Raw genomic sequence first — 55,411 nt, 5'->3', positions numbered from 1 at the left:
CCGCCAGACCCTGCACGCGCTGCTGGAGAAGGTCCGCGATCTGGGGGAGCCGCTGCCGGACGATTCGCTGGAACCGTCCGAGCTCATCCTCCCTGCGTCGGAGGCGACGCTGGAGGAGGTCCGGGAACTACTGGGCGACAACGGCCTGATCCCGGCGCCGGACGCGTCCCTTCCCGACTGACACGCCTGCGGCGGGCTGTTCCCCTACCCGCCCCTTCCCGAGCCGGGGCAAGCCCCGGACCCCGTACCGCGCTCCGCGCGGTGGCCTCAATCGCCGGGGGGGGGGGGGGGGGGGGCCCCCCCCCCCCGGGGGCGGGGGGCGGCCCCCCCCCCCCCCCCCGGGGCCCCCCCCCCCCCCCCCCCGCGGCCCCGGGCGCCGCCGCCGCGCCCCGCGGCTTCACACTGGTGGCCAGCGGGGACGTCCTGCCGCACGACTCGGTCATCGACCGGGCCCGGCTCGACGCCGGCGGCCACGGCTACGACTTCCGCCCCATGCTCGCCGGGGTCGGCCCGGTCGTCTCCCGCGCCGACATCGCCCTGTGCCACATGGAGACCGTCTACGGGGAGAACGGGCACTACACCGGCTATCCGAGCTTCAAGTCCCCGCCGGAGATCGCCGCCGCACTCGCCCACACCGGCTACGACTCGTGCTCCACCGCCTCCAACCACACGCTCGACGACGGCGCCGCCGGAGTACGGCGCACCCTGGACGCCCTCGACCGCGCGGGCGTCAAGCACGCCGGCTCCGCGCGCACCCCGCAGGAGGCGGACCGGCCGGCCTGGCTCACGGCCGGCAGCGCCAGGGTGGCCCACCTCGCCTACACCTACGGCACCAACGACATCCCGCCGCCACAAGGACAGCCCTGGGCCGTCGACCTCCTCGACGAGCGGCGGGTCGTCGCCGACGCCCGCGCCGCCAGGGCCGCCGGCGCCGACGTCGTGGTCGTCAGCCTCCACTGGGGCACCGAATGGCAGACCGAGCCCGACCGGCGACAGCTGGACCTCGGCCGGTCCCTCACCGCCTCCACGACCGGCGGGCGCCCCGACATCGACCTGATCCTCGGCACCCACGCCCATGTGCCCCAGGCGTACGAGAAGGTCAACGGCACCTGGGTCGTCTACGGCATGGGCGACCAGATCGCGGGGGACATGATCAACCACTGGGGCGAGCAGGACCCCCGGGGGAACCAGGGCACCCTCGCCCGCTTCACCTTCTCGCCGCCCGCCGCCCCCGGCGCTCGGTGGGAGGTCACGAAGGCCGAGTACATCCCCCAGTGGATGGACACTGCCGCCGGCCGGGTCGTCAACCTGCCGGACGCGATCCGCCGCGAAGGCCCCCGCGCCGACTACGCCGCCGCCCAGCAGGCCGTCACCGAGGCGGTCCTCGGCCGCGGCGCGGACCGGGACGGCCTCACCATGGGCCGCTGACCACGGGTTTCCGCGAGGTTACGGAACCACCGTCACCGGCCACCGCCCGGCCTTCACCAGCCGCACCGCCACCGATCCGACGAACCGGTGCCCGGCCGACTCGGAGGCGCCCACCACCACCGCGTCCGCCCGCAGCTCCTCCGCCGCCGCCACCAGCCCGGCGTACGGATCCCCGCGGCGGGTGTGGAACTCCCAGCGGACGTCCCAGATCCCGTGCACCCGCTCGGCCGCCGCCCGGACCTCCTCCACCAGCTCCTCGGCGATCTCCCCGGTCGGGTCCGGGACCGGCATCCCCAGGGCGGCCCCCGCCGGCATCACCGGCTGCACGTAGACGATCGCGAGCAGCGCGTTCTGCCGCCGGGCGAGACCGCTCGCGTACGCGGCGGCGCGCAGCGAGGAGTCGGAGCCGTCGAGGCCGGCGACGATCACCTTCGGGCCGTCGGTGCCCCGTTCGAACCGGTGCGCTGTCACACCCACGAGGTTACCCACGCCGCTCACCCACGAGGCCGACGACGCCGGCCGGGCCGGGGCGGGGCGGCGCCGCGCCTCCGCGCGCTGCTCTCATCGGGTGCTTTCACCGGGACAACCGGTGTTGATCAACCCGTCACGGCGGCGGTCGTGCGAGCAGTGGCCCATGACGAAGGATCAGTCGCCACCCGGCCGCCGCTCGGTGTTCCGCATTGCCGCCTGCCTCGGCGCCGCCGCCGTCGGCGGCCTGCTCGTCAGCGAGCGGGCCGAGACCCCCGGACGCACACCCGCCGCCGGGACGGCCGGGGGCCCGCAGGCCGCCCCTCCGCCGGCGGCCACCTCCTACCGGCTGCGGCCCCTGGCGGCGTACGCGGTGCCCGCCCTGCGGCGCGCCAGGCCGCCGGTGCGCGAGCGGCCCTTCCTCGAGGTCACGGACATGGGCCGCACGATGGTACTCACCTTCGACGACGGCCCCGACCCCCGCTACACCCCGGACATTCTCGCCGTGCTGCGCGAGCACGGGGTGCGGGCGATGTTCTTCGTGTGCGGCGAGATGGCGACCGTCAACCGCGACCTACTGCGCGAGATGGCCGACGACGGCCATGTGGTCGGCAACCACACCTGGTCCCACCCGCTGGTCCCGAAGCTGCCGCCGTCCAGGATCCGCGACCAGCTCGGCCGCACCAGCGAGGTGATCGAGAGGTCCCTGGGCGAGGCGCCGCTGTGGTACCGCGCGCCCTACGGCGCCTGGAACAAGCACTCGTTCGAGATCGGCGCCGAGCTCGGCATGGAGCCGCTCGGCTGGACCCTCGACACCCTCGACTGGACCCGGCCGGGCACCACGACCATCGTCCGGCGGGTGCTCAGCGGCGCCGCCCCCGGCGTGGTGGTGCTCTCGCACGACGCGGGCGGCAACCGCTCGCAGAGCGTCGCGGCGCTGCGCCGCTATCTGCCGAAGCTGCTCGACGACGGCTACCGGATCACGGTGCCGCGCCGCTGACGTGCCGTCAGGTAGCCTTGACCATCCGGGCGAAGACGACCACGTTGCCGTCGTAACCGTCCGCCCTGGAGTATCCGCCGCCGCAGGTGATCACCCGCAGCTCCGGTTGGCCCGTGTCGGCGTACACCCGGACGCCGGGGAAGTCGTGCTTGGAGAAGACCTCGACGCCATAGACCTCGAAGACGGCGACGCGGCCGTCGAAGCGGGGCACCTCGATCCGGTGGCCCGGCTTGACGGAGCCGAGGCCGTAGAAGACGGCGGGGCCCGCCTGGTTGTCGACGTGGCCCACGACGACGGCGGTGCCCCGCTGGCCCGGGGAGATGCCGTTCTGGTACCAGCCGGCGAGGTTGGGGTCCTGCGGCTCAGGCGCCGCCACCCAGCCGTCCTGGTCCAGGCCGACGTTCACGATCGGGGCGTCCACCTTGATGGAGGGGATGCGCACCCGCTTGGCCGCCGCGTACGGCAGCGGTTCCAGCGGTACGGGCAGGAACACCTCGCCCGCCCTGGCGTGTGACGCGGCGGCCGCGGGCTGAGGTGGTCCGAGACCCACGTCCACACCGTTCTTGACCAGAGCGATGCCGGTGAGCATCGCCAGAGCCAGTACGCCCCAGGGTGAGCGCCTCCTCGGCTCCCAGCCGTACCTGTCCTGGCCCATGGTTCTCCCTTCGCGCGCTTGGGGGCACGCTAAGCGGGGTGCGGGGCTCCGGCGAGGGGGGAAGCGCGAACGGGTGGCCGGTGCCAGTCGGGATGCCCCATCCGGGTAAGGAGCCCGATAAAGCTTCTGACGGCCCGTGACCTGCGCGTCCGTCAGGTCGGGGAGCGTTGCGTCGGCGTGTCGGCTCACCGGGGTGGACCAAGACCGAAATGCGACGAAAGCACCATCGGGTGATTGTTCGTCATGGAAGACGTACTCGTCGATCATCCCGGAGCGCCGCTTTGGGGCGTCTTCCTTCTGGAGGTTCAACGATGCGTGCCTCACACGCTCTCGCAGCGACGGTGACCGCTTTCGCGGCCGTCGGACTGTGCGCTCCCATGGCCGTCGCCGGTGGCGGCGACGGCCCGAGGAACGTTCAGGTCAGCCCGTCCTCGGTCCACCAGGGCGGCATCCTGACCATCACCGTCGACGGCTGCCACCGTGGCGGTGTGGTCAGCTCCAACGCGTTCCCGGACGCCACGCTCTCCAGCCGTGACCGCGACCGCGACCATGACCGCGACCGTGACCACGACAGGGAGCGGGCCGGCGGCGACAGGGGCGGCGAGTCGGTCGCCACGGCCCGGGTCCGCGACAACGCGACCCCGGGGAACTACAGCCTGACGGTCAGGTGCAACGACAGCCCGCAGACCGCCACGGCTTCGTTCAGGGTGCTGCCCGGCCGCGCCGCGACGGGCGGTCTCGGCGGTTCGATCGGCCCGACCGACGTCGAGATGGCGATCGGCGCGGGCCTGGTCGCCACGGCGGCCGTGGGTGGCAGCCTGTTCATCGTCCGCCGCCGTCGCACGGTCGGCGGTCCGGCCTGACCGGTTGAACCTCCCGGTCGGGCCGGCACCGCCCGTCGCCCCGGGTCCTGAACAGGACCCGGGGCGACGGGCGGTCGGCGCCTGTGGCGGGGGCACCGGCGATGTGCGGGGAGCGGCGCGGCCGCGGCCATCAGTGTCGGCGGTCGGCCGACCGCCGACGCACGACGAGCACCGTCGCGGTGGCCGCGGCGGCGACCAGCGCACCGCCGGCGGCGATCTCCGCGGCGTTCATGCCTTCGAAGCTACCGCCGATGCCGCCGCGGACGCCCGCGGGCGGGGTGGTCGTCCGCGTGGGGCTGGCGGTGGTGCCGGAGATCGTGAGGTTCAAGGTGCCGATCCGTCCGACGCAGTTGAACTGCACCGTGTAGACGGCGCCCGGCTTGGCGTCCCAGTCGACGACGGCCGTCGCGGCGCCGTTGCGGGGGACGCTGACGGTGTCGAACACGGCGGAGGTGACGGTGGTGCTGCTGGGACAGCCGCCCGCGGTCAGCGTGACCCGGCCGCCCGCCGCGACGGTCGAGGGTGTGACATTGAAGTCGTACGGCGTGTTGTTGACGGCCATGGCCGTGGGGGCCGCCGTCACAGCGAGTGCGGCCGCTCCGAGCAGAGCGGCGGATGCGGCACGTATCGCGCGCATGGTGGTCCTCCGGTCCCGAGGAGCAGTCGCGGAACGATTTCCGCAGGGGTCGGAAAATGCACCTCGATCACCGAAACGCTAAAAGGGGTGTCTGGTCCCCGCGATCGGTGTAGGGCAAACGGGTCATTTCGCTGATCCGCGCAGGGGGGCGACGGGCGTGTCGGGGTTTCAGCAGCCGGGCGGGGTGAGATGGGGTGCCGCGTCCAGGATGCGCTCGCGCATGGGCCGCCGGCGCAGGGCCTCCAGTGCCTCGCCGATCAGCTCGCTCAGCGGGAAGGTGAGCTCGGCCTCGAAGGCGGCCGCAGCCGCGGCCGTCGCCCGCCACTCGGCGTCGAGCGCGGGCAGCAGGGACTCGGCCCGCGCGGTGAGGGACGCGATGCGCCGGCGCCCGTCGCTGCCGGGCCCGACCGTCACCAGGCCGTCCTTGACCAGCTGGGCCACCGTCTGGCTCGCCGCCGAGTGCGTCACGCCGGTGGCCGCCGCCAGGTCCCGGATCGAGCGGGGGCCGTCGGCGGCCAGTGCGCGCAGGACCGGGGCGTAGCGGGGGCGGACGCCTTCGAGGCCCAGGTCCTCGTAGACGGCCGCCACGCCGGCGTCGAGCTGGGCCAGCAGGAGGCGCAGGCGGGTGCCGAGCAACTCGGGGCCGGGGGAGGGGGTGTGGCTGCCGAGGGGCGGGGCGTCCTGATCTCGGGCGTCTTGGTCTGGCGTGGGCACGGGGATAATGTAACAGCGCTGTTGTACTTGTGGGTGAGCCGGGAGGGCGTCGGGCCATGGAAGAGCTGTATCCGCCGATCGAGCCGTACGAGCAGGGAATGCTGGACGTGGGCGACGGGAACCTCGTCCACTGGGAGGTGTGCGGCAACCCGCGGGGCAAACCGGCGCTCGTCGTGCACGGCGGGCCCGGGTCCGGCTGCAACCCCCGGATGCGGCGGTACTTCGACCCCGACGCCTACCGGATCGTGCTGTTCGACCAGCGCGGCTGCGGACGCAGCACACCGCACGCGGCCGACCCGGCCGCCGACATGCGGCACAACACCACCGGACATCTGGTCGCCGACATGGAGCGGTTGCGCGAGCACCTGGAGATCGAGCGCTGGCTCCTGTACGGAGGCTCGTGGGGCTCGACGCTGCTGCTGGCCTACGCCGAGCGCCATCCGTCACGGGTGACGGAGATCGTCGTCAACGGCGTCACCACCACCCGGCGGCGGGAGACCGACTGGCTCTACCGGGGCGTCGGCCGCTTCTTCCCCGAACAGTGGGACCGCTTCCGCGCCGGTGTCCCCGAGGCCGAGCGCGACGGCGACCTCGTGGCCGCGTACGCCCGGTTGATGGAGAGCGGCGACCGCGCGGTGCGGGAGAAGGCCGCCGACGACTGGTGCCGCTGGGAGGACGCCGTACTGTCCCTGGAGCCGAACGGCGCGCCCGACGTCTACAGCGGCCGGCCCTCGAAGGCGCGGATCGCGCTGGTGCGGATCGCGGCCCACTATTTCGCGCACGGCGCGTGGCTCGAGGAAGGGGCGCTGCTGCGCGACGCGGGGCGCCTGAATGGAATTGCCGGAACGCTCTTCCACGGCCGGCTCGATCTGAGTTCACCGGTGGAGACCGCCTGGGAACTCGGCCGTGCCTGGACCGATGCGGAACTGGTGGTCGTGGACGACTCGGGTCACAAGGGAAGCGCCACGACGCGACGCCTCGTCATCGGCGCTCTGGAACGATTCCGGTACACCGAGTGACTGGCGCGCTTGTCGAGGCAGTTGAGATCCAGCCATTTCTTCGGCGGTTCCACTTGGGCGGAATTCACCTGTTGGAAGGGGGATTTCAACCCTTCGGGGTCGTGGCGCCGAAGATTTTTTGAAAGCGGTTGAACACGCGCTGCCCTCCCGCCCGTACCTAGAGCCATGAACGGCGCACTCGTGGCGCCGGACCGGATGGATGAACTACGGGAGTGGACATGAACACCTGGCGGAACGCCTCGCTCGCGGTGACTGCGACGGCCGTACTCGCGCTGACGACGGCGTGCGGTCAGGACCAGGGCACCGAGACACCCAACGGTCAGGCGGTCGGCGCGGCCAACCCGGCCGCACAGCCCGGCAACGGCTACGGCTCCGACGCCGGTTACGGCGAGGCCGCCGGCGGCGAGGCGGCCGCCGCCAAGCCGGCCGGCCAGCTCGCGGTCTGGGAGAGCGCGGAGCTCGGCAAGGTCGTCGCCGACAGCGCGGGCCTCACCCTCTACCGGTTCGACAAGGACACCGCCAAGCCGCCGAAGTCGAATTGCGAAGGCGACTGCGCGAAGACCTGGCCCGTCGTGGCGGCCGGCGGCGCCTCCGCCGCACCCGGCGTCGACCCCTCCCTGATCGGCGAGGTCACCAGGGCGGACGGCACCAAGCAACTCACCATCGACGGCTGGCCGATGTACCGCTACGCCAAGGACACCAAGGCCGGCGACGTCAAGGGGCAGGGGATCGGCGGCACTTGGTACGCGGCCGCACCCGACGGCAAGAAGGCCGCGCCGGGCGCCGGCGGCGAGGCCGGCGGCGACGAGGCCGCCGAGCCGGCCGACCTCGCGGGGCTTTCCGTACGCAAGGACCCGAAGCTCGGCGAGATCGTGGTCGACAAGAACGGCATGACCGTCTACCGGTTCATGAAGGACTCCGCCTGGCCCATGAAGACCGCCTGCACCGGTGAGTGTCTGGAGAAGTGGCCCGTCGTGGCGCCCGTCGAGAAGAACGACATCAAGGGCATCAAGGTTTCCGAGCGGGGCAACGTCACCTTCGACCGCCCCGACGGGATCGTCCAGCAGACGATCGACTGCTGGCCCATCTACACCTTCAAGGGCGACGCCAAGCCCGGTGACACCAACGGCCAGGGCGTCGGCGGCACCTGGTACGCCGTCTCACCCGAGGGCAAGCCGGTCGGAGCGCCCCAGTAGTCCCCACGCTGCGCCTCCGGCCAGCGCCGGCCCGCCGTCACGCCCCGCGCGCGACGGCGGGCCGACGCATGTGCGCGGCGGATGTGACGAAGTCTGTTGCCAAGGGCGAGTGACGAGCAGGTGTGACCAAGAACGGACCGCTAATTTCCGTTTGGGGTCGCCCTCTTGGCGGGCGATCAGTAGCCTCGGCTCGAACGCCGGCCATGAACACGGCCGAACTCCCCCGTGGCGACTTGTTGGAGACATCGATGGAGCGTCCCGCCTGGGCCCCGCAGGGCATCGACATATCGGTGCCGAGCGTGTCCCGCATCTATGACTTCTATCTGGGCGGCTCCCACAATTTCGAGGTCGACAGGGCGGCCGCGCGCAAGGCCATGGAGTTCATGCCGGGACTCCCCAAGATCATGCAGGCGAACCGGGCGTTCATGCGCCGGGCCGTCAATTACGCGGTGGACACGGGCATCACCCAGTTCCTCGACATCGGCTCCGGCATACCGACCTTCGGCAATGTCCACGAGGTCGCCCGCCGGGCCACGCCCGACGCACGGGTCCTCTACGTCGACAACGACCCGGTGGCCGTCGCGCACAGCCGCGCGGTGCTCGACGGGGACGAGCGGTCGGGCGTCGTCGCCGCCGATCTCCGTAAGCCCCGGCAGATCCTGGACAGCCCGGAGGCCGCACTCCTCGACCTCGAACGGCCGGTGGCCCTGCTGCTGGTCGCCGTACTCCACTTCATCGAGGAGGACGACGACCCGTACGCGGCGGTGGCCGAGCTGCGTGACGCGCTGGCCCCGGGCAGTCTGCTGATGCTCACCCACGCCTCGTTCGAGGGCATCCCGGTGCCCCCCGAGCAGGCGGGCGGCACCGTCGAGGTGTACCGGAACATCCGCAACCCACTGGTGATGCGCTCCCGCGAGCAGGTCACCCGGTTCTTCGACGGCTACGAGATGGTCGAGCCGGGCCTGGTGTCCATGCCGGACTGGCGGCCGGACGGCCCGGTCGACCAGGAGGATCCGTATGCCTTCTCCGGCTTCGCCGGGGTGGGGCGCAAAGCGTGAGGAACACGTCAGAGGCGGACGCCGCGGAGGGGCATCCGGGTGTGCTGGAGGACCGGCTGCGGCGGTTCGCGACGATCTGGAGCCGGGCGATCTTCCCGGCCACGGCCACGTCGCTGACCCGCCCCGAGTTCGAACAGCATCTGCTGCCGCTCGCCCGCGAGTTGAACAGCGCGCTCCACGCCCGCCCGTTCACCGCGCAGACCGCCCAGCAGGTGGGCGCCGCGCTCGTCGGCGCGCACTGCACCGACCCGGACGCCCTCAGCCGCACCCTCGGCGTGATCGACGCCTACCTGGTGCTCTACTGCGGTGATCCCGACCGGAGCGCGGAGGAGAGCCGGGCCCGCTGCGCCCGGCTGCAGCACGCGCTCGCCGCGGGCTTCGCCCAGGCGCTGCGTGAACGCACCCTCGCCGAGCAGGAGTCCATCGCCCGCTCCGCGCTGCTGGCCCGCAGCGAGGCGCTGGACGCGATGCACGCCACCGAGGTGCGCTTCCGCGCGGTCTTCGAGGGCGCCGCGATCGGCATCGGCATCGCCGACCTCGACGGCAACGTCCTGGAGGTCAACGACACCCTGACCCAGATGTTCGGCGGCCTGGAGAACCACGTCCGCGGCCGCAAGGTCACCGACTGGGCGCACCCGGAGGACCGGCCGCAGGTGTGGGAGCTGTACCGGGAGCTGGTCAACGGCGAGCGGGAGGACTACCGGGTCGAGAAGCCCTTCTACCGCAACGACGGTACCGTCCTGTGGACCAATCTGACCGTCTCCCTGCTGCGTGACCCCGACGGCCGCCCGCAGTTCCAGCTGGCGCTGTTCGAGGACACCACCGAGCGCCGGCTGCTCAACCTGCGGCTGCGGTACGAGGCCACCCACGACGCGCTGACCGGCCTGCCCAACCGCACCCTGTTCTTCGAGCGGCTGGAGAAGGCCGTCGGCGCGGGCAACGGCTCCCGCTTCGGGCTGTGCTACCTCGACCTCGACGGATTCAAGACCATCAACGACAGCCTCGGCCACGCCACCGGCGACCGGCTGCTCGTCGAGGTCGCCGACCGGCTGCAGAGCTGCGCCACCGCGCCGGGCGAGATGGTCGCCCGGCTCGGCGGCGACGAGTTCGTCGCACTGACCACCGGGCCCGACACACAGTCCGAGGTCGACGAGCTCGCCGGCCGCATCCTGAACGCCCTGTCGACCCCGATCCGCGTCGACGGGCGGGAGTTCACCGTGCGCGGCAGCATCGGCATCGTCGAAGGGCCGGCCGGGGAGCGGACCAGCGCCGAGGTGCTGCGCAGCGCCGACATCACCATGTACCGGGCCAAGTCCGCCGGCGGCAACCGCTTCGAGCTCGCCGACCCCGAGGCCGACGCCCGCGCCATCACCCGGCACGGGCTGACCAACGCGCTGCCGGCCGCCCTGGAGCGCGGTGAGTTCTTCATCGAGTACCAGCCGCTGGTCCACCTCGGCGACGGCAGTGTGCACGGCGCGGAGGCCCTGGTGCGCTGGTGCCACCCGCAGCACGGGGTGCTCGGCCCCGACCGGTTCATCCCGCTCGCGGAACGCACCGGGCTGATCGTGCCGTTGGGCCGCTGGGTGCTCCAGGAGGCCGTACGCCAGGCCCGGTTCTGGAGCAGGCGGCACACCGACGGCGGACCGCTGCGGATCAACGTCAATCTCTCACCGGCCCAGCTCCAGCACCCCGGGCTGGTGGCCGACACCGTCGACGTGCTGGAGCGCTCGGGCCTCGAACCCGGCGCGCTGTGCCTGGAGGTCACCGAGTCGGCGCTGATCGGCGCCGACGAGGACCGGCTCAAGCCGCTGCGGCAGCTGGCGGAGATGGGCGTCGACATAGCGCTCGACGATTTCGGCACCGGTTACTCCAACCTGGCCAACCTGCGCCGGCTGCCGGTGAGCGTCCTCAAGCTGGATCGTTCCTTCACGCAGGGCATGCAGCGCCACCCCGTCGACCCCGTCGACCTCAAGATCGTCGAGGGCATAGTGTCGCTCGCCCACAGCCTGGAACTGGCCGTCACGGTCGAGGGCGTGGAGACCGCCGCGCAGGCGGAGCAGCTGCGGGAGATCGGCTGCGACACCGCCCAGGGCTGGTACTACGCGCGTCCCGGCGCCCCCGACCGGATTCACTCCCTGGTGCTGGCGGACACGGTCTGACGACTCCGTACGGCCCGCGAGTCCAGCAGCACCCGCTGCAGCTCGCGGGCCGCCCGCGGCGGCGCGACGTCGCTGCGGTGCGCGAGCCCGATGGTCCTGCGCAGACCCCGCCCCGCGAGCGGGGTGACCCGCAGGTCGCCGCCCGCGCCCTCGGCCACCATGGCGGGGACCACGGCCGCCCCGAGGCCCGCCCTGACGAACCCGAGCACGGCGTCCATCTCGCCGCCCTCCACGGTGAACGACGGCTCGAACCCCTCGGCCCGGCAGGCGGCCACCGTCAGGTCCCGCAGGTCGTAGCCGTGCCGGAACATCACCAGCGGCTCACCGGCGAGGTCGGCGATCCGCAGCGGTGCCGGCGGGGCGGGCGCGGCCGGTGAGGAGATCACCACCAGGTCCTCCCGCAGCAGCTCGACCGTGGTGAGGGCGGGCGACGAGGACGGCAGCGGCAGCACGACGAGCGCCAGGTCGAGCGCGCCGCGGGCCAGTTCCCGTACGAGATCGTGCGAGCCGGACTCCTCGACGAGGATCTCGATGCCCGGGTGCAGATCGTGGAAGGTGCGCAGCACCTGCGGCAGCAGACCGGTGCACAGGCTCGGCGTCGCACCGAGCCGCACCCGGCCGCGGCGCAGCTGGGCCACCTCCTGCACCTCGCGGCGCGCTGTCTCGGTGTCGGCGAGGATCCGGCGGGCGAGCGGGAGCAGCGCCTGACCGGCGTCGGTGAGGGCGATGTTGCCGCGGGCGCGGCGGAACAGGTCCGCGCCCAGCTCCTGTTCCAGCGCCCGGATCTGCTGGGAGAGCGACGGCTGGGAGACATGCACCCGCTCCGCGGCCCGGGTGAAGTGAAGGGTCTCTGCGACCGCCGTGAAGTAGCGGAGCTGCTGGAGCTGCATGGAGCCATCATAGGGCCTTGCTATGGACAGCAGCCGGATCATGTCTTGGACCTCTGATGGTTTCCGGCCCTAGCGTCACCACCATGGCTCTGGCAACGCGGACGGAACGACAACCGTCCATGACGCGCACCTTCTGGCGCTCGACCGTCGGCAAGAAGACGGTCATGGCCGTCAGCGGTCTGATCATGCTCGGCTACCTCGTCGCCCATGTGATGGGCAACCTCAAGATCTTCTTCGGACCGGACGAGTTCAACGCCTACGGCCACTGGCTGCGCACCATGGGCGCCCCGGTCCTGCACCACTCCTGGGCCCTGTGGATCGTCCGCGTCGTACTGCTCGCCGCCGTCGTCGCCCACGCGGTCAGCGCGTACCAGCTCAGCCGGCGCGACTTCAGGGCCCGGCCCACCGCGTACGTCCACAAGCGCCGCGGCGCGAGCTACGCCACCCGCACCATGCGCTGGGGCGGCGTCATCCTCGCGCTGTTCATCGTCTGGCACGTCCTCGACCTGACCACCGGCACCGTCCACCCCGGCGGCTTCGAGGAAGGCCGCCCGTACCAGAACGTCGTGGACACCTTCTCCACCTGGTACGGCAACGTGATCTATATCGTCGCCATGCTGGCCGTCGGACTGCACGTCCGGCACGGCTTCTGGAGCGCCGCGCAGACCCTCGGCGCCGGCAACGCCCGTCGCGACCGCGCCCTGAAGGCCGTCGCAGGCGGCCTGGCGCTCGCACTGACCGCCGGATTCGTCTCCGTACCCGTCGCCGTCATGACCGGATTGGTGAGCTGACATGACGTACCCCGACTACGCCGACTACGAGGTCGGCGCCCCGATCGCCGACACCAGGGCCCCCGGCGGACCGGTCGCGGAGCGCTGGGCCAGGCGCCGCTTCGAGGCCAGGCTCGTCAACCCGGCCAACCGCCGCGGCCACACCGTCATCGTCGTCGGCACCGGTCTCGCGGGCGGCGCCGCCGGTGCCACACTCGCCGAACAGGGCTACCACGTCGAGCAGTTCTGCTATCAGGACTCTCCGCGCAGGGCCCACTCGATCGCCGCGCAGGGCGGGATCAACGCCGCCAAGAACTACCGCAACGACGGCGACTCGGTCCACCGGCTGTTCTACGACACCGTCAAGGGCGGCGACTTCCGCGCCCGCGAGTCAGGCGTCCACCGCCTCGCCGAGATCTCCGTCGAGATCATCGACCAGTGCGTCGCCCAGGGCGTCCCCTTCGCCCGCGAGTACGGCGGACTGCTCGACACCCGCTCCTTCGGCGGCGTCCAGGTCTCCCGCACCTTCTACGCCCGCGGGCAGACCGGCCAGCAACTGCTGCTCGGCGCCTACCAGGCACTCTCCCGCCAGATCGCGGCCGGCAACGTCACGCTGCACGCACGCACCGAGATGCTCGACCTGATCGTCGTCGGCGGACGTGCCCGCGGCATCGTCGCCCGCGACCTGGTCACCGGCGAGATCTCCACGCACTTCGCCGACGCGGTGGTCCTCGCAACCGGCGGCTACGGCAACGTCTTCTACCTGTCGACGAACGCCATGAACTCCAACGCCACCGCCGTCTGGCGGGCCCACCGCCGCGGCGCGTACTTCGCCAACCCCTGCTTCACCCAGATCCACCCCACCTGCATCCCGCGCACCGGCGACCACCAGTCCAAACTGACGCTGATGAGCGAGTCGCTGCGCAACGACGGCCGCATCTGGGTGCCCAAGGCGCGCGGCGACGCCCGCCCGCCGAACGAGATCCCCGAGGACGAACGCGACTACTACCTGGAGCGGATCTACCCGGCCTTCGGCAACCTCGTCCCCCGCGACATCGCCTCACGGGCGGCCAAGAACGTCTGTGACGAGGGCCGCGGCGTCGGCCCCGGCGGCCAGGGCGTCTATCTGGACTTCGCCGACGCCGTCGCGCGGATGGGCAGGGACAGGGTCGAGGAGAAGTACGGCAACCTCTTCGAGATGTACGAGCGGATCACCGCGGAGAACCCGTACGAGGTCCCGATGCGGATCTACCCGGCCGTCCACTACACGATGGGCGGACTCTGGGTCGACTACGACCTCCAGACCACGATCCCCGGCCTCTTCGCCATCGGCGAGGCCAACTTCTCCGACCACGGCGCCAACCGCCTCGGCGCCTCCGCCCTCATGCAGGGCCTCGCCGACGGCTACTTCGTCCTGCCGTCCACCATCAACGACTACCTCGCCCGCGGCGGCCTCGACGCCGTCGACCCCGCCGACCCGGCGGTCACCGAGGCCGTCGCGGAGACCGAGGACCGGATCAGCCTGCTGCTGGCCGTCGACGGGGACCGTACGCCCGACTCGTTCCACCGCGAGATCGGCGAACTCATGTGGGAGTTCTGCGGAATGGCCCGCACCGACGGGGGCCTGCGCAAGGCCCTGGACCGGATCCCGCAGATTCGGGAGGAGTTCTGGCGCCGGATCAGGGTGCCGGGCACCGGTGAGCAGTTCAACCAGTCGTTGGAGAAGGCCAACCGCGTCGTCGACTATCTGGAGCTCGCCGAGCTGATGTGCCTCGACGCCCTGCACCGCGCCGAGTCCTGCGGCGGCCACTTCCGCGAGGAGTCGCAGACCCCCGACGGCGAAGCCGCCCGCAAGGACGACGAGTTCGCCTACGCGGCCGCCTGGGAGTTCACCGGCGGCCCACCGGTACTGCACAAGGAAGACCTCGTCTTCGAGTACGTCCACCCCACCCAGCGGAGCTACGCATGAAGCTCAACCTGCGCGTCTGGCGCCAGCACGGCCCGGACGCCGAAGGCGCCATGGCCACCTACGAGGTGGACGGCATCTCCCCGGACATGTCGTTCCTGGAGATGCTGGACACCCTCAACGAGGACCTCATCCTGCGCGGCGAGGAGCCCGTCGCCTTCGACCACGACTGCCGCGAGGGCATCTGCGGCGCCTGCTCGCTGGTCATCAACGGCGACGCCCACGGCCCGGAACGCACCACCACCTGCCAGCTCCACATGCGCTCCTTCCGCGACGGCGACACCATCGACGTCGAGCCGTGGCGGGCCTCGGCCTTCCCCGTCGTCAAGGACCTGGTGGTCGACCGCTCCGCCTTCGACCGGATCATCCAGGCCGGCGGCTACATCAGCGCCCCCACCGGCTCGGCCCCCGAGGCCCACGCCACCCCCGTGCCCAAGCCGGACGCCGACTCCGCCTTCGAGCACGCCGAGTGCATCGGCTGCGGAGCCTGCGTGGCGGCCTGCCCCAACGGCTCGGCCATGCTCTTCACCTCGGCCAAGGTGAACCACCTCAATGTGCTGCCGCAGGGCGCGCCCGAGCGGGAGACCCGGGTGCTCGACATGGTCGCGGCCATGGACGACGAGGGGTTCGGCGGCTGCACCCTCACCGGGGAGTGCGCCACCGCCTGCCCGAAGGGCATTCCCCTGCCGTCCATCGCCGCGATGAACCGGGAGTGGCTGCGGGCGACCCGGAAGGTCAGGCGGTAGGCCGCAGATCGGCGCCGTACACCGTCGCGTAGTCGGGCACCACGATCCGCGAGTCGGGGGAGAGCCGGCGGACCTCGGCCGTGAACCCGTCGAGGTCCATCACAGGATCACGCTTCGGCGGTGCGCTCAGCGGCTCCTCGAAGTTGTCCCAGTGCACGGGGACGACCGTCCCCGGGTGCCCGAGCGTGTCCAGCAGCCGCGGCAGATAGCGGTGCGTGGACCGGGTCGAGGGAGTCGCGGCCATCAGCACGTCGGGCCGCAGGCCGGCCGCGGACCGCTCGTCGAAGTCGCTGGCGCCCATGAGGAAGAACGACGGGCCGGCGGCGACGGTCACCTGGAAGGCGAGCGTGTCGCCCTCCGGGAGATCCGAGATGGTCCGCGGGGTCCGGCTCGGCACGGCGTGGAGGGTGCCCGGCGCGAAGTACGACCACTTCGCGTTGCGGCTGTGGCGGCTCGCCACCACCTCGACCGTGAAACCGTCGAAGTCGAGCACCTCGCCGCCCTTCACCACACTGATCTGCCCGGCGTCCACGCCGAGCGACCGCAGCACGTGGTAGGTCGTCTCCGTGCCGACGACCCGGGCGCCGGTCGACGCCGCGATGTACGGCACGTCGCCCAGGTGGTCCCAGTGCGTGTGGCTGACGAGCACCAGCTCCGGACTGCCCGCGTGGCGGGCCACCAGCTCCTTGTCGCAACTCAGCGGGGTGTTCGGATCGAAGCTCCCCTTCGGCCCGAACAGACCGGTCGGGAAGCGCGTGATGTACGGGTCGAACAGCACGGTCCGGCCGCCGACGCCGATACGCCAGCCGGACGTGCCGAGCCAGCGCAGCGTGGCCGCGTCGGGGCGCGGCGTCTCCGTGGTGCTCCGCGCCGCCCCCGCCGGCGCCGCGGCCGGGGCGGCGTGCACGGCCCCCGCCACGGCGGGCAGCAGCGGTACCGCCGCGCCCAGGGCCGCGCCGCGCAGCAGGGTCCGCCGTACGAAGGCCCGTCGTCCGTCCTCGGGCCGGGAGTTCATCGATTCGCTCATCGGGTGTTCGCTCATGGGGCAGAGAAGATCAGCCCCGGACGGCGGGTGTCCAAGACCCGGACACCGCACGACTCATACCCCAGGACGCATGACGCCTGGTCGGACGGGGCGCCCGGACCGGGACGCGCGCAGCAGATCCACCGCGGTCCGCGCCGCCGCGCCGATGGCCACGTCCGTCTGCGTATGGTTCGCGACGAGGTCCGGAGTACGGGCGAACACGGCGACCGCGTACCGCCCGCCGTCCGGGAACTCGGCCACGCCCACCTCGTTGTGCAGCCCGGGCAGCGTCCCCGTCTTGGCCGTGACACGCACCCCGTCGCCGAACCCGGCGGGCAGCCGGTGCCGGAACACCTGGCGGGCCATCAGGTCCCTTACCTGGGCGCACGCCCGGGGCGGCCCGGCCTCGTCGCGCCACACCATCCGCAGCAGCCGCGTCATGTCGCGCGGTGTGCTCGCGTTCGTACGGGCCGGGTCGTGGACGCCGAGCGCCCGCACCCGCTCGGGCGGCAGGGCCGGGAACACGGCGGCGAACTCCCGCTCGTCACGGGCGCCCACCTCGGCGAGCATCGACTCCAGCAGCTGCCGCGGGCCGCCCACGATCCGCGTGTTGACCAGGCCGAGTTCCGCGGCGAGCAGTGCCACGGTGTCCTGTCCCACCCGTTCCATCAGCAGGTCGGCGGCCGTGTTGTCGCTGACCGCCATGGCGAAGTGCGCCAGGTCGCGCAGCGAGAGCTCCACGTCGTCCAGGCAGCCGCCGGTGCCCCACCCGCCGAGCCGGCGGTCCGCACCCACCCGGATCCGCTCCCGGGGGTCGAGCTGACCAGCCTCGGACTGGCGGGCGAACTCCAGCACGAGCAGCACCTTGAACACCGAGGCCACCACCACCGGTTCGTCCGGGCGGCACCCCGCCTCGCCGGAGCCGTCGATGTCCACGGCGTGCAGCGCCCCCTCGGCCCCCGCCGCGGCGAACACCGCGCCCAGCCGTTCCTCCACCAGCCGTTCCTCCTCCAGCATCCGGATCAGCACTCCTTGCTCAGTCGCCTAAGGTCGTCCCGTGGATCTCCTGCGCCACCTGCGTATCTTCGTCGCCGTCGCCGACGAGTTGAACTTCGGGCGGGCAGCCGAACGGCTCGGCATGGCCCAGCCCCCGCTCAGCCGTGCCGTCCGCCGGCTGGAGGACGACCTGGGGGCGGAACTCTTCGACCGCTCCCGCCGGCAGGTGCGGCTCACCCCGGCCGGGTCGGTGCTCCTGGACGAGGCGAAGGAGCTACTGGCGCGCGAGGAGCGGACGAGGGCGCTCGTACGGCGCGCCCGTGACGGCGACCTCGGCACCCTGCGAGCCGGCGTGCCGCCCGACACCTCGGCCGCCGTGCTCGGCGCGCTCCTCGCCCAGTGCGACGACCGGGGGCTGCGGGTCGACCTCCAGGAGGTGACGACGGACGAGCAGTTGCGGCTGCTGGCCTCCGGGGGCCTGGACGCGGGCCTCGTGCACCAGCCGGTCGACGCCACGGAACTGGAGCTGGGCCCGGAGGTCCGTATCGAGCTGGGGGTGGTGCTGCCCCGCACCTCGCCGCTCGCCCGGCTGCCGGAGGTCGCCCTGGCCGACCTGGCGGGCCACGACCTGCTCCTCTTCCCCCGGGCGTCGGCGCCCGGCTGGTACGACATGGCGCTCGACGTCTGCCGGCGTGAAGGGTTCGTCCCCGGCAGGATCAGACACGCGCGCAACCCCGAGTTCCTGATCGGGCTGGTGACGGCGGGCCACGGGGTCGCCTTCGACCAGGGGCCGGTGGCGCGGAAGGAGCCCAGGGCCGCCTGGCGGCCGCTCGTCGGCCGCCCGCTCGCGCAGCGGATCTGCGCCGCCTGGCCGCGCAGGTCGCCGCACGGCGCCGCCGCCCGGGAGTTCGCGGCCGTCGCGGCGGAGGTGCTGGGGCGCGACCGTACGGCGGTGCCCGGCGGCGGCGGGGGAGAGGAGCAGGGGCCACGGCCCTGGTCGGTGGTGTACGGCTGAGGGGGCCGCGGTCGCCGCGTCGCCGAGTGGATCGGCATATGTTCCGGTCATGTTGAGGGCGCGAGAATTCGCATGGGTTCTGTGCCTGTGCCGAAGAAAGTCCGTCAAGAGGCCGATTTCGGAGCGGAATATGCGCCTCCGCGCTCTCGCGGGAGGCGTGCCGTCGCAAGATCAACTCCGTTCAATTCCGTACCACTCGCGGTGAGTTGTCCAGTTCGCGGTCAACCGGTCCCCACCGTTTACCGGGTGGCTCGCGGACCCAGGTAGGCATGTGTACGGCGGTGCCGACCACACCGCCGTACACGGACCACCTCTGGGGGATCAGTCATGTCCCGACTCACCCGCCGCACCCGCAGTACCGACCGCGGTGCCGCGCCGCACCGGCCCGCACACTCCGCAGCCCTTCGACGAGGTCTACCTCGGCCGCCGGATACAGGGCGGTCCGTCGCACGGCGGCGGACACCACGAACACCACGCGGGCGGCTGGGCCATCCGGATCGACGGCCGGGAACTGCACGTCATGCGCAACGCCGACGGCACCTGGATCAGCGTCGTGAACCACTACGAGCCCCGGGCCACTCCCCGGGCCATCGCGCGCGCCGCCGTCCTGGAGCTCCAGGGCGCCTCCCTCGTCCCCCTCGACACCGCCTGAGCCGGGAGTAGCCCGCACCATGACCGTACGCAAGAACCAGGCCGCGCTCACCACCGCCGAGAAGAGGCGTTTCACGGACGCCGTACTCGAACTCAAACGCTCCGGCCGGTACGACGCCTTCGTCACCACCCACAACGGCTTCATCATGGCCGACACCGACCACGGGCCCCGGACCGGCCACCGCTCGCCGTCGTTCCTGCCGTGGCACCGCAGATTCCTCCTCGACTTCGAGCAGGCGCTCCAGTCCGTCGACCCGTCCGTCGCCCTGCCGTACTGGGACTGGACGGCCGACCGGACGGCCGCCTCCTCGCTGTGGGCCGCCGACTTCCTCGGCGGCACCGGCCGCAGCCGCGACGGCCGGGTGACGGACGGGCCGTTCGCCGCGTCCACCGGGAACTGGCCCGTCACCGTACGGGTCGACGGCCGCGACCATCTGCGCCGCTCGCTCGGCGCCCACGGCCTCCAGCTGCCCACCCGGGCCGAGACCGACTCGGTCCTCGCCATGCCCCTCTACGACATGCCGCCGTGGAACAGCGCGTCCGACGGCTTCCGCAACCACCTCGAAGGCTGGCGCGGCGTCAACCTCCACAACCGGGTCCATGTCTGGGTCGGCGGTCAGATGGCCACCGGCGTCTCGCCCAACGACCCGGTGTTCTGGCTGCACCACGCCTTCATCGACCGGCTCTGGACCCAGTGGCAGGAACGCCACCCGGACTCGGCGTACGCCCCGGCGGCCGCGACCCCCGATGTGGTGGACCTGCGCGGCACGATGCGCCCCTGGAACGACGTGACCCCCGCCGACCTGCTCGACCACCGGCCGCACTACACCTACGACACCGCCGCCTGACCCTGCCGTCCGGGCGGCCCCACCGCCGCCCGGACGCGCCGCCGGGGGCCGTCGCCGGTCAGCCCGCCGGTGCCGTCGCCGGTCAGCCGACTGGTGCCGGTGTCGGTGTCAGGCCCGCGAGCCGGGCCAGCCGCCGCAGCGAGTCCAGCAGCGCCGTACGGTCGTACGTGCTCGTCGTGACCAGCACCTCGTCGGCGCCGCTCTCCTTGACCGCCGTCCCCAGCGCGTCGGCCACCTGCTCCTCGGTGCCCGCGATGTGGCCCCGCAGCCCCGACTCGTAGAAGCCGCGCTCCTTGGCGGTCATCTCCAGTGCCTCGATCCGCTCCGGCGGCAGGAGCGGCGGAAAGGTCCCACGGGTGCGTGAGTACGCCATCGACCAGGCCTCCGGCATCAGCAGCCGGTGCGCCTCCTCCTCGGTCCCGGCGACGGCGACCGTGCCCGAGACCATCACGTACGGCCGCTCGGCCCAGCGGGACGGACGGAACTCCCGCCGGTAGCCGTCCACGGCCGCCAGCAGCCGGTCCCGGCCGCGCAGATCGCCGACGACGAGCGGCAGACCGGCGTGTGCCGCGATCCGGGAGCCCTCGCCGGTCGCGAGCACGTACGGCGGGACCCGCAGCCCCTCCGAGGGGCGTGCGCGGACCTGCGGGTGCGCGGTCCGCTCGCCGGTGAACCAGCCGAGCAGTTCCTCCAGTTGCGCCGCGAAGTCCTCGGTGTCCTTCTTCTCCCGGCCCAGTGCCCTGCGGATGCCGTCGGTGAAGCCGACGGAACGGCCCAGCCCCATGTCGACGCGGCCCGGGAAGAGCGACTCCAGCACGCCGAACTGCTCGGCGACGACCAGCGGCCGGTGGTTGGGCAGCATGACCCCGCCGGTCCCCACGCGGATCGAATCGGTGGCGGCCGCGACGGCCGCCGCCAGCACGGTCGGCGCCGAACCGGCGACGCCGGGCACACCGTGGTGCTCCGAGATCCAGAACCGGTGGTAGCCGAGCCGCTCCGCGTGCCGGGCCAGATCCACGGTGTCACGCAGCGCGGCGGGGCCGTCGTACCCCTCCCGGGTGCGGGAGCGGTCGAGCACGGACAGGCGGGTAAAGGCGATGGCTGAGCTCACATACGGGTTCAACACTCAGAGCCCGCCGGGATTCCCGTCCCCCGCTCTAGGGTGGGCGGCGTGACACACAGCAGCAGGCCGCTGGCCGTATTCGACCTCGACGGGACGCTCTCCGACGCCGGGCACCGCCAGCATCTGCTGGAGCGCAAGCCCCGCGCCTGGGACGCCTTCTTCGCCGCCGCGCCCGACGACCCGCCGCTCGCCGAGGGCGTGGCGCTGTGCCTGGAGGCCGCGAAGGAGTGCGAGGTCATGTATCTCACCGGCCGGCCGGAGCGGTGCAGGGCCGACACCGTGGCCTGGCTCGCCGCCCAGGGGCTGCCGGAGGGCCGGCTGTTCATGCGGCGCAACGACGACCGGCGGCCGGCCCGCAGGACCAAGCTGGAGATCCTGCGGCGGCTCGCCCGCGACCGGGAGGTCGGGATGCTGGTCGACGACGACGAACTGGTCTGCCAGGACGCGGAGCGCGCCGGCTTCCGGGTGGTCCGGGCGGCGCGCTGGGGTGCGTCGAGCACGACGCCCGCGATGCGGGAGGCGCAGGAGCGCGAGGGCCGCACCTGAGGCGGCCGTCCCGCGGGGCGGTCCGGGGCGGCGGCGGTGTCAGTCGCCGTCCTCGAGGCGGAAGCCGACCTTCAGGCCGACTTGGTAGTGCTCGATCTGCCCGTCGACGATATGACCGCGGACCTGTGTCACCTCGAACCAGTCGAGGCCCCGCAGCGTCTGCGACGCCCGGGTGACGCCGTTGCGAATAGCCTGGTCGACCCCGTCGTGCGAGGTGCCCACGATCTCGGTGACGCGGTACGTGTGGTTGGACATGTCTGTCGCGCTCCTCTCGATGCGTTCACTCCACCGTGCCCCACCGGCACGCTTCCCGCGAGGCGTCGGGAACCGGCCGCCGGGCACACCGGCGCGTCCCGCCGGCCACCGCGGCACGGCGGTGTCCGGCCACCGCGGCGCCGTGCCCCGGCCACAGTGATGAGCGCCGCGTGAAGGTCCGGTGAGCGCCCCGTGTCGGGCGCTCACCGGTTCTCCCTCGGCCGACGGACTTGACCGGGCCTTTGGTACAGACCAAAATCCAGCCACACGCCCGTGCGAGCGCCGTGCGCTTCCCCCCACGTCGGGTCCATGCTCCGTGTCCCGCAGAAGGTGTCCTACGTGAAGAAGCGCTCGCTCGCCCTGTCCACCGCGCTCGTGTGCGCTGTCGCGCTCGGCGGCTGCGGGGTTCTCCCCGGCGGTTCGGACCGGACCACCGTGGACGTCTGGCTGATGCAGGGCAGCGTCTCCGAAGAGTTCCTCGAGCGTTTCACCAGTGCGTACGAGAAGGAACATCCGGACGTCGAGCTGGAGGTGACCTTCCAGCAGTGGACCGGCATCGGCAAGAAGGTCATGGCGGCGCTCGAGAGCGACGACGCGCCCGAGGTCATCGAGGTCGGCAACACCCAGGTCGCCCGGTACGCGGAGAGCGACGCGCTGCGCGACCTGACCCTCGAGTCGGTCCGTGACCTCGGCAGCGAGGAGTGGCTGCCGGGCCTCGCGGAACCGGGCAGCATCAACGGCTCCCAGTACGGCATTCCCTGGTACGCGGCCAACCGCGTCGTCATCTACAACAAGGACCTGTTCGAGGCGGCGGGCATCACCGAGCCGCCCAAGGACCGCGCCGAGTGGCTGGAGATCACCGAGAAGCTCGACGACGGCGGCCGGCAGGGCATATACCTCTCCGGCCAGGACTGGTACACCCTCGCCGGGTTCGTCTGGGACGAGGGCGGGGAACTGGCCGTCGAGCGGGGCGGCAACTGGGAGGGCGCCCTGCACACCAAGGAGGCGCTGCGCGGCATGGCCTTCTACCAGGAGCTCCAGTCGCTCGGCGACGGCCCCGAGGACGCCGACGAGGTCACCCCGCCCCAGGAGAAGGTCTTCGCCCAGGGCGACGTCGCACAGATCATCGCGGTGCCGAGCCTGGTGCCCGCCATCGAGAAGGCCAACCCCGCGCTCAAGGGCAGGCTGGGCTTCTTCCCGGTGCCCGGAAAGACGTCCAAGGCGCCGGGCGCCGTGTTCATCGGCGGCTCCGACCTGATCGTGCCCGAGAACGCGCGCGACCGGTCCGCCGGCGTCGAGGTGGTCTCGGCGCTCGCCAGTGAGAAGTGGCAGAAGGAACTCGCCCTGACGATGAACTACGTGCCGAACAAGACGACGCTCGCCGGCGTCATCGAGGGCAACGAGGGCACGTCCGCGATGGCCGCCGGCGCCGCGAAGGGCCGCGCCACCCCCAACTCCCCGCAGTGGGCGGCGGTCGAGGCCGCCAACCCGATCAAGCCGTACATGACGGCCGTCCTCCAGGGCCAGGACCCGGCACACGTGGCGCGCGCGGCGTCCGACAGGATCACGGCGGCACTGCGCCCCTGACGTGCCGGGGTGACCCCAGTGCCGCGGCGTCCGGGCCCACGGGCGGGCCCGGACGCCCGGCATTCAGCGTCCTCACATCCGCTCTCCGCCGGGCGGTCATGTCGAATCCAGCCTGCCACGGAAGAAACAAGGAGCCGGGCCGCTCAACCCGCGGTCCGTCCTTCCGTCCGGCACAGGAGACCGCCATGCCCGCATCGCCGCTCGTCATGCCTGCTCCGCTCCCCGCCCAGGCGCCCGCTCCCGCCCCCACCTCCCTGCCGGCCCGGGGCGACGAGCCCCGCTACGTCGTCTCGCTCGCTCGCGACCAGGAAGACGTCCGCGCCGTCCAGCGGCTGCGCCACCAGGTGTTCGCCGGCGAGATGGGCGCCCGGCTCGACGGGCCCGAGCCCGGCCTGGACACCGACGCCTTCGACGCCTACTGCGACCACCTGCTGGTCCGCGAGGCGGACACCGGCGAGGTCGTCGGCACCTACCGGCTGCTCCCGCCGGAGCGCGCCCGGATCGCCGGCCGCCTCTACTCCGAGGGTGAGTTCGACCTCGGCCGCCTCGGCCCCATCCGCGACGACCTCGTCGAGGTCGGCCGCTCCTGCGTCCACCCGCTGCACCGCAACGGCGCCGTGATCGCGCTCACCTGGGCCGGCCTCGCCCGCTACATGACCCGCACCGGCCACAACTGGCTGGCCGGCTGCTGCTCCGTCCCGCTCAACGACGGCGGCGGCCTCGCCGCCGCGACCTGGGACACCGTGCGTGACAAGAACCTCGCGCCCGAGGAGTACTGGGTCACCCCGCACAAGCTCTGGAACGCCGAGAACGTCACCCGCCCCGCCGGCCGCACCGAACTGCCGCCCCTGCTGCGCGGCTACCTCAGGCTCGGCGCCTGGGTCTGCGGCGCCCCCGCCCACGACCCCGACTTCAACGTCGCCGACCTCTACGTCCTGCTGTCGCTGCGCCGCACCAACCCCCGCTACCTGCGCCACTTCCTCTCCCTCGCACCGGTCCGATGAGCGTCTGGCTGCCCACCGCGCCCTGCACACCGAAGGGCTGCGCCACCCACCACGGCACCGTGGCCGGCCCGCTGAGGGCCGCCGTCCGGCTGCTCGCCGGCCTGACGGCCGTCGTCTGCGGCCTGCTGCTCGCCCCGCCGACGGCCCTGCTGAGCGCCTCCGTCCGCCACCGGGTCACCCGCTGGTGGTCACGGGCCGTGCTGCGGGCGTTCGGCGTACGCGTGCGCGTCGTGGGCGTCCCGCACGGCCTGCGCGGCTCGCTCGTCGTGGCCAACCACATCTCCTGGCTGGACATCCCGCTGGTCGCCGCCGCACTGCCCGGGCGGATGCTCGCCAAGAGCGAGGTGCGCTCCTGGCCCGTCCTCGGGCCGGTCGCCGCCCGCGGCGGCACGCTCTTCGTGGAACGTGACCGGCTGCGGACGCTGCCCGCCACCGTGGCGGCGATGGCGGGCGCGCTGCGCACGGGGTCACGGGTCGTCGTCTTCCCGGAGGGCTCCACCTGGTGCGGCCGCGGCGGCGGCCGGTTCCGGCCGGCCGCCTTCCAGGCCGCGCTGGACGCGAGCGTCGCCGTCCAGCCCGTACGCATCACCTTCTCCCCGACCGGGGCGGCGGCCTTCGTCGGCGACGACCCGCTGCTCGCCTCCCTGTGGCGGGTGGCGACGGCCGGGGCGCTCACCGCGGAGATCCGGCTGCTGCCGCCGATCCTCCCCGGGAGCGTCCCCGACCGCCGCTCACTGGCGCGGGCCGCTCAGCTCGCCGTCGAGAGCGACAGGGCGAACCTGCCCTCCTCGTCCGTCCACCAGTGCGTCAGCTCGAGGCCCGCCGCACGGAGTTCGGTCCGCACCCCGTCCTGACGGAACTTCGCCGACACCTCCGTGCGCAGCTCCTCGCCCGCCTCGAACGGCACCGCAAGATCCAGCTCGCGAATCTTGACGGTGAAGGCAGAACGCGCCCGCAGCCGCATCTCGATCCACTCGTTCTCGCTGTTCCACAGCGCCACATGGTCGAAATCGTCCGGGTCGACGTCCGCACCCAGCTCCCGGGCGAGGACGGCGAGCACGTTCTTGTTGAACGCGGCGGTCACCCCCGCCGCGTCGTCGTACGCGCGCACCAGCACCTCCTCGTCCTTCACCAGGTCCGTCCCCAGCAGCAGGAAGTCCCCGGGATCCAGCAGAGAGCGCACCGAGCGCAGGAACACCGCCCGTTCGCCGGGCAGCAGATTGCCGATCGTGCCGCCCAGGAAGGCGACCAGCCGCGGCCCCGGCGTGCCGGGCAGCGCCAGCCCCCGGGTGAAGTCGGCGATCAGGGCGTGGACATTCAGCGCCGGGCGCTCGGCGAGCAGCGCCTCCGCGGCCCCCGCCAGCGCGCTCTCGCTCACGTCCACCGGCACATAGGTGTGCAGGCCGGGGAGCGCGTCGAGCAGGAAACGAGTCTTCTCCGAGGAGCCGGACCCCAGCTCCACCAGGGTCCGCGCCCCGGTCGCCGCGGCGATCTCCGGCGCCCGCGCGGCGAGGATCTCCCGCTCGGCGCGCGTCGGGTAGTACTCCGGCAGTCTGGTGATCTCCTCGAAGAGCTCGCTGCCGCGCGCGTCGTAGAACCACTTGGGCGGCAGGGACTTGGGCGTACGGGTCAGGCCGTGCAGCACGTCGGCGCGCAGCGCGGCGTCCGTCGCGTCCTCGGGCAGGGTGCGGGTCAGCTGGAACGGGCTCACTGGGTCGGCTCCTTGAGCTCGGTCAGCAGGATCTCGGTGCGGGTCGCGGTCAGAACCGTGCGATCGGGCACCTCCTGCCAGCGGGGATCGTCGTCGTACGGCTCCGAGGCCACGATCGTGCGCCGGCCGGGCTCGGTGAGATACCAGAGGGTGTCGCCCCACGCGGTGGCGGCGATCGCCGTGCCGTCGGTGAGGAGCAGGTTCAGCCGGGACCCGGGAGAGGCCGCGGCCGCGTCACGGACGGTGTCGGCGAGCGCCTGCCCGAGGCCGTCGCCGGCCCGCAGCCGGCGCAGCACCAGCGCCCACAGCAGCGCCGAGTCGTTGCGCGCCTCCATCGACAGCAGTTCGTCCGCGGGGAGCGCCGTCGCGAGCGCCCCCATCGAGGCGGGCCAGCCGCGCACCGCCCCGTTGTGGCTGAACAGCCAGGGCCCGGAGGCGAACGGCGCCGCCGCGGCCTCGGCGTCCGCGCCGGGTTCGGTGGCGTCCCGTACGGCGGCGAGCACCGCGGAAGCGCGCACCACCCGCGCCAGGTCGGTGAAGGACAGGTCGGCCCAGATCGGCCCCGCGCGCCGGTACCTGGCGGGCACCGGGTCGCCCTCCGCGTACCAGCCGACCCCGAAACCGTCGGCGTTGACCGTGCCGTGACGCTGGTGCCGAGGCGCCCAGGACTGGCGCAGCAGACCGTTCGGCGGCCGGACGAGGGCGTCGCCCAGCGGCTCCGGCGGGCCCAGCACGGCTATATGACGGCACATCAGGCGAGTCCCCCGTTTCCGTTGCCGCCCCGCTCCTGCGCGTCCCGCGCCGTACGGAAGCCGGAGAAGATCTGGCGGCGCACCGGCAGATCCCAGTTGCGGAACGTGCCCCGGCAGGCGACCGGGTCGACGGCGAAGGAACCGCCGCGCAGCACCTTGTGCTCGCTGCCGAAGAACACCTCCGAGTACTCCCGGTAGGGGAACGCGGCGAAACCCGGATACGGCAGGAAGTCGCTCGCGGTCCACTCCCACACGTCGCCGATGAGCTGCCGCACGCCCAGCGCTGACGCCCCGTCCGGATAGCTGCCGGCGGGGGCGGGCCGCAGATGGCGCTGGCCGAGGTTGGCGTGCTCCGCCGTGGGCTCCTCGTCGCCCCACGGGTAGCGCCGGGTCCGGCCGGTGTCCGGGTCGTGCCGGGCCGCCTTCTCCCACTCGGCCTCCGTGGGCAGCCGGCGTCCCGCCCAGCGGGCGTACGCGTCCGCCTCGTACCAGCTGACGTGCAGGACCGGCTCGTCCGGCGGCACCTCCTCGGTCACCCCGAAACGGCGGCGCAGCCACACACCGCCCTCCCGCCGCCAGAACAGCGGGGCGCCGATGTCGTGGCGGCGGATCTGTTCCCAGCCCTCGACGGCCCACCAGCGCCGTTCGCGGTAGCCGCCGTCCTCGATGAACGCCTGGAACCGGCCGCAGGTCACCGGCACGGTGTCGATGTGGAACGCGGGCACGACGCGCTCGTGCGCGGGCCGCTCGTTGTCCAGCGCCCACGGCTCGGTGGACGTACCCATCGTGAACGGCCCGGCAGGCACCAGGACTTCGGTCGGCAGCGGACCGGTGTCATGGACGGGCGGCGCGGGCGCGGACAGCGCGGCCGGGCCCTTCCGCAGCTGATGGGTGATCAGCATGGTCTCGTCGTGCTGCTGTTCGTGCTGGGCGATCATGCCGAAGGCGAAGCCCGCGTCCACCAGCGGACCGCCCTCGAACGGGGTCCGCTCCAGGATGTCCAGCACCCGGCCGCGGACGTCGGACGCGTAGATCCGCGCCTCCGCGGGCGCCAGCAGCGGCAGCGAGGGACGCGCCGACCGCGGGTGCTCGAACGCGTCGTAGAGCGAGTCGATCTCGGGCCGCAGCGCCTCACCCCCGCCGACGGTGCGCAGCAGCCACTGCTCCTCCTGGTTGCCGATGTGGGCCAGGTCCCACACCAGCGGCGACATCAGCGGTGAGTGCTGCGCCGTCAGGTCGCGGTCGTCGACACAGGACGTGAGAGCGGCGGTACGGGCACGGGCACGGGTCAGCGCGTCGAGAGCCTGACCCCGCAGTTCGTCGGTCATGTGCCGGACTCCTTCCCGACGGAGGGAAAGCTCGGGTCGTCGGCGGGGCACCGGCCCCGCAGGACATGGCGGTCGTTGAAGCGGGCGACGGCGTCGCGTACCGGCGCGGAGACACCGAGCCGGTCCAGCGCCTCCAGGGCGGCGGTGAAGCACGTCACGGCGGCCGCGTGCAGCTCCGGATCAGCCAGCCCGTGCCGCGCGGCCGCCACCCACAGCGGGCTGCGCGGCGCCATGGCGTGCGCGTCCATGCACTCGGCGAGCGGCTTCAGCGCCCGGTACACCGTCTCGGCCGCCTCCGGATCGTCGAACAGCGCCGTGGTGACCGCCAGCGGCACCATCCAGCCGTCCTCGCCGGACTGCGCGTCGATCATGCGCAACTCGAGATGGCCGCGGGGCCGTACCGGTGGGAAGAGCGTCGTGAGGTGGTACTGCAGATCCTCCGCCGTCGGCGCCCGCTCCGTGCCCGAGCGCAGCCACTCACGGAACGTGAGCCGGTCGGGCAGGGGCCACGGACCCTCCCGCGTACGCACACACATCACCGGGGCGTCCAGGACGTGCGCCGTCCACGCCGCACGCGGCTCGGACTCCAGCTGCGGCGCCATGGGGCGCACCGGATCGAGCATGTTCCACACCGCCTGCCGCGTGGAACGCCAGCCGGTGCGACGCCCGCCCAGTAAGGGGGAGTTGGCGAACGCGGCCAGCAGTACGGCGCCGAGCAGATGGGCGAGCCGCCAGCGTCGGCCGTGGCCGAGCGGCCCCGGCTCCTCCTCGCCCGCGTCCAGGCACACCTGGACCGAGGCGGAGCTGCACATCATGGAGCGACCGAAGGGGCCGGAGCGGTCGAGATACGTCTCCATCGCGTCGTAGCGAGGCTGACGGAGGATGCGGCGGGGCGGATTCCAGGGATCCAGGCCCAGTCCGTTCAGGAAGAGGCCCGCCGGACGGAGCGCAGCCCGTACGGCTGCCAGGTCGGCGGCTGTGGAGTCGATGCACTCCATCAGGGAGGCGGCGGGGCGCGAGCTGAGCTCGAGCTGGCCGCCCGGTTCGAAGGTGAGCGCGGAACTCAGGGTCAGGGCGCGTATGTCGTCGAAGGCCGCCTCGAGGCGGTCCTGCGGTACGGGTTTCTCGGGCTGCTCCCTCGCGTGGACCAGCCACTCCAGCTCCACACCGACGGTGCGCGGGGGGCCCGTCTTGAAGCAGATGCAGCGGAGCAGGTCCTCGGCCTCTGGCTCGGACATCGGACGGCCGAAGTCGCCCGTTCCGGGTGGATGCATGATCGATCCTCCTGTCGAAGGGACCCTGTCGGGCAGGGACCCAGTCAACCTAAGGCCACTGCCGCGGCCGCGCACAAGAGCGCCTCTGGGAGCGGCTTTGAGGAGCGGAAATGTATTTGCGGCCGTTACCCGTGGTTCTCGATGATGACTCCATGAGCGCACGACTGCGGGGGATCGCGAAGCAGACCGAGGAGATCGTCCGGGCCGGGAAGTACCACCTGCCCGACGGACGCGAGGTGCGCCTGGAACCGGAACTCGCCGCGGCGCTGGAGGGCGCCCGGCTGTACGGGCCCGCCCCCGTGGCGGTCACGCCGGACACCGACCGGGCAACCGCCTGCGAGGTCACGGGCGAGAGCAGCACCGAGGCGGCCTGCCGGCTCACCGCCGCCGGACCCGGCCCGGTCGCCGTCCTGAACTTCGCCTCCGCGCGCAACCCCGGCGGCGGCTACCTCAACGGGGCGCAGGCACAGGAAGAGGCGCTGTGCCGGGCCTCCGCCCTGCACGCCACGCTGCTGCGGGTTCCCGGGTTCTACGACCACCACCGCGCCGAACGCAGCGCCTTCTACTCCGACCGGGTGATTCTCTCCCCGGGCGTGCCCGTCTTCCGCGACGACCGCGGCCGGCTGCTGGAGACGCCGTACACGGCCGGCTTCCTCACCTCGCCCGCGCCCAACGCCGGGGTCATCACCAGCCGCACCCCCGGCGAGGCCCACCGCATCCCCGCCGCGCTCGCCTCCCGCGCCGAGCGGGTCCTGGAGACGGCGGTGGCGGGCGGCTACCGCCGTCTCGTGCTCGGCGCGTGGGGCTGCGGGGTCTTCCGCAACGACCCGGCGGTGGTCGCGGGGGTGTTCCACGGCCTGCTCACGGGCGGGGGCCGGTTCGCCGGCCACTTCGACGAGATCGTCTTCGCCGTCCTCGACAGGTCGGGCACGTCCCCCACCCTGGCCGCATTCCGCAACGCCTTCGCGGACCGGTGCGGGGCGGGCGCTCAGCTCCAGCCGTAGCGCTCCCGCAGCCGCCGCACGACCTGGTCGAACCGGGGCCGGTCCAGCGCGCACGCCTCACGGCGCATCCCCGCCTCGTGCACCCGCAGCACCCGGTCCAGATCCACCCACGACTCGCGCCCGGCGCCGTCCCACGGCCCGACGCCGATCGGCACCCACTCGTGGTCGTGGTCGTGGCGCTTGCTCGACAGCTGCACGGCGAGCAGCGTCCCGCCCGCCTCCCTGGCCACCACCAGCACCGGCCGGTCCTTGCCGCGGCCGTCGTTCTCCTCGAACGGCACCCAGGTCCACACGATCTCGCCCGGGTCGGGGTCGCCGTCACGGTTCGGGGCGTACGACGTGCGCACCGGCCCCACGCGGGCCGCAGCGGCCTCCGTGGTGGCGCTCGGCCCGGTGCTGCCGGGCAGGTCGGGGGCGGCGTCGGCGCGGGAGGAGCCGTGCGGGCGCGGTGCGTCGGGCACGGGGGTGGTGGAATGCGTCATCCCGTCACCGTAGTGCGCGGCGCGCGGCGGGTGTCTAGCGTCGCCTGCATGAACACTCAACCGCAGCGCTTCGGGATCCTCGTCATCCCCGAGACCGCAGAAAGCCAGGACCCCGCCACCCTCGCCCACCACGCGGTCCGCGTCGCCGTCGTCGACGCCACGGGCGAGCAGGGCGCGTCCGGCTATCCGCGGTACGTCGGCGACGGCGTCGAGGCCGACATCGACCCGCGGACCCGCACGGTGGAGGCACTGCTCGTGGACGGCGCGGAGCTGTCGCTGGGCCTGGTCGTACGCGTGGTGGACGCGGCCGACGTGTGACGCGGCGGGTCGGCCGCGCCGTCGTCACGCCGCGCCCGTCACGACCCCCACCGCTCGCAGCTCGGCCTCCACCCGGCCCGCCGCCTCGCGCAGCGCGCCCAGCATCGCCGCCCGCATCGCCTCCGCGCTGCCCCGCCCGGCGTGCTGCGCCACGTTCAGCGCGGCGACCACCGTGCCCCGGCCGTCGCGCACCGGGACCGCGAGCGAACGCAGGCCCTCCTCCAGCTCCTGGTCGACCAGCGCGTGGCCCTGCGCCGCCACCTCGTCGAGGACGGCCGTCAGCCGGCCCGCCGACGTCACGGTGTGCCCGGTCAGCGCCGGCAGCTCGGCGGGCAGCGCGGGCCGCTCACCCGCCGGCAGACCGGCGAGCAGCACCCGCCCCATCGCGGTGGCGTACGCCGGGAAGCGGGTGCCGACGGTGATGTCGATGCTCATGATGCGTACGGTCGGCACCCGTGCCACGTAACGGATGTCGGACCCGTCGAGGACCGCCAGCGACGCCGACTCGCCGACCCGCCGCACCAGGTCCGCGAGATGCGGCTGCGCGATGTCGGTCAGACCGAGGCCCGACAGCCGGGCGCAGCCCAGTTCGAGGACGCGCGGCCGCAGTACGAAGCGCTGTCCGTCGGGGCCCCGTCCCGCGTAGCCGAGGTGCTCCAGCGTCAGCAGCGACCGTCTGGCCGTGGCACGCGCAAGACCGGTGGCCTCCGCGACCGCGGTCAGCGGCATACCGCCGCCGGGGTCCGCGCCCAGCGCGCGCAGCACGTCGAGCCCCCGCGCCAGGGACTGGAGATACGCGGGCCCCAGCTCCCGCTTGGCCGCCGCGGTCGAGTCGTCGGCCCGGGCAGCCGCCGCGCCACGCGGCAGCCGCGGCGCGGCGAGCGCCTCCTCCATCGCGCCGCGCGTCCGGCGCAGCCGGGGCAGCACCGCTCGGGCCAGCGAGTCGGCCGTGTGCCGGCTGGTGTGACTGGCCACGCTCACCGCGCACACCGTCCGCCCGGCGGCGTCCCGCAACGGCAGCGCGACTGTGACCAGACCGGGTTCGACCCCGTATGACGGCTCGTGCGACTCGTCGAGTGCCGCCTCGCGCCCGTCCCGGAAGACCGCGCCGGCGGCACACCGCTCCGCCGGAAGCACGTCCCCGACTCTGAAGCTGAGGTTCATGGTCCGGCGGCTGGAGGCCCGTACGACGATCCGCACCAGGTCCTGGTCGGGGACCGCGACGGAGACCGGCTCGCCGAACTCGTCCGCGAGCCGCGCCACTGCCGGGCCCAGCGCCGCGGGCAGTCCGCTCGCCGTCAGATATGCGCCGCCGAGTTCCAGCAGCCGGGGCGTGAGCGCCACCTCGCGTCCGTCGCCGCGCACCAGCTCCAGCCGGGCCAGCGTGGACACCACCCGGTCCACCGTGGAGCGGGCCAGGCCCGTCGTACGGGCGAGATCGCCGTGCCGGACCCGGTCCGCGGCCTCGGGCGAGCACAGGGCGCGCAGCACGGCGAGGCCGCGGTCGAGCGGGCCCACGGGAGGGGGCGGGGGCTGCGGCATGGGGCTCCTTGTGCGGCGGGCGTCCGACGGGCCGTTGACAGCGGGCACCGCCGGGCAGAGACTCGGGCGCGAGTAATTGTGAACCAAAGTTCATCAGGCGAACAAGTCGAGTCGTCCGCCGCAGAACCGAACCGCCGCAAGAACCGAACCGACCGCAGAACTGAACCGACCGCAGAACCGAACCCGAGCGAAGAACTGAACAGCCCGCTGCTCCAGGCCCTGGGAGAGAACCGATGAGCATCCGCGACGTGTACATCGTCGACGCCGTACGCACCCCGATCGGCAAGTTCGGGGGCGCGCTCTCGTCCGTACGGCCCGACGACCTCGCCGCGCACGTCGTGCGGGCCCTGGTGGACCGGACACCCGAGCTGGACCCCGCCCGGATCGACGACGTCGTGTTCGGCGACGCCAACGGGGCCGGCGAGGACAACCGCGACGTCGCCCGGATGGCGGTGCTGCTCGCCGGGCTGCCGGTCTCCGTGCCCGGCGTGACCGTCAACCGGCTGTGCGGCTCCGGCATGGAGGCGGTCATCCAGGCGGCACGGGCCATCGCGCTCGGCGACGCGACCGTGGCGATCGCGGGCGGCGTCGAGTCGATGTCCCGTGCGCCGTGGGTGCTGCAGAAGCCCGAGCGCGCTTTCCCGGCGGGCCACCAGCAGCTCCACTCGACCACGCTCGGCTGGCGCATGGTCAACCCGGCGATGCCCGCCGAATGGACCGTGTCCCTCGGCGAGGGCGCGGAACTCGTCGCCGACAAGCACGCCATCACGCGGGAGCAGCAGGACGCCTTCGCCCTCGCCAGCCACCAGAAGGCCGCGGAGGCCTGGGCGAAGGGCTTGTACGACGGCGAGGTCGTCCCGTACGGCGATGTGGACCTGCCGCGGGACGAATGCATCCGCGACACCACCTCCATGGAGGCGCTCGCCAAGCTGAAGCCCTCGTTCCGCGCGGACGGCACGGTCACCGCGGGCAACGCCTCACCCCTCAACGACGGCGCCGCGGCGCTTCTTCTGGTCGACGAGGAGGGGCTGCGGGCGACGGGCCGCGAGCCGCTCGCCCGGATCCGCGCCTCCGCGGTCACTGGCATCGAGCCGCAGCTCTTCGGGCTCGGCCCGGTCGAAGCGGTCCGGCGGGCGCTCACGAAGGCGGGCAGGTCCTTCGACGACCTGACGGCCTTCGAGCTCAACGAGGCCTTCGCCGCGCAGTCGCTCGGCTGCCTGGCCGAGTGGCCGGAGCTGGACCCCTCGGTCGTGAACCGGCGGGGCGGCGCCATCGCCATCGGCCACCCGCTCGGCGCGTCGGGCGCCCGGCTCGCCGGCTCCGTGGCCCACCAGCTCGCGGCGGCGGGGTCCGGGGCCGGCATGGCGGCCCTGTGCATCGGCGTGGGGCAGGGGCTCGCCCTCGTACTGGAGCGCTGACGCGGCCGTCCCCGGCACGCCCGCGGACACACGTACGGGGCGCGACCGGACCTTCGTCCGTTCACGCCCCGTACGTCGTCCCACTCATGGCCCGAAGGGCACAGGTCTCGCTCTTCGACGGGTCAGGCCGTGGCCTGGCCGCCCTCGGCGGCGGCGCCCTGCTGGGCGTCATCGATCGACTTGCGGACCTCGTCCATGTCCAGGGCGCGGGCCTGACCGATGACGTCCTCGAGGGACGATTCGGGCAGCGCGCCCGGCTGGGCGAAGACCGCGACGTTGTCGCGCACGATCATCAGTGTGGGGATCGAGCGGATCTCGAAGGCCGCCGCGAGCTCCTGCTGGGCCTCGGTGTCCACCTTCGCGAACACCAGGTCGGGGTGCCGCTCGGACGCACCCTCGTAGACGGGCGCGAACTGGCGGCAGGGACCACACCAGGAAGCCCAGAAGTCGATCAGGACGAACTCGTTGTCGGTCACGACCTGATCGAAGTTTTCCTTGGTGAGCTCAACGGTGCTCATGGCTTACTACCTCTTCCTGACGACCGGCGGAGTCGCCCCGGACAACGGTGCCCGGGGCGGTGATATTCCTGCCCCTGCCCATGTGGCCATGACGCACACCCCCGATCAGACTGTCCCTATGACCCAAGCTGTGGAGTACGACGTCGTAGTACTGGGTGCGGGCCCCGTCGGGGAGAACGTGGCGGACCGGACCAGAGCGGCGGGCCTGAGAACCGCTGTGGTCGAGAGCGAACTCATCGGCGGGGACTGCTCGTACTGGGCGTGCATGCCGAGCAAGGCGCTGCTGCGTCCGGTCATCGCCAGGGCCGACGCCCGTAGGCTGCCCGGCCTGGACGGCGCGGTGCGGGGCCCCCTCGACACCAAGGCCGTACTCGCCCGCCGTGACGAGAAGGCGGCCCACTGGAAGGACGACGGCCAGCTGGCCTGGCTCGACTCCACCGGCGCCCACGTCTACCGGGGCAGAGGCGCCCTCGACGGCACGAGGAAAGTGGTCGTGCACGGACCGGACGGCGAGGTCCACTCGCTGACCGCGCGGCACGCCGTCGTCGTCAGCACCGGCAGCCGGGCCGTCCTGCCCGACCTCCCCGGCCTGGCGGGCGCCGGGGTGTGGACGAGCCGCGAGGCGACCAGCGCCCGCGAGGCGCCGGGGCGGCTGGCCATCGTCGGCGGGGGAGTGGTCGGCGTCGAGATGGCCACCGCCTGGCAGGCGCTCGGCTCGCAGGTGACCATGCTCGTCCGCGGCGGGGGACTGCTGCCCCGGATGGAGCCGTTCGTGGGCGAGCACGTCGCCGAGGGCCTGAAGGAGGCCGGCGTCACGATCCGGACGGACACCGAGGTGGCCGGCGTCGAACGTCCCGGCGGCAGCGGCCCCGTGACCCTGGTCCTCGCCGGCGGCGAGCGTATCGAGGCCGACGAGGTGCTCTTCGCGACCGGCCGCGCCCCGCGCACCGACGACATCGGGCTGGGGACCGTGGGCCTGGAACCAGGCTCGTGGCTGACCGTCGACGACAGCTGCCGCGTCACGGGCACGGAGTGGCTGTACGCCGTCGGCGACGTCAACCGCCGTGCGCTGGTCACCCATCAGGGCAAGTACCAGGCGCGCATCGCGGGCGACGTCATCGCCGCGAGGGCGCAGCACGTCCCGCTCCTGGAGTCCGACCGCTGGGGCGCGCACTGCGCGACGGCCGACCACGCCGCGGTGCCGCAGGTCGTGTTCACCGACCCCGAGGCCGCCTCCGTGGGCCTGTCCCTCGCCGAGGCGGAACAGGCGGGCCACCGGGTGCGCGCCGTCGACTACGACCTCGCCTCGGTCGCGGGCGCGAGCCTGTACGCGGACAACTACCGCGGCCACGCCCGCATGGTCGTCGATCTCGACCGGGAGACCCTCCTCGGCGTCACCTTCGTCGGGGCGGGCGTCGGCGAACTGCTGCACTCGGCGACGATCGCGGTGGCGGGGGAGGTGCCTCTGGAGCGGCTGTGGCACGCGGTTCCCTCGTTCCCGACGATCAGCGAGGTCTGGCTGCGGCTGCTGGAGACGTACCGGGCGGCCTGAGGAGGCCCTGGCCTGGGGGCGTTTGCGCCCCGGGGGACGGCCGGGCACCGGGGCGCGTTTCCCGCGGGTGCCTCCTGCCCCCGGGGGCGGATCTCCAGCGGGGTTCTCCTGGCCCGGGGGCGCGTCTCCGGCTGGGGCGTCCTGCCCCGGGGGCGGCCGAACGGCCGTGATCACCCTCGGGCATGCTGGCGCGGTGACCGTGCTCTCCGCCTTCCTGCCCATCTGGGTGATCACCGCGCTCGGCTGGGCGGCCGGCCGCTTCGGCGTACTCGGAGAGCACGGGCAGTCGGTCCTGGGCCGGTTCGCCTTCACGTACGCCATGCCGGCGCTGCTGTTCGTGACCCTGTCACGCGCCCGGGTCTCCGACCTGGCGAACCCGGGGGTGGCGGTCTTCGCCGCGAGCGTGCTCGTCATGTTCGGGCTCGGCCTGCTGATCGGCCGCTGGGTGTTCCACCGCAAGCAGGCGGAGCGGGCGATATCCGCCATGGCGGGCTCCTATGTGAACTCCGCCAACCTCGGCATTCCGGTGGCCGTGCACGTACTGGGCGACGCGTCGTTCGCGGTGGCGGCGGCCCTCTTCCAGACCCTGTTCGTCACCCCACTGGTCCTGACCCTGCTGGACCTCGACGCGCGGCCCGGCACGGGCGCCAGACGCCGCCTGCTGCGGCTGCCCCTGCGCAACCCGATCATCGCCGCGTCGGCGGCGGGCGTGGCCGTGGCCGCACTGGGCCTGCGCCTGCCGGAGGTGGTGACCGCGCCTGCCGAGATGCTCGGCGGCGCCGCCGTCCCCGCGGCGCTCTTCGCGCTCGGCATGTCGCTCGACACCCGAAAGACGGGCCCGGCCGGCCCGCCGCTCGCGGAGGCCGCACGGGGCGCGCGTGCCGAACGGTACGTCGTGGTCACCCTCAAAACAGCCGTCCAACCCCTCGTCGCCTACGCGCTCGCCCGTTGGCTTTTCGGCCTCGAAGGCCACGACCTGCTCGCGGTCGTGCTGTGCGCGGGACTGCCGACGGCCCAGAACGCGTTCATCTTCGCGTCCCAGTACCGCCTCGACACGCGGCTCGTCTCGGACACCGTCGTACTGTCCACCCTGCTGTCCATGGGCTCCCTGACCGTGATCACCTGGCTCCTCGCCTGAGCCGGACCGGCGGCTGCCCGGCGCCACCGGGTAACCAGGCAACCGGGTAACCAGGCAACCGGGCGACCGGTGACGAAACCCGCAGCGGGAGGGTGGACTTCCGGCGCCCGTACGGGAATAGGTTGGGTCCCATGAGCAATCTCGATCGTCAGGCCGGCCTCTCCGTATGCGGCGGTCGTGGGTTCGTCGTCGCAGAGCCCGTCCGTGAACTCCTCAGTCCCCGCCGCGTCCCGCTCGGCGAGTCCACCGAGGTCCGCCGCCTCCTGCCCAACCTGGGCCGGCGCATGGTGGGCGCCTGGGCCTTCGTCGACCACTACGGCCCCGACGACATCGCCGACGAACCCGGCATGCAGGTGCCGCCGCATCCGCACATGGGCCTGCAGACGGTCAGTTGGCTGCACGAGGGCGAGGTCCTGCACCGCGACAGCACCGGCGTGCTCGCCACGATCCGCCCCCGGGAACTGGGCCTCATGACCTCCGGGCGGGCGATCAGCCACTCGGAGGAGAGCCCCCGCCCCCACGCCCGCTTTCTGCACGGCGCACAGCTGTGGGTGGCGCTGCCCGCGGAACACCGCCACACCGAGCCCCACTTCCAGCACCACACCGACCTGCCGCAGGTCACGGCCCCCGGCCTGACCGCCACGGTCGTTCTCGGCACCCTCGACGGAGCGACGTCGCCGGGCACCGCGTACACCCCGATCGTGGGCGCGGATCTGGCCCTGGCCGCGGGCACGGAGGCGCGCCTGCCGCTCGACCCGGACTTCGAGTACGCGGTGCTCTCCATGTCCGGCGAGGCCCACGTCGACGGCGTCCCGGTCCTCCCGGGCTCCATGCTCTACCTCGGCTGCGGCCGCACCGAACTCCCGCTGCGCGCCGAGTCCGACGCGGGCCTGATGCTGCTGGGTGGCGAGCCGTTCGAGGAGGAGATCATCATGTTCTGGAACTGGATCGGACGGTCCCAAGAGGATATCGCACAGGCCCGCGAGGACTGGATGAACGGCACCAGGTTCGGCGAGGTGAAAGGCTACGACGGCCCTCCGATTCCAGCCCCGGAACTGCCCGCGACGCCGCTGAAGGCGCGGGGGAGGGTGCGCTGAGCTGGGACAATCACCTGAACTGGTTTGAGGTGGGTTGGCTAGGAGGGTTCCGTTTCCTGGCGAGGCATTGCTGCTTACTCGGCCCCTGGGGTGCGCTGTGGGTCTTGGGTGCGACTCCCATGTGGCGCAGGGTGTGGTGACGTTTGGCGGAACGAATGCTGACTCTATGCTGACTTTACTGACGAGTAGTCAGTTCATCCAGTGGCGACCCGCGCGTTGGCGTCGCGCCGGGAGTGAGCCAGCCGAGGGCTCCGCCGGCAAGGCGGTCTCGTACACGTGCGGAGTCGTGGCGTGTGTTGCGTCGCGCGTGATGGGCAACGGTCGACTCCGCGTCTACGCCGATCCAGCGAGTTGTGGGTAGTCCACAAAGGATGCCCTCTCAGCTGCCCTCGGTTCGCGGCGGGACCGCTTCTGCGTGCGGGATCATGATGCGAGTTGCCGAGTTCGCGAGAATGCCGCCGGAGAGGCGGCATCGGTCCTCCGTAAGTTGTTTGGCGGCCCGCGACGGTCATCTCGGGGCCGGGTGACGGCGGCCAGTAGATACTCCCCGTAGGCGGCCACTTAGCGCCCCATTCATGGCCAAGGGTTGCCCCACGGGCGGCCATATATCTCCCCGGACCTGGACCGATGCCGGTCGGCGAAGCTGGCCGGTGTGAAGAACAGCAGGGAGATCATGGAGATCCTTGAGGCATACGACCTCACGGGGAGTTACCGAGCGGCGGCCGAGCTGGCCGGCTGCGACCACCACACGGTGGCCCGGTATGTGCGGGCTCGGGCCGAGGGCAAGAGCCCGACCGAGCGGCAGCACCGGGCCCGTCCGATCGATGAATACCTCGCGAAGATCGAGGAGTTGGTGGTGAACTCCCACGGCCGGATCCGTGCCGATGTCGTGCACCGGCGGATCACGGCGATGGGCTTCACAGGCGGGGAACGGACCACCCGGCGGGCGCCGTAGAACGGCGCCGCGCCTGAGTCGCCGACGGGCGTGAGGAACCGCCGATGAGCATCGGGAAGGACGATTTCGTACTCAACCTCAAACGCAGCGACGCGCGCTTCCGCCAGCTTCGGACCAGGGCGGAACAGAAGTCAGTAAGTGGTGAACAAGCCGTCGTCCTTCATTTCTTCGATGCTGTGCGCGAAGGCGCGGGAGACGTGCTGGAGGTCTTCGGCTGTGTGTGCGGCGCTGAGCATCATCGTGTGCAGTTCGGGGACGTAGACGCCGTGTTTGCGCATGTAGTAAGAGAGGGCCAGGTTCGCTTTGAAGTTCGATCCGGCCAGCCGATCCCTGATGAGCCGTGGGGCGGCGTGGTCGAAGGTGATGGAGAAGATGGAGTGTGCGGCCGCCACGTTGCAGGGGATTGCGCTGGTGGCCGCGTGGGTGGTCAGTTCCTGGGCCAGCCACTCGGTCTTGTGCTGCAGTTCGTCGTAGATGCCAGGGTGTGATTTCAGGTGGGCGAGGACGGCGGTGCCCGCGGCGGCGGTGATGGAGTTTCCGCTCATGGTTCCGCCGACGAATGCCCGCGTATCGATGTCGAGGTAGGGGTCGCCGGTGGTGCGGGCGATGTCGATGACGTCGGGTCGTCCTGCCACCGCTCCGCACGGCAGGCCACCGCCGATGATCTTGCCGAGGCAGGTCAGGTCCGGTGTGACGCCGACGAGGTGCTGGGCGCCGCCGTAGCGGACGCGGAAGCCGGTGATCACCTCGTCGTAGATCACCAGGATGGTCTCGCGTGCGCAGACCTCCTGGAGCTGCTGGAGGAAGGAGCGGTCGAAGGCCGCCGTCGTCACCGGCATGGGTTCGAGGATGACGCACGCGAGAGTTCCCGCGTGGGCGGCGATGCGGTCCAGCGAAGCGGGGTCGCCGTACTGCAGGACGAGGGTTTCTTCCACCACGGTGCGCTGCATGCCGGCCGAGTTCGCCACCGGGTTGGGGGATGGGGCGTCGCCGCTGTAGCGGAAGAGGGAGCTCACCAGGCTCTGGTCGGAGAACCCATGGTAGTGGCCCTCGAATTTGGCCACGCGCTGCCGTCCCGTGTAGGCGCGTGCCACCCTCAGCGCCATCTGGACCGCTTCCGTCCCCGAGTTGCCGAGGATGACCTTCGTTCCGGTGCCGAAGGCTTCGGCGATGAGTTCTGCCAGTCGGAGTTCCGCGGGATTGCCCAGAGCGTTGACCGATCCGCGGGCGACGGCTTCCTGGATGGCGCGGGACGTGCCGGGATGTGCGTAGCCGAGGATGTGCGGGCCGTAGCCGCACGAGAGGTCGACGTACTCGTTTCCGTCGAGGTCGTGGATGTGGGCGCCCGTGGCCTTCGTGATGACGAGGGGGAAGGCGCTGGGCAGGCCGTAGCGGTCCAGGTGGGTGGGGGCGACCAAGTAGCGGGCGGCGTCGCGGCGGGCCGCCATGGAGCGAGGGCTCAGGCCGCCGATCTCGTGCTCGAACTTCTCTCGCACCGCTTCGCTCATGTACGGGGAAAAGAGGTCGGTGAAGCGCCGGGCGTTGTCGTAGAGGTTGATGTCCGGATCGGTCTGCGTCACGAAGCCCTCGCCCGTGAGTAGCGACAGTGACAGCAGCGAGAACCGGGTGGAGGCACGCGCGCCATATCCGTGCAGCAGGCGGGTGGCGTCGTCGAAGAACTCCATGGTGGACCAGCGCGACGTCTGCACCTGGAAGTGGCGGCGCAGGATGGCGGCCAGCTTCTCCGCGTACTCCTCGTGGTGGGGCACCAGCCGTTCGGGGTTGGCCACGAAGGTGCGGACGAACCGCTCCGTGGCCGTCTGCCACTGCCCGCGGATGCACGCGTAGTAGAAGGAGGACAGGTTCCACTTGTCGTCCGCGGACAAGGTGCCCACGAGGCCGAAGTCGAGCAGCACGATCTGACCGCCGGGGCGGAACAGGATGTTCCCGGGGTGGGGGTCGACGTGGAAGCGTCCGTGGAAGAACACCATGCTGTAGAAGACGTCCTGGAGACGGCGCGCCAGGGCCGGCCGGGGATGGCCGGCCTGGCCCGGGTCCATCCCGGGGACGCCGTCGACGTACTCCATGACCAGCACATCATCCGTACACAGATGGTCGTACGTACGGGGAACGTGCAAGAAGGGATGGCCGCGGAAGTTCCGTGCCACTTCGTTCTGCCGGGCGGCTTCCTGGCGCATGTCGCACTGGCCCACCAGCAGGGGATGCAGCTCGGCGAAATGACCGGGCAGGTCGTAGGGGCGCAGTGGGGGGCAGAGGGCGTGCACCGCGGCGAGGAACTTTCCCAGGGCTCGTGTGCTGGCTTCGAGCCTTTGCCTGACGCCGCTCTTGACGATTTTCACGGCCACGTCGGTGCCGTCCGCGAGGACGCCGCGGTGGACCTGGGCGACGGAGCCGACGGCGACCGGCTGCCAGGCGAAGGACGCGAAGGCCTCGGCGACGGGGACGGGGAGCCCGCGGTCCACCGTACGGCGCAGCGCTGCCTCCGGCATGGGCGGCAGCCCGGAGAAGAAGGACCGGAACTCCTCGGCCGCCTCGGAGGAAAGGAGCCCCGACTGCGTGCCCAGGACCTGCCCCGCCTTCATGTACAGGGGGCCCATGCGCAGCAGGTAGCCGCGCAGCAGAGCGGCGAGGCGCAGGCGGGGATCCGGCCCGCCGGAGCGGGATACGCGGTCCAGGCCCCACCGCATCGTGTAGTACGCCGTCCACCACAGGAGGCGTCCGGCCTCCACGACGGCGCCTGCGATCATGTGCAGGCCGGAGACGCGGGCCTGGCGGGGTGCGGCCGCCGCCCGGGGCGTACCGCCGCTGCCGGGTCTCGGTTCCGGCTCGTTCGACCCCGCCCCCAGGTCCAGCGGTTCTGCGGCGGGCGACAGAGCGTGCGGAGTGCGGTAGGCCACGACAGTTCCTACTCTTCTTCTCGGAGCGGGGGCGGGCGGTGTGGGGGCGAGGACACGTCAGGACCGGTCACCTCACGTCAGCTCCCGTCAGGTCGGCGCGAGCGGGCAGGGCCGGCCGTGCTGTGGCTGTCGGGCCCGGGTGTGCGGTGAGCGGAGCAGCCCTCAGGCCTGGCGGAGGACGAGTACCGCGTTGTGCCCGCCGAATCCGAACGAGTTGCTCATGACCGCTTCCATCCGGTGCGGACGGCGTTGCTTGGCAACGACGTCAAGGTCGATCGCCGGGTCGAGCTGGTCGAGGTTGGCCGTGGGCGGGATGGTCTGGTGCTGCAGAGTCAGGGTCGCGAGCGCCGCTTCGATGGCCCCTGCCGCGCCGAGGGTGTGGCCCGTGACGCCCTTGGTGGAGGTGACGGGGGGCGGATGGCCGTTGAAGAGCCGGTCCAGTGCGGCGGCTTCGATGCGGTCGTTCATCACCGTGGCGGTACCATGCGCGTTGACGTGGGAGATGTCGGCCCCGTTCAGGCCGGCGTCGGCCAGCGCCGCGGTGAAGGCCCGTTCGAAGCCGATGCCTTCGGGGTGCGCCGCGGCGTAGTGGTAGCCGTCGGTGGACGAGCCGTAGCCGCAGAAGTAGGCGCGCGGCCGGGCACGGCGGGCCCGCGCGTCGGCGGCCCGCTCGAGCACCAGGATGGCCGCGCCTTCGGCGAGGACGAACCCGTCACGCGTGCTGTCGAAGGGGCGACTCGCGCCCCGGGGGTCGTGCACTCTCCGGGACAGGGCGCCCATTTGGGAGAAGGACAGCGAGGTGAGGGGGTGGCAGGGCGCCTCGGTGCCACCGGCCAGGACGACGTCGCAGCGGTCGGCCAGCAAAAGGTCGCGGGCGGTCCCCAGCGCGGTGGCCCCCGATGCGCAGGCCGTGGTCACGGCCATACTCGGGCCGTACGCCCCCATGACGATGCAGATCTCGGCGGCGGCGGCGTTCACGGTGGAGCGGGGCACGGTGAGGGGGGAGAGCGTCTCGTAGGCGTGGTCGCTGTATTTGCGCAATGCCGCGACGCTGGTCTCCTTGCTCTCCGTGCCGACCCCGACGACGACTCCGACGCGCGCACCGTCCCAGGCGGCGGTGTCGAGGCCCGAATCCCTGACCGACTCGTGGGCGGCGGCGAGCGCCAGGTGGACGAAGCGGTCGGTGCGCCACACGGCACGGCCGAGCAGTGCCGCGGCGTCGAAGTCGGGGACGCGGCAGGCGAGGGGCACGGGTACGTCGCCCAGTTCCGGGTCGACGGCGGCCGTGGAGATGCCGGAGCACACTCCTTGCCAGCTCGTGACGACGTCGGTGCCCGCGGCGGTGATGAGACCGACGCCGGTCACCGCGATGTCGCGCCGGCTCATGCCTGGTGCACCGGAGCGCCGGCGGCCGCTTGCACGGCCGCTGCGGGCTCTTGGGCGCGTTCGACGGCGGCCACGGCCTCGCCCAAGGTGCCGTGAACGGATTTGAGGTGCTCGACATCCGGTACGCGCAGGCCCAGGTCGTCCTGCAGGATGCACATGAGTTCCACTACTGCCAGCGAGTCCATGCCCAGGTCTTCGAGCGTACTTTCGGGCTCGATCGTGTCCTCGGGGATGTTGAAGTGGCGCGTCAACGCGCTCTTGATCGGTTCGTACAGTGACGTCATCTACTGCCCCGCATCGGTCGTCGTGGGTGGGGTGTGAGGCTTACAACCGGATCACCACCAGGCCGGCGCTGCTACCTGCGGCCAGGCCGATCAGTGCCACCAGGTCGCCGGGCCCTGCCAGTCCGCTGTCGATGGCGGTGGCGAGCTGCAGCGGCAGCGACGCGGACGCGACATTGCCGTGGCGGGGAAGGGAGATCACGAGTTTTTCCCGGGGGATCCCGAAGCCCGCGGCGCACAGGTCGTCGAGGTCGCTGAGCGACACCTGGTGCACACCGATGAAGGAGAAGTCGGCGACGTCCAGGGCCAGTTCGTCGAGCAGAGGAGGCAGATGGGTTCGGCAGAGAAGGTGGAGGCTGTCGCGTATGCGGGTGCTCTCCATCTGGAAGAAGGCGGACTCCCCGGGGACCTGCCGCACGGTGCGTGTCCCGCCGTGCAGGACGGTGGCGCACGGCCAGACGGCGGAGTCCGCCGCGAAGCGGGCGCCGAGCACGCCACGGGACTGTGAGGGGATTCCGGCCTCTTCCCCGGCTTCCCACAGCAGCGCGGCGCCGGCGTCGGAGAAACCGAAGGAGGGGAAGGAACGGGCGAAGGCGGAAGCGTCGGGAATCCGTAGCCTCGCGTACAGCGACGGCGCCTCCCCGCAAGTGATCAGCACCCTGCGGTACTGTCCGGAGGAAATCAGCGCCTGAGTGATCTCAATAGCGTTCAGAACGCTGTTGCAGGCATTCTTCACATCGAACACCGGGCAGTTCAGCCCCAAATGCGCGGCAACGATGTGGGAAGTCGCCGGCTCCGCCAGGTCCTGGCTCGCCGCCGCGAAAATCATCAGGTCGATGTCCTCGGGCCCGGCGCCGCAATCGGCCAGCAGTTTACGCGCGGCATTCACTGCCAGGTCAGAAGCCTGCTGGTCGTCGCCGATCAGATGCACGCCTCGCACACCGGTCAGTTGGGTCAGCAGCCCCGGAGGCGGAACGAAACCACCGCTCGCGGCCACGATCTGGGCTTCCCGCTCGGCCATGTCGACCCAGCGTTCAGGGAGGTGGGCCGTCACTCCCGCGAGACACGCTCTGACGTCGCTCACCCGAACAAAGCTAGCCGCTAGCTGCACTGCCCATCCGAATCTGTCGACCAGCGCGGCGGCAACGCGATGTGAAATTCACGAAGAAGGAGCAAAATGCTTTCAAGGGTGTCGTTTAGGGATGTCGTTTCATGTATACATGGGCTGCCCGGGGCTGGGCACCCTGCTCCCCACCGTGTTCCCCACGGCCCACTCGCCCAACTGGCCGCCCCTCACCCCACCGAAGGAGCGGATGCCACCGATGACGACCCGTCGCCCCACACCGCGGCCCCAGGACCCCGACCTCATGGCCCGGCGCCTGCTGCGCGCCTCCGCCGCTCCGGCTCCCCGCGACGCCATCGACTGGGACACACCGGTGCCGGACGACGTCTGGTTCTGTCGCCCCGAGCGCCTGTCGCTGTTCGGCACGCCGTTGTGGGAGGAGATGGACCAGAAACAGCGCATCGAGCTGTCCCGGTACGAAATGGCCAGCTTCATGAGCGCGGGGATCTGGACCGAACTGTGCCTGATCCAGCTGCTGGCGAAGTACATGGCCTCGTCCCGGAACTTCAGCGACAGCCGCAGCCACTACGCACTGACGGAAGTGGCGGACGAGACCCGGCACTGCGTGATGTTCGGCCGGGCGATCCGCGCCATGGGGTGTGACCCGTACTCGCCTTCGCCAGCCGTACAAAGGCTGTTCGCCCTGGCCAGCACCTTGTACAGCGAACTCAGCATCTTCTCCCTTGCGCTGGTAATCGAAGAAGTCAACGACCGCCTGCAGCGGGAGATCGTACGGGACGAACGCGTGCAGCCCTTGGTGCGCGAGGTGTGCCGCCTGCACGTCACCGAAGAGGCCCGTCATGTCAGCTTCGCCCGAACCGAGTTGCTCGACACCGCGGCCCGTACTTCCCGGCCGCGCCTGCTCCTCCAGAGGGAACTCACCGCCGTGTCCGCCTTCGTGGCCCTGGCCCAGCGCATCCACCCCGGCGTCTACTCTGCGGCCGGTCTCGATCCCATCCGCGCCCGCCGCGAGGCCCGCGGCAACCCGCACTACCGCCGGACACTGCACTGGAGCGGCGAGCGGCTCATCAGCTTGCTGACCCAGGCAGGGATGATCGGCCCGTGGCAACGGCACTGGTGGCGCAGGGCAGGCCTCCTGCCGTAGTCACCAGGGCCGGCACCAGCGGTTAGCGACGTAGTCCACCAGCCCGTGGGAACCGACCGCCCCCAGGGCGACCCGCTTGACGTGATCACCCACCGGGTACGGAGCCAGCGCGTCGGCCATCATGCTCATCCGCGTCCGTACCCCGACCACGTACCGGGCCCGGGGGCGGGCCGCCCCCAGGGCACGCTGGACGGCCCGGGCGACCGGCTCGGGCGAGGGGAGCATGGCGCCCGCCCGCAGCGGCGCCTCGGCGGCCCGGTACATACCGGCGAACTGCGACTGCCCGTCCATCGCCAGGTCCCGGAGGCCGTCGGCCGCCTTGTGCCAGATGTCGCTCGCGTATCCGCCGCCCTCGATGAGGACCACGTGCACTCCGCCGGGTGAAGCCTCCATCCGCAGCGCGTCATTGACGGTCGCCAGGGCCGCCTTGCCGGCGCAGTACCAGCCCATGCCCGGAGCGGTGATCCGGCCCCCCAGGGAGGAGATGTTGACGATGCGCCCCCCGCCCCGGCGGCGCATCGCCGGGAGGACGAGTCTGGCCAGCCTCGCCGGAGCCAGCACGTTGACCTCCAGCAGGTAGCGTGCGGCTTCGTCACCGACATCCTCGACTGCCCCGGCCAGCGGAACGCCGGCGTTGTTGACGAGGGCCCACGGACCGCCGCTCTGTTCCGCGACCTGCTCCAACGCCTGCTGACAGGACGGCGGATCGGCCACGTCCAACAGCACCGCATGCAGGCGAACGCCCCGCTCAGCAGCTGCGGCACGCAGCTTGCCGGCCTTCTCCTCGCTGCGGGCGGTGGCGAAGACCTCGTACCCCACGGAGGCCAGCCGCAGCGCGGTGGCCAACCCCAGCCCGCTGGTCGCCCCGGTGACCATGACACTGCGCCGCATCTGCGGGCCTCCTCAAGACCATCGTGCGCGTGTATGCCGCGCAACGTCCGGACACCCACTGTGCCAAGCTTTCGGGAGCGCGCGCGGCAGTCGACCGGCGCGCCGGTGAGAGCAGACCGGTAAGCGATCAGTAGTACGTGCCAACCGGCGGACGCCGCCGCCGCGCGTCCCACACTCCCAGTCCCCTCGTCTGTAGATTGCCGACCTGCGCAGCTCACCGCCGAAGGAGCCACGCCCCATGACCCACCACTCCCTGCCGCGGGCTCAGACGCCCGAAGTCGTCGCGCAGCGGCTGCTCCGGACCTCCGTCGCCCACTCGTTCGATCCCGTCACGGACATCGGCTGGGAAGCGCCACTGGTGGAGGGAGCGTGGTTCTGCGTACCCGAGCGACTGTCGCTGTACGGCACGCCGCTGTGGGAAGGAATGGACGAGCGACAACGGATCGAGCTCTCGCGGCACGAGTTCGCCAGTCTCGCCGGCATGGGAGGCTGGCTCGAGCTCTGTCTGATCCAGATGCTCGCGCGGTACCTGGCTTCACGCGATCTCAAGGACGCGCGAACGCACTACGCACTGAACGAAATGGGCGACGAGACCCGGCACGTGACCATGTTCGGGATGCTGCACCGCAAGCTGGGATGTCCCTCCTATGGCCCTCCCGCCTACCTCCGTCGCGCGTTCACGGCGGGCAGCCCCGCGTTCCAGGACCTCACCACATTCGCCCTCGCACTGGTCACCGAGGAGCTACTGGACCGCTTCCAGAGGGAGATCGCCCAAGACGAGCGCGTGCAGCCGCTCATCCGGCGGATCTGCCAGATCCACGTCGTCGAAGAGGCCCGCCACGTGAGCTTCGCCCGAACCGAGCTGCGCAACGCGGTGGCACACGCGTCGGCGACCCGCCGCGCCTTCCACCGCCACCTGACCGGTTTGGCGGCATCCCTCGACGTCCCGTGCCTGCTGGACCCGGTCCTCTACCGCGCCGTCGGCCTCGATCCTGCGGAGGCCCGACGGCAGGCCAGATCCAACCCCCACTTCAGGGAAACGATGCTGTGGAGCGGCGAAAAGCTCATTGCCTTCCTCACGGAGACCGGGATGATCGGCCGGGCCCAGCACCTGTGGTGGCGGAGGGCCGGGCTGATGAGATGAACGCGGATGGGGGCGGAGACTGACAGGGGCTCCGACTGCGCGCCACGCCCTGGGGACGATGCTCTCCTCCAGCAGTGCGGCGCCCTCGGCGGCCGAGGTCCTCCACGCCCGGTACGCGGGCCGGCTGCCCGCCACGCTGGAGAAGCTCGTGGGGCCCGGCAGGGGGCGGTCGAGCTGCCTCTGCATATCGCCTGGATGCTCTTACGGATGTCAAGCAGCGGTTGCTGCTGGGTGTTCTGTGGCTGCTGTGTGGGTGTTTTGCCTGGTGAGGGCGTTGAAGACGTCGCGGGCGACGTAGGGTTTGAGACAGCGCATGATCTCCTTCTTCGACATGCCTTCCTGGGTTCGTCGCTCCACGTAGGTTCTGGTGCGTTTGTCCCAGCGCAGGCGGCAGATGATGATGCGGTGAAGGGCGGAGTTGGCCTGTCCGTAACGAACCCCGGTTGAGGCGGTGGCGGTGGGTGCGGCCGGACGACGCGGGCAGCGGTGCGACGCCGCAGAGCATCGCGAAAGGGGCCTCGGATGTGAGGCGTTCGGGGTTCTGTCCGGCAGTGACCAGGAGCTGGCCCGCGACTTCGTGGCCGACCCCGTTGAGGGAGGGCCAGCAGCTCGGGGCGGCCGCCGTCGATGACCTCGAGGTGAATCTCGGTTTCGCAGCACCGGACGGCAGCGCGACGTCTCCCGCGCCGTGAGTAACGAAGACATGGCACCTTGTTGCACAGCAAGCTCCTGGTCCGCGCGGCCTCGCGGTCGGCGGCGACGGCCTTCGGACACGGCGGAAGGGCCAGCACATGATGCTGGTCCTTCCGGATCTATTGCGGGGCAAGGGAAATTGGAGTTACGCGGAGTGCAGGATCGTGACCCAAACGTCCTTGCCGTGCGCCGTGGAGGAGCAGCCGTATCCGTTGCTGAACTCCTTGATCAGCACTAGACCGCGACCGCCTTCATCGCTGTCGCCAGCGAAGACCGGGACTGGGAGTCGGGGATGGGGATCACTGACGCAGAGGAAGACGCCGTCAGGGGTTGCGGGTGAGGACGACTTTCACGGGAACCGAGGGTTCATCCTCCTTGCGGGCGTGCTGGAAGGCGTTCGTCAGCAGCTCGGACGCGGTGAGAGTGACCCGCCAGTCGAAGCGAACAGGTGGCGGAGTAGCGGTCGTCAGGGAGACGCAATAGTGCGGCCGGTGAGAACGGCGGGACTCCGCGCGACGGCAAACGCTCCAAGACGGTGCTGACCGACGTCGGGCCCGGTGGAGATAGCCGTGCCCCGCGACCGCGACGGCTCCTTCGAACCGGAGGCCCGTTCCCGAGGCCCCGGCCGGGAGCGGTTCTCGGCGCAGGCCAAGTGATCCGACACCGCAGTGCCCATGCCTGCCGCGTGGAACGGGCCGCACTCATTCCTCGAGTGCGGCCCGTTCCACGTCCGACAGTGTCAACTCGGCCTTCGGCCGCCCCATGCAGCATGCCTACACACCTGAACAGAATTCCTGACTCTGAAGACTAGACGTCACCTTCGATGTCCATGCGGGTCACCGTGGCCGGTGAGGCGCGGTTGCCGCTCCGGGCCGGGCCGCCTTCATGGTCGGCGTCCCGTGGTCGCTGAGACGTGGTCCATATGCAACACGGGCGGCCCGCTCCTGCGCGGTCAGCCCACGACGCCCGTCGCGCGCAGGATGTTGAAGACACCGAGACCGGTCGCCACGAGCACCACCACGCCGCCGAGCACATTGCGCGTGAGACTGTTGCGGTGGTCACCGAGAAGGTCACGACGGTTCATCACGACCAGCAGGAAGACCGCGACGATCGGCAGCAGCAGCCCGTTGGCTGCCTGCGCGAAGAGGATCGCGGTGACCGGGCTCTCGCCGAGCACAGCGAAGATCGTGCCCGCGAGGATCACCAGCGCCCAGATCGCGCGGAACCTGGTGGCCTTCAGGTCGGGCTTCCAGCCCAGCGCCCCGCTGACCGCGAACGCGGCCGCGAGCGGCGCGGTGATCGCACTGGTGAGTCCGGCGGCGAACAGCCCGAGTGCGAAGAAGCCCTGGGCCCACGACCCGAGCAGCGGCTCCAGCTGGGCCGCCATGTCGGCGGCGCTCGTGACGCCGAGCCCCTTGGTGAACATGGCCGTCGCCGCGGTGGTGACCACAGCGAGCGTGATGAGACCGCCCAGACCGATGGCGAGGTAGGTGTCGCCGCGCGACTCCTTCAGCGCCTCGTCGACGGGCACGTCCTCGCTCCACTTCTGCTGGACGGAGCTCGCGTGCAGGAACAGGTTGTAGGGCACGACAGTGGTGCCGATGAGCGCGATCACCATGAGTGTCGAGCCGGTGGGCACCGACGGAACGAGCCCGCCGAACAGGTCTCCCAGATTCGGTCGCACGATCACGGCCGTCGCTACGAACACCACGCTCATCAGGACGACGAGGGCGATGATCGCCCCTTCGATCAGGCGGTACGTGCCGGTCAGGAGCAGGATGAAGGCCACGGCGCCGACCACGCCGGCCCATACCTGGGGCGACACGCCCGTGAGAGCTTCGAGACCGAGGCCGGCGCCGGTGAGGTTCCCGGTCTGGAAGGCCGAGTTGCCGAAAGCGATGGCGACCACGACCAGCCCGATGGCGCCGTATTTCACGGCGGGCTGGCGGAAGGTCGTGCGCAGCGCCTCGCCCAGACCGGCCCGGCTCACGATGCCGAGGCGGGCCGACATCTCCTGCAGCACCATCGCCGCACCGACGGAGAACGCCACCGCCCACACCAGCGCGAATCCGAAATTCGCGCCGGAGATGCTGGCGGTCGTGACCGTCCCAGGGCCGATGAACGCCGCGGTGACCAGCAGTCCCGGCCCAAATCTGCGGGTTTTTGGGCGGACAGCTGGTCGCTGTCCCGCCTGGCTGTCGATTTCACTCATGGGGGAGCTCCTTAGCCATCTTGCTCGACGCACATTTCGCGGGCTTGATGTGAGAACAAACTAGGGATCGTTGAACGATCCTTCAAGAGGGTGAGAGTCTTTTTATACGACCTGGCGGGCGAGGTCGTGCGGGGAGCCGTGGGCCGTGCTGCATGTCGGCAGGCTCAGTCGGCGTCGGCATGCAGCACGGCCCACACCAGGTGACCGTGGGGCAGGCGCCAGGCGCCCCAGTCGGAGGACAGGGCCTGGATCAGGCGCAGCCCCCGCCCGTCGCAGTGGATGTCGTCGCCGGCTTCGCGGGGAGCCGGAACATCGCTCCATCCTCGACCGTAGTCGCCGACCTCGAGACGGACCGCGTCTTCGGTCGCCGTGCGGATGCGCCGCACGGTGTGCCAGACCGGATCACCCTTTGACCCGTGGTAGATCGCGTTGGTGACGAGCTCGGAGACGATCAGTTCTGCATCGTCGACGAGATGCGGCAGTCCCCAAGCCCGCAGCCGGTCCCCGACCTGTCGGCGGGCGGAGCGGGCCGACGCGGCCGACGCGGGAAGGGTCCAGGTCTGCTGGTCGGTGATGTCGGCATCCGGGGCCGGCTGCGCCTGAGTGGCGGTGTAAGGAGGCATTTGAGCACTCGCTGGGGATGCGCACGGGCTGCGCCGTGCGGCGGGTTCCGCCTCCGAGGGGGCTCGAAGCGGCTGGACAGGGGCCTGGGGCCTGTGGCCTCGGCCGGGTCGCGGGACGGTAGTACCGGCCGCGAGCCACAACCTCCGCCTTTCCATTTCTGCGTAGGATCGTTCTACGATCCGCCCTCTGGACTATTCAGTCACTTCGCCGAGCTGTCAACCCCTCGTCCGCGCCTCCGGGCGGCCGTGTCGGGCACCAGGACCCACCGCGGGTGACGCCCTGCCGGTGCAGCACCCTCGACCCCTCACCCCGGATCCTTCCGGCCTCTCTGCACACCCTCGTTGAGCTGCAGGTCTGCTCGAAGTGGGTGTAGGACCCGGAGTGGGCACCGACCCGAGGCTGCTCGTGACGCAGTAACGCCGCTCTGGACGGTGTCCCTACCGCGCTGGGTAACATTTCGGATAAGCAGGCCTATTGCATGTCTGCATCGACCCCGTGACGCTTGCGGCACGCCACTGAGCGACGGGAAGGTGCCGGCACCGCGGGCGTGGCGGAGCGGACCGGTGGAAGCCGCCGTCGAACCGGGACAGCCGGGCACCTCAGGTTCGCCGCGTGGACGGGGACACCCCTCGGCGCGGCGGGGTGGCAGGCGAGGCCACCCGGGCGCGGCCTGACCCGTGCAGCACCGACGGTCACCGGCGGATGCGGCGCCGCTCCCGCGAAATCGCTGTCCGCGGTGCCGCGGGCCGCTCCCAGCTCCTACGTGAGCGGGGCAGGCGGCGACTCGCCGGCAGGCGCACGCCGTTGTCAGTGGCCCGCACTGGAATGATCACACCAAGCGCGGAAGGGCCGGGCCGGATGAACCGTGCGGGCAAGTTCCTCATGCGGCCCACCGTGGGTCAGGCGATCGCGCTCGCTGAGATCCTGCGGGATCACTGCTCCCTCTGCAACGGGCATCCCAGGAGCGGCGTGGCGCCTACCGGCACGGCTCGAAGACGAGCGTCGAGTACAGGCAGCAGTCCGCTCAGTCAAGGAGACTCGGGCGTTCGATCCGGAGGCGAGGGCGCTGGTCGTTCTCGTCACAGCAGGCGACGCGGCGTCATCTCGACGTTCGCAGTGTTCTCTCGCCGGGTTCGAGTCCGGGGATACGCCGGGGTATCCATGGTGGTGTGCCCGCATTCGGGGCACCGCCGGGAGGTGTTGCGGGGGCCCACAGCCATCACTCCTCGTCCGGCATCCCGATGTGGTCCTGACCCTTCTGTGCACTCCCCAAGCTCTCGAACTGAGCGGCACCCTCGATCGCCTCGCCTACCGGCCGTCCGCGCTCATGGCCTTCGGAGGGGAACCGCGGCTCGGAAGGACCGGTGGTGACTCCAGCGGCTGGCGCTGTTCTACCGGCGCGAGCCGCCTTCGCCGCCGGCGATGCTCTCGGAGTACCGCTGGACGAGCTGCTTCTCGGCGTCGTCCAGATACGCGGCCAGAAGCAGCTCTGCCTTGACCCTGTCCGCCGCCTTGAGGGCAGCGAGGATCTCCCGATTGCGCGCCAGGTACGGTTCATGGAAACTGCGCGGATTGTCCATGGCATGGAAGACCAGGCGCAGTTCGGCCAGGACACCGCGCATCAGTTCATCAAGGCGTCTGCTGTGGGCGAGGGCCACGACGGCGTGATGGAAGTGGATGTTGGCTGTGCCAAGTGCGAGTGAAGAGCCTTCCTCGGCGGCCTTCTCCCCTTCGGCGACCGCGGCCTCGGCCTGGCTCAGGTCGTAGGGCGGCGCCCCCAGGGAGCGTACTGCTGCGCACTCGATAAGCCTGCGCACCTGGTAGATGTCGGTGACATCCTGCACGGTGAGCATGCGGACGAAGACGCCGCGGTTGAGCTCGTGGACGAGCAGTCTTTCGCGCGTGAGCAGGCGAAACGCCTCTCGGAGGGTGTTGCGGGAGATCCCTAGGGCGTTGCCGATGGCGTCCTCGGAGAGCTTGCTCCCCGGCGGCAGGTACCCCTCGGCGATGCGTGCACGCAAAATGTCCGTGACCCGGTCGGCCGTGCTCGAGCGCCCGAGCAGTGCGCGGTCGCTGACGAGCACGGACGGGTCGACCTCGGCTGTCATGGCTTTCATCCTTCTTGTACGGCCGACGGCGTCCGACGGTCTCCCAGAGGCGGTTTCTGTGCTGTCCCAGTCAACCGGAAACTCGCGAACGAAACAACAGGGGCCTTGTCGGATCGTTCAACGATATTCTATCTTGGGTGTGTGGCTGCGGGCGACCCGCCCTGGCGGCCAGGACGCACAGTTCATAGAGGGCGGAAGTGGATCTTCCTCGGAGGGCCACCGGAACCGCACGGCTTGCCGCAGGCGGCGGCCCTGATTCCAGTGGGCGGACGGTTTCTAGCGAAAGGACCGCTGATGACTGCAGTCGCCCATCGGGAGGCTCTGACCCCCGGCGAGGCGCGCGCGCTGTTCCGTAACGGCACGAGTTCGCCCACTACGGGATGGTGTGCCACCTACACCCAGACCAACCTCATCGCAGTACCCGCCGACTGGGCCTACGACGTTCTCCTGTTCTGCCAGCGCAACCCCAAGCCCTGCCCCGTCCTGGACGTCACCGACCCGGGGTCCACGACCACGGTGCTGGCCCCGGGCGCCGACCTGCGCACCGACGTGCCCCGCTACCGAGTCTGGGAGAACGGCCGGCTCGTCGACGAGCCCAGCGACGTCACCCATGCCTGGCGCGGCGACCTGGTCACCTTCCTCATCGGATGCAGCTTCACCTTCGAGAGCGCCCTGGCCGACGCGGGCGTACCCCTGCGGCACGTCGATCAGGGGCGCAATGTTGCAATGTACCGAACAAGCCGCGAGTGCCGCCCCGCCGGCCGGATGCACGGCCGCATGGTGGTGTCCATGCGGCAGATACCGGCCGAGCTGGTGGGCGCCGCGAGCCGGGTGAGTGCGCTGATGCCCTCTGTCCACGGAGGCCCGGTGCACGTCGGGGAACCCGGCGCCCTGGGCATCGAGGACCTCACCCGCCCGGACTTCGGTGACCCGGTCGAGGCAGAGCCGGGCGATGTACCTGTGTACTGGGCCTGCGGCGTCACACCGCAGACGGCCCTGATGGCCTCGCGCCCCCCGTTCGCGATCACCCACGCGCCCGGGTACATGCTGATCACTGATGCCCGGGACACGGACTACCGCCTCGGATGAAGGCGCTGTGGTATCTCGTGCCGAGCGGACTGTGCCAAGGAGACAGAACAGCTGTGACAGACATCGTGATCGACCTGAACGCCGACTTGGCGGAAGGCTTCGGGCGTTGGACCCTCACCGACGACGAGGC

General features: G+C 71.6%; 51 protein-coding genes and 4 pseudogenes (1 of these 55 cut by a window edge). 30 read left to right on the top strand and 25 right to left on the bottom strand.

The genetic code is table 11. The annotated features are described in order from the left end of the window. Both pspAA and ACWD01_RS31080 read left to right on the top strand, forming a co-directional pair. Positions 1–181 carry the 3' portion of a PspA-associated protein PspAA gene (pspAA, locus tag ACWD01_RS31085; protein ID WP_451166468.1) on the top strand. The gene continues 119 nt to the left of window position 1, outside the view, so the window shows 181 of its 300 coding nt (coding positions 120–300); its start codon lies beyond the left edge, outside the window; the stop codon is at positions 179–181. A 5-nt stretch (positions 182–186) separates the two neighbouring features. Next, on the top strand, positions 187–1,428 hold the full coding sequence (locus tag ACWD01_RS31080; protein ID WP_451166488.1) for a CapA family protein: 1,242 nt from the start codon (positions 187–189) through the stop codon (positions 1,426–1,428). Between the two features lie 18 nt (positions 1,429–1,446). Here the strand turns inward: ACWD01_RS31080 and ACWD01_RS31075 are convergent, their stop codons facing one another. Continuing rightward, positions 1,447–1,905 (bottom strand): universal stress protein, encoded by a 459-nt coding sequence (locus tag ACWD01_RS31075; protein ID WP_451166487.1) that lies wholly within the window; start codon positions 1,903–1,905, stop codon positions 1,447–1,449. A gap of 157 nt (positions 1,906–2,062) precedes the next feature. Here ACWD01_RS31075 and ACWD01_RS31070 point away from each other — a divergent pair, with 157 nt between their 5' ends. Beyond that, positions 2,063–2,896 carry a polysaccharide deacetylase family protein gene (locus ACWD01_RS31070; protein ID WP_451166466.1) on the top strand — a complete coding sequence of 278 codons (834 nt, stop codon included), beginning with the start codon at positions 2,063–2,065 and terminating at the stop codon, positions 2,894–2,896. 7 nt (positions 2,897–2,903) lie between these two features. On the opposite strand, the gene ACWD01_RS31065 is transcribed toward ACWD01_RS31070, so the two are convergent. Further along, complete coding sequence (locus ACWD01_RS31065) at positions 2,904–3,551, bottom strand: class F sortase (RefSeq protein WP_451166464.1); 648 nt, start codon at positions 3,549–3,551, stop codon at positions 2,904–2,906. A gap of 311 nt (positions 3,552–3,862) precedes the next feature. On the opposite strand from ACWD01_RS31065, the gene ACWD01_RS31060 reads away from it, so the two are divergent. Next, positions 3,863–4,414 carry a hypothetical protein gene (locus ACWD01_RS31060; RefSeq protein ID WP_451166462.1) on the top strand — a complete coding sequence of 184 codons (552 nt, stop codon included), beginning with the start codon at positions 3,863–3,865 and terminating at the stop codon, positions 4,412–4,414. 130 nt (positions 4,415–4,544) lie between these two features. Here ACWD01_RS31060 and ACWD01_RS31055 read toward each other — a convergent pair whose 3' ends face one another. Further along, positions 4,545–5,051 (bottom strand): hypothetical protein, encoded by a 507-nt coding sequence (locus tag ACWD01_RS31055; RefSeq protein ID WP_451166460.1) that lies wholly within the window; start codon positions 5,049–5,051, stop codon positions 4,545–4,547. 168 nt (positions 5,052–5,219) lie between these two features. After that, positions 5,220–5,765 carry a MarR family transcriptional regulator gene (locus tag ACWD01_RS31050; protein WP_451166458.1) on the bottom strand — a complete coding sequence of 182 codons (546 nt, stop codon included), beginning with the start codon at positions 5,763–5,765 and terminating at the stop codon, positions 5,220–5,222. Positions 5,766–5,821: 56 nt separating this feature from the next. On the opposite strand from ACWD01_RS31050, the gene pip reads away from it, so the two are divergent. From pip to ACWD01_RS31030, 4 genes are all read left to right on the top strand, one after another. Further along, positions 5,822–6,784, top strand: a complete 963-nt coding sequence (gene pip, locus ACWD01_RS31045; protein WP_451166456.1) for a prolyl aminopeptidase — start codon at positions 5,822–5,824, stop codon at positions 6,782–6,784. A gap of 218 nt (positions 6,785–7,002) precedes the next feature. Further along, complete coding sequence (locus tag ACWD01_RS31040; protein ID WP_451166454.1) at positions 7,003–7,980, top strand: SCO0930 family lipoprotein; 978 nt, start codon at positions 7,003–7,005, stop codon at positions 7,978–7,980. A gap of 248 nt (positions 7,981–8,228) precedes the next feature. Beyond that, positions 8,229–9,038, top strand: a complete 810-nt coding sequence (locus tag ACWD01_RS31035) for an SAM-dependent methyltransferase (RefSeq protein WP_451166452.1) — start codon at positions 8,229–8,231, stop codon at positions 9,036–9,038. Then, a complete protein-coding gene (locus ACWD01_RS31030; RefSeq protein ID WP_451166450.1) occupies positions 9,035–11,197 on the top strand; it encodes a putative bifunctional diguanylate cyclase/phosphodiesterase in 2,163 nt (720 codons plus the stop codon). The genes ACWD01_RS31035 and ACWD01_RS31030 overlap by 4 nt, the downstream gene beginning before the upstream one ends. On the opposite strand, the gene ACWD01_RS31025 is transcribed toward ACWD01_RS31030, so the two are convergent. After that, complete coding sequence (locus ACWD01_RS31025; RefSeq protein ID WP_451166448.1) at positions 11,167–12,087, bottom strand: LysR family transcriptional regulator; 921 nt, start codon at positions 12,085–12,087, stop codon at positions 11,167–11,169. The genes ACWD01_RS31030 and ACWD01_RS31025 overlap by 31 nt on opposite strands. Before the next feature lie 83 nt (positions 12,088–12,170). On the opposite strand from ACWD01_RS31025, the gene ACWD01_RS31020 reads away from it, so the two are divergent. From ACWD01_RS31020 to ACWD01_RS31010, 3 genes are read left to right on the top strand one after another with little or no spacing between them, the layout of a single operon-like run. Beyond that, positions 12,171–12,878: a succinate dehydrogenase gene (locus ACWD01_RS31020; protein ID WP_451166447.1), complete on the top strand. Its 708-nt coding sequence runs from the start codon at positions 12,171–12,173 to the stop codon at positions 12,876–12,878. A gap of 1 nt (position 12,879) precedes the next feature. Next, a complete protein-coding gene (locus tag ACWD01_RS31015; RefSeq protein WP_451166445.1) occupies positions 12,880–14,826 on the top strand; it encodes a fumarate reductase/succinate dehydrogenase flavoprotein subunit in 1,947 nt (648 codons plus the stop codon). Beyond that, a complete protein-coding gene (locus tag ACWD01_RS31010; protein ID WP_451166444.1) occupies positions 14,823–15,569 on the top strand; it encodes a succinate dehydrogenase/fumarate reductase iron-sulfur subunit in 747 nt (248 codons plus the stop codon). Before ACWD01_RS31015 ends, ACWD01_RS31010 begins: the two co-directional genes overlap by 4 nt. On the opposite strand, the gene ACWD01_RS31005 is transcribed toward ACWD01_RS31010, so the two are convergent. Together ACWD01_RS31005 and ACWD01_RS31000 are read right to left on the bottom strand one after the other, a co-directional pair. Next, entirely contained in the window at positions 15,559–16,596 is a 1,038-nt protein-coding gene (locus ACWD01_RS31005; RefSeq protein WP_451166485.1) for an MBL fold metallo-hydrolase, read from the bottom strand. The two genes, ACWD01_RS31010 and ACWD01_RS31005, sit on opposite strands and share 11 nt — an antisense overlap. A gap of 72 nt (positions 16,597–16,668) precedes the next feature. Continuing rightward, a complete protein-coding gene (locus ACWD01_RS31000; protein WP_451166442.1) occupies positions 16,669–17,610 on the bottom strand; it encodes a serine hydrolase in 942 nt (313 codons plus the stop codon). 49 nt (positions 17,611–17,659) lie between these two features. Between ACWD01_RS31000 and ACWD01_RS30995 the strand changes: the two genes are divergently transcribed. The 3 genes from ACWD01_RS30995 (at position 17,660) to melC2 (ending at position 20,103) form a co-directional block, all read left to right on the top strand. Beyond that, complete coding sequence (locus ACWD01_RS30995; RefSeq protein ID WP_451166484.1) at positions 17,660–18,604, top strand: LysR family transcriptional regulator; 945 nt, start codon at positions 17,660–17,662, stop codon at positions 18,602–18,604. Between the two features lie 313 nt (positions 18,605–18,917). Continuing rightward, a complete protein-coding gene (gene melC1 / locus ACWD01_RS30990; RefSeq protein WP_451166482.1) occupies positions 18,918–19,256 on the top strand; it encodes an apotyrosinase chaperone MelC1 in 339 nt (112 codons plus the stop codon). 19 nt (positions 19,257–19,275) lie between these two features. Then, positions 19,276–20,103, top strand: a complete 828-nt coding sequence (melC2, locus tag ACWD01_RS30985) for a tyrosinase MelC2 (RefSeq protein WP_451166438.1) — start codon at positions 19,276–19,278, stop codon at positions 20,101–20,103. 82 nt (positions 20,104–20,185) lie between these two features. Here melC2 and ACWD01_RS30980 read toward each other — a convergent pair whose 3' ends face one another. Continuing rightward, a complete protein-coding gene (locus tag ACWD01_RS30980; RefSeq protein WP_451166437.1) occupies positions 20,186–21,214 on the bottom strand; it encodes an LLM class flavin-dependent oxidoreductase in 1,029 nt (342 codons plus the stop codon). 60 nt (positions 21,215–21,274) lie between these two features. Here ACWD01_RS30980 and ACWD01_RS30975 point away from each other — a divergent pair, with 60 nt between their 5' ends. Beyond that, positions 21,275–21,772: a phosphatase domain-containing protein gene (locus ACWD01_RS30975; RefSeq protein ID WP_451166435.1), complete on the top strand. Its 498-nt coding sequence runs from the start codon at positions 21,275–21,277 to the stop codon at positions 21,770–21,772. Positions 21,773–21,811: 39 nt separating this feature from the next. On the opposite strand, the gene ACWD01_RS30970 is transcribed toward ACWD01_RS30975, so the two are convergent. Continuing rightward, positions 21,812–22,027 carry a dodecin gene (locus ACWD01_RS30970; RefSeq protein WP_451166433.1) on the bottom strand — a complete coding sequence of 72 codons (216 nt, stop codon included), beginning with the start codon at positions 22,025–22,027 and terminating at the stop codon, positions 21,812–21,814. Positions 22,028–22,366: 339 nt separating this feature from the next. Between ACWD01_RS30970 and ACWD01_RS30965 the strand changes: the two genes are divergently transcribed. From ACWD01_RS30965 to ACWD01_RS30955, 3 genes are all read left to right on the top strand, one after another. Further along, positions 22,367–23,614 carry an extracellular solute-binding protein gene (locus ACWD01_RS30965; RefSeq protein ID WP_451166431.1) on the top strand — a complete coding sequence of 416 codons (1,248 nt, stop codon included), beginning with the start codon at positions 22,367–22,369 and terminating at the stop codon, positions 23,612–23,614. Positions 23,615–23,799: 185 nt separating this feature from the next. Continuing rightward, on the top strand, positions 23,800–24,618 hold the full coding sequence (locus tag ACWD01_RS30960) for a GNAT family N-acetyltransferase (RefSeq protein ID WP_451166429.1): 819 nt from the start codon (positions 23,800–23,802) through the stop codon (positions 24,616–24,618). Beyond that, positions 24,615–25,472, top strand: a complete 858-nt coding sequence (locus tag ACWD01_RS30955; RefSeq protein ID WP_451166427.1) for a lysophospholipid acyltransferase family protein — start codon at positions 24,615–24,617, stop codon at positions 25,470–25,472. The genes ACWD01_RS30960 and ACWD01_RS30955 overlap by 4 nt, the downstream gene beginning before the upstream one ends. On the opposite strand, the gene egtD is transcribed toward ACWD01_RS30955, so the two are convergent. The 4 genes from egtD to egtA are packed head-to-tail and all read right to left on the bottom strand — an operon-like array spanning position 25,367 to position 29,683. Continuing rightward, positions 25,367–26,329, bottom strand: coding sequence for an L-histidine N(alpha)-methyltransferase (egtD, locus tag ACWD01_RS30950; RefSeq protein ID WP_451166425.1), 963 nt, complete (start codon positions 26,327–26,329; stop codon positions 25,367–25,369). The genes ACWD01_RS30955 and egtD overlap by 106 nt on opposite strands. Then, positions 26,326–27,081, bottom strand: a complete 756-nt coding sequence (gene egtC, locus ACWD01_RS30945) for an ergothioneine biosynthesis protein EgtC (RefSeq protein WP_451166423.1) — start codon at positions 27,079–27,081, stop codon at positions 26,326–26,328. The genes egtD and egtC overlap by 4 nt, the downstream gene beginning before the upstream one ends. Continuing rightward, positions 27,081–28,409 (bottom strand): ergothioneine biosynthesis protein EgtB, encoded by a 1,329-nt coding sequence (gene egtB, locus ACWD01_RS30940; protein ID WP_451166421.1) that lies wholly within the window; start codon positions 28,407–28,409, stop codon positions 27,081–27,083. The genes egtC and egtB overlap by 1 nt, the downstream gene beginning before the upstream one ends. Continuing rightward, positions 28,406–29,683, bottom strand: coding sequence for an ergothioneine biosynthesis glutamate--cysteine ligase EgtA (gene egtA, locus ACWD01_RS30935; RefSeq protein ID WP_451166419.1), 1,278 nt, complete (start codon positions 29,681–29,683; stop codon positions 28,406–28,408). Before egtA ends, egtB begins: the two co-directional genes overlap by 4 nt. A 152-nt stretch (positions 29,684–29,835) precedes the next feature. Between egtA and ACWD01_RS30930 the strand changes: the two genes are divergently transcribed. Continuing rightward, positions 29,836–30,687, top strand: a complete 852-nt coding sequence (locus tag ACWD01_RS30930; RefSeq protein WP_451166417.1) for a TIGR02452 family protein — start codon at positions 29,836–29,838, stop codon at positions 30,685–30,687. Here the strand turns inward: ACWD01_RS30930 and ACWD01_RS30925 are convergent. Next, on the bottom strand, positions 30,672–31,169 hold the full coding sequence (locus ACWD01_RS30925) for a type II toxin-antitoxin system PemK/MazF family toxin (protein ID WP_451166415.1): 498 nt from the start codon (positions 31,167–31,169) through the stop codon (positions 30,672–30,674). The genes ACWD01_RS30930 and ACWD01_RS30925 overlap by 16 nt on opposite strands. Positions 31,170–31,217: 48 nt before the next feature. Between ACWD01_RS30925 and ACWD01_RS30920 the strand changes: the two genes are divergently transcribed. Next, entirely contained in the window at positions 31,218–31,487 is a 270-nt protein-coding gene (locus tag ACWD01_RS30920; protein ID WP_451166413.1) for a hypothetical protein, read from the top strand. A 24-nt stretch (positions 31,488–31,511) separates the two neighbouring features. On the opposite strand, the gene ACWD01_RS30915 is transcribed toward ACWD01_RS30920, so the two are convergent. Beyond that, on the bottom strand, positions 31,512–33,029 hold the full coding sequence (locus tag ACWD01_RS30915; RefSeq protein WP_451166411.1) for an IclR family transcriptional regulator domain-containing protein: 1,518 nt from the start codon (positions 33,027–33,029) through the stop codon (positions 31,512–31,514). Between the two features lie 233 nt (positions 33,030–33,262). Between ACWD01_RS30915 and ACWD01_RS30910 the strand changes: the two genes are divergently transcribed. Next, on the top strand, positions 33,263–34,447 hold the full coding sequence (locus ACWD01_RS30910; RefSeq protein WP_451166409.1) for a thiolase family protein: 1,185 nt from the start codon (positions 33,263–33,265) through the stop codon (positions 34,445–34,447). Between the two features lie 122 nt (positions 34,448–34,569). On the opposite strand, the gene trxA is transcribed toward ACWD01_RS30910, so the two are convergent. Further along, the gene (gene trxA, locus ACWD01_RS30905; protein WP_451166407.1) at positions 34,570–34,965 is read right to left on the bottom strand and encodes a thioredoxin; all 396 of its coding nucleotides are present in this window, start codon (positions 34,963–34,965) and stop codon (positions 34,570–34,572) included. 118 nt (positions 34,966–35,083) lie between these two features. On the opposite strand from trxA, the gene ACWD01_RS30900 reads away from it, so the two are divergent. From ACWD01_RS30900 to ACWD01_RS30885, 4 genes and pseudogenes are all read left to right on the top strand, one after another. After that, on the top strand, positions 35,084–36,517 hold the full coding sequence (locus ACWD01_RS30900; protein ID WP_451166405.1) for a dihydrolipoyl dehydrogenase family protein: 1,434 nt from the start codon (positions 35,084–35,086) through the stop codon (positions 36,515–36,517). Positions 36,518–36,710: 193 nt separating this feature from the next. Then, positions 36,711–37,655: an AEC family transporter gene (locus ACWD01_RS30895; RefSeq protein WP_451166403.1), complete on the top strand. Its 945-nt coding sequence runs from the start codon at positions 36,711–36,713 to the stop codon at positions 37,653–37,655. Positions 37,656–37,786: 131 nt separating this feature from the next. Continuing rightward, complete coding sequence (locus ACWD01_RS30890) at positions 37,787–38,752, top strand: pirin family protein (RefSeq protein ID WP_451166402.1); 966 nt, start codon at positions 37,787–37,789, stop codon at positions 38,750–38,752. A 652-nt stretch (positions 38,753–39,404) separates the two neighbouring features. Next, positions 39,405–39,698, top strand: a pseudogene (locus ACWD01_RS30885) (IS21 family transposase); the annotation flags it as partial. A gap of 140 nt (positions 39,699–39,838) precedes the next feature. Here the strand turns inward: ACWD01_RS30885 and ACWD01_RS30880 are convergent. From ACWD01_RS30880 to ACWD01_RS30865, 4 genes are all read right to left on the bottom strand, one after another. Next, positions 39,839–42,625, bottom strand: coding sequence for an aminotransferase class III-fold pyridoxal phosphate-dependent enzyme (locus tag ACWD01_RS30880; protein ID WP_451166400.1), 2,787 nt, complete (start codon positions 42,623–42,625; stop codon positions 39,839–39,841). Between the two features lie 162 nt (positions 42,626–42,787). Further along, positions 42,788–44,011, bottom strand: coding sequence for a beta-ketoacyl-[acyl-carrier-protein] synthase family protein (locus ACWD01_RS30875; protein ID WP_451166398.1), 1,224 nt, complete (start codon positions 44,009–44,011; stop codon positions 42,788–42,790). Further along, a complete protein-coding gene (locus tag ACWD01_RS30870) occupies positions 44,008–44,295 on the bottom strand; it encodes an acyl carrier protein (RefSeq protein ID WP_451166396.1) in 288 nt (95 codons plus the stop codon). The genes ACWD01_RS30875 and ACWD01_RS30870 overlap by 4 nt, the downstream gene beginning before the upstream one ends. Positions 44,296–44,335: 40 nt before the next feature. Beyond that, complete coding sequence (locus ACWD01_RS30865; RefSeq protein ID WP_451166394.1) at positions 44,336–45,313, bottom strand: 3-oxoacyl-ACP synthase III family protein; 978 nt, start codon at positions 45,311–45,313, stop codon at positions 44,336–44,338. 346 nt (positions 45,314–45,659) lie between these two features. Between ACWD01_RS30865 and ACWD01_RS30860 the strand changes: the two genes are divergently transcribed. Next, the gene (locus ACWD01_RS30860; RefSeq protein WP_451166392.1) at positions 45,660–46,520 is read left to right on the top strand and encodes an AurF N-oxygenase family protein; all 861 of its coding nucleotides are present in this window, start codon (positions 45,660–45,662) and stop codon (positions 46,518–46,520) included. On the opposite strand, the gene ACWD01_RS30855 is transcribed toward ACWD01_RS30860, so the two are convergent. Then, complete coding sequence (locus ACWD01_RS30855; RefSeq protein WP_451166390.1) at positions 46,521–47,411, bottom strand: SDR family oxidoreductase; 891 nt, start codon at positions 47,409–47,411, stop codon at positions 46,521–46,523. It lies immediately after the preceding gene. A 238-nt stretch (positions 47,412–47,649) separates the two neighbouring features. Between ACWD01_RS30855 and ACWD01_RS30850 the strand changes: the two genes are divergently transcribed. Then, positions 47,650–48,555: an AurF N-oxygenase family protein gene (locus ACWD01_RS30850; protein WP_451166388.1), complete on the top strand. Its 906-nt coding sequence runs from the start codon at positions 47,650–47,652 to the stop codon at positions 48,553–48,555. Between the two features lie 210 nt (positions 48,556–48,765). Here ACWD01_RS30850 and ACWD01_RS30845 read toward each other — a convergent pair. After that, a pseudogene (locus tag ACWD01_RS30845) lies at positions 48,766–49,129 on the bottom strand (transposase); the annotation flags it as partial. Between the two features lie 609 nt (positions 49,130–49,738). On the opposite strand from ACWD01_RS30845, the pseudogene ACWD01_RS30840 reads away from it, so the two are divergent. After that, positions 49,739–49,853, top strand: a pseudogene (locus tag ACWD01_RS30840) (transposase); the annotation flags it as partial. A gap of 347 nt (positions 49,854–50,200) precedes the next feature. Here the strand turns inward: ACWD01_RS30840 and ACWD01_RS30835 are convergent. From ACWD01_RS30835 to ACWD01_RS30825, 3 genes are all read right to left on the bottom strand, one after another. Beyond that, a complete protein-coding gene (locus ACWD01_RS30835) occupies positions 50,201–51,460 on the bottom strand; it encodes an Nramp family divalent metal transporter (protein WP_451166386.1) in 1,260 nt (419 codons plus the stop codon). A 164-nt stretch (positions 51,461–51,624) separates the two neighbouring features. Next, positions 51,625–52,083: an ATP-binding protein gene (locus tag ACWD01_RS30830; protein WP_451166384.1), complete on the bottom strand. Its 459-nt coding sequence runs from the start codon at positions 52,081–52,083 to the stop codon at positions 51,625–51,627. 1,392 nt (positions 52,084–53,475) lie between these two features. Continuing rightward, the gene (locus ACWD01_RS30825; RefSeq protein ID WP_451166382.1) at positions 53,476–54,192 is read right to left on the bottom strand and encodes a GntR family transcriptional regulator; all 717 of its coding nucleotides are present in this window, start codon (positions 54,190–54,192) and stop codon (positions 53,476–53,478) included. A 294-nt stretch (positions 54,193–54,486) separates the two neighbouring features. Here ACWD01_RS30825 and ACWD01_RS30820 point away from each other — a divergent pair, with 294 nt between their 5' ends. Then, on the top strand, positions 54,487–55,281 hold the full coding sequence (locus ACWD01_RS30820) for a putative hydro-lyase (RefSeq protein WP_451166380.1): 795 nt from the start codon (positions 54,487–54,489) through the stop codon (positions 55,279–55,281). 53 nt (positions 55,282–55,334) lie between these two features. After that, a pseudogene (locus tag ACWD01_RS30815) lies at positions 55,335–55,411 on the top strand (LamB/YcsF family protein); the annotation flags it as partial.

This window comes from Streptomyces sp. NPDC002835 (assembly GCF_053591995.1).
The sequence above is the reverse complement of the archived record's forward strand: the minus strand, read 5'-3'. Positions and strand labels throughout refer to the sequence as shown.

Excerpts from the sequence above, each read along its gene's own strand:
- ACWD01_RS31070 (WP_451166466.1), top strand. The coding sequence starts at position 2,063 with ATGACGAAGGATCAGTCGCCACCCGGCCGCCGCTCGGTGTTCCGCATT.
- ACWD01_RS31065 (WP_451166464.1), bottom strand. The coding sequence starts at position 3,551 with ATGGGCCAGGACAGGTACGGCTGGGAGCCGAGGAGGCGCTCACCCTGG.
- ACWD01_RS31060 (WP_451166462.1), top strand. The coding sequence starts at position 3,863 with ATGCGTGCCTCACACGCTCTCGCAGCGACGGTGACCGCTTTCGCGGCC.
- ACWD01_RS31055 (WP_451166460.1), bottom strand. The coding sequence starts at position 5,051 with ATGCGCGCGATACGTGCCGCATCCGCCGCTCTGCTCGGAGCGGCCGCA.
- pip (WP_451166456.1), top strand. The coding sequence starts at position 5,822 with ATGGAAGAGCTGTATCCGCCGATCGAGCCGTACGAGCAGGGAATGCTG.
- ACWD01_RS31040 (WP_451166454.1), top strand. The coding sequence starts at position 7,003 with ATGAACACCTGGCGGAACGCCTCGCTCGCGGTGACTGCGACGGCCGTA.
- ACWD01_RS31035 (WP_451166452.1), top strand. The coding sequence starts at position 8,229 with ATGGAGCGTCCCGCCTGGGCCCCGCAGGGCATCGACATATCGGTGCCG.
- ACWD01_RS31025 (WP_451166448.1), bottom strand. The coding sequence starts at position 12,087 with ATGCAGCTCCAGCAGCTCCGCTACTTCACGGCGGTCGCAGAGACCCTT.
- ACWD01_RS31020 (WP_451166447.1), top strand. The coding sequence starts at position 12,171 with ATGGCTCTGGCAACGCGGACGGAACGACAACCGTCCATGACGCGCACC.
- ACWD01_RS31015 (WP_451166445.1), top strand. The coding sequence starts at position 12,880 with ATGACGTACCCCGACTACGCCGACTACGAGGTCGGCGCCCCGATCGCC.
- ACWD01_RS31010 (WP_451166444.1), top strand. The coding sequence starts at position 14,823 with ATGAAGCTCAACCTGCGCGTCTGGCGCCAGCACGGCCCGGACGCCGAA.
- ACWD01_RS31005 (WP_451166485.1), bottom strand. The coding sequence starts at position 16,596 with ATGAGCGAATCGATGAACTCCCGGCCCGAGGACGGACGACGGGCCTTC.
- ACWD01_RS31000 (WP_451166442.1), bottom strand. The coding sequence starts at position 17,610 with ATGCTGGAGGAGGAACGGCTGGTGGAGGAACGGCTGGGCGCGGTGTTC.
- melC2 (WP_451166438.1), top strand. The coding sequence starts at position 19,276 with ATGACCGTACGCAAGAACCAGGCCGCGCTCACCACCGCCGAGAAGAGG.
- ACWD01_RS30970 (WP_451166433.1), bottom strand. The coding sequence starts at position 22,027 with ATGTCCAACCACACGTACCGCGTCACCGAGATCGTGGGCACCTCGCAC.
- ACWD01_RS30960 (WP_451166429.1), top strand. The coding sequence starts at position 23,800 with ATGCCCGCATCGCCGCTCGTCATGCCTGCTCCGCTCCCCGCCCAGGCG.
- ACWD01_RS30955 (WP_451166427.1), top strand. The coding sequence starts at position 24,615 with ATGAGCGTCTGGCTGCCCACCGCGCCCTGCACACCGAAGGGCTGCGCC.
- egtC (WP_451166423.1), bottom strand. The coding sequence starts at position 27,081 with ATGTGCCGTCATATAGCCGTGCTGGGCCCGCCGGAGCCGCTGGGCGAC.
- egtB (WP_451166421.1), bottom strand. The coding sequence starts at position 28,409 with ATGACCGACGAACTGCGGGGTCAGGCTCTCGACGCGCTGACCCGTGCC.
- egtA (WP_451166419.1), bottom strand. The coding sequence starts at position 29,683 with ATGCATCCACCCGGAACGGGCGACTTCGGCCGTCCGATGTCCGAGCCA.
- ACWD01_RS30930 (WP_451166417.1), top strand. The coding sequence starts at position 29,836 with ATGAGCGCACGACTGCGGGGGATCGCGAAGCAGACCGAGGAGATCGTC.
- ACWD01_RS30925 (WP_451166415.1), bottom strand. The coding sequence starts at position 31,169 with ATGACGCATTCCACCACCCCCGTGCCCGACGCACCGCGCCCGCACGGC.
- ACWD01_RS30920 (WP_451166413.1), top strand. The coding sequence starts at position 31,218 with ATGAACACTCAACCGCAGCGCTTCGGGATCCTCGTCATCCCCGAGACC.
- ACWD01_RS30915 (WP_451166411.1), bottom strand. The coding sequence starts at position 33,029 with ATGCCGCAGCCCCCGCCCCCTCCCGTGGGCCCGCTCGACCGCGGCCTC.
- ACWD01_RS30910 (WP_451166409.1), top strand. The coding sequence starts at position 33,263 with ATGAGCATCCGCGACGTGTACATCGTCGACGCCGTACGCACCCCGATC.
- trxA (WP_451166407.1), bottom strand. The coding sequence starts at position 34,965 with ATGAGCACCGTTGAGCTCACCAAGGAAAACTTCGATCAGGTCGTGACC.
- ACWD01_RS30900 (WP_451166405.1), top strand. The coding sequence starts at position 35,084 with ATGACCCAAGCTGTGGAGTACGACGTCGTAGTACTGGGTGCGGGCCCC.
- ACWD01_RS30890 (WP_451166402.1), top strand. The coding sequence starts at position 37,787 with ATGAGCAATCTCGATCGTCAGGCCGGCCTCTCCGTATGCGGCGGTCGT.
- ACWD01_RS30875 (WP_451166398.1), bottom strand. The coding sequence starts at position 44,011 with ATGAGCCGGCGCGACATCGCGGTGACCGGCGTCGGTCTCATCACCGCC.
- ACWD01_RS30870 (WP_451166396.1), bottom strand. The coding sequence starts at position 44,295 with ATGACGTCACTGTACGAACCGATCAAGAGCGCGTTGACGCGCCACTTC.
- ACWD01_RS30865 (WP_451166394.1), bottom strand. The coding sequence starts at position 45,313 with ATGGCCGAGCGGGAAGCCCAGATCGTGGCCGCGAGCGGTGGTTTCGTT.
- ACWD01_RS30860 (WP_451166392.1), top strand. The coding sequence starts at position 45,660 with ATGGCCCGGCGCCTGCTGCGCGCCTCCGCCGCTCCGGCTCCCCGCGAC.
- ACWD01_RS30855 (WP_451166390.1), bottom strand. The coding sequence starts at position 47,411 with ATGCGGCGCAGTGTCATGGTCACCGGGGCGACCAGCGGGCTGGGGTTG.
- ACWD01_RS30850 (WP_451166388.1), top strand. The coding sequence starts at position 47,650 with ATGACCCACCACTCCCTGCCGCGGGCTCAGACGCCCGAAGTCGTCGCG.
- ACWD01_RS30835 (WP_451166386.1), bottom strand. The coding sequence starts at position 51,460 with ATGAGTGAAATCGACAGCCAGGCGGGACAGCGACCAGCTGTCCGCCCA.
- ACWD01_RS30830 (WP_451166384.1), bottom strand. The coding sequence starts at position 52,083 with ATGCCTCCTTACACCGCCACTCAGGCGCAGCCGGCCCCGGATGCCGAC.
- ACWD01_RS30825 (WP_451166382.1), bottom strand. The coding sequence starts at position 54,192 with ATGACAGCCGAGGTCGACCCGTCCGTGCTCGTCAGCGACCGCGCACTG.
- ACWD01_RS30820 (WP_451166380.1), top strand. The coding sequence starts at position 54,487 with ATGACTGCAGTCGCCCATCGGGAGGCTCTGACCCCCGGCGAGGCGCGC.